We start from the raw sequence: 57,146 nt of genomic DNA, 5'->3' as shown, positions 1-57,146 counted from the left end.
TGCTCGCCCGCGCGCAGTTCGCGACGCCCGCGTCCCCCGGCACGCCCGTCGCCCCGGGAACAGCGGCCGATCCATCCTCCCCGTTTCCCCTGCCTCTCCATCCATGACGCCCACGCCACCGGGCACCGCCGCCCTGCACCTGGAATCCGTGCGCATCGCCTACGACGGCGCGCGCGGATCGCACGCCGTCGTCGACGGCTTCTCGCTCGCGCTCGACGCCGGGCGCATCGCCTGCCTGCTGGGTCCCTCGGGCTGCGGCAAGACGACCGTGCTGCGCGCCATCGCCGGCTTCGAGCCGGTGCGCGCCGGCCGCATCGCCCTGGGCGATCGGACGCTGTCCTCGCCCGCGGTCCACGTGCCGCCGGAGCGCCGCCGCGTCGGCATGATGTTCCAGGAGTACGCCCTGTTCCCGCACCTGAGCGCGGCGCAGAACGTCGCCTTCGGCCTGCGCCGGCTGCCGCGCGCGGCGCAGGCGGCGCGCACGGCCGAGCTGCTGGCGTTGGTCGGGCTGCCCGACGCGGGCGGGCGGCATCCGCACGAACTCTCCGGCGGCCAGCAGCAGCGCATCGCGCTGGCCCGCGCGCTGGCGCCCTCGCCCGCGCTGCTGCTGCTCGACGAGCCCTTCTCCAACCTCGACGCCGACACGCGCGAGCGCCTGACCGCCGAGGTCCGCGCCATCCTGCGCGCGGCCGGCCAGACCGCGCTGCTGGTCACCCACAACCAGGCCGAGGCCCGCGCCATGGCCGACCACGTCGGCGTGATGCACGGCGGGCGGCTGGCGCGGTGGGACGCGGTCGAGCATCGCTGAGACGGCCCGTCGCGCGGACGGCGGCGCCGCGCGGTCCACCGGCCACCGCCCGAGGGGGTTGACCCGCATTGCGGGATCGGCCGGCGCGCGCTCGAATGGCCGACCCGCATTCCGCACCACCCCAACCGCCGCAGGAGACCGCGCAGCATGAGCCCGTTCACGAGAAGAGACTTCCTGGCCGGCGGCGGCGCCCTGGCCGCGACCGGTGCCCTCGGCGCCCTCGGCGCGCTGCCCGCCCCGGCCCGCGCCGCGATGGGTCCGGACGACAAGTTCGACCTGCTGCTGCGCAACGCCGATGTGCTCGACCCGAGCCAGAACCTGCGGGGCCGGCGCGACATCGGCATCCGCTTCGGCGCCATCGAGGCGGTCGAGGCCCGCATCGCCCCGGAGCGCGCGACGCGGGTGATGGACGCCGGCGGCAAGCTGGTCACGCCGGGTCTCATCGACCTGCACGCCCACACCTACCCCTACGGCTCGGCCATCGGCATCCCGGCCGACGAGCTGATCGCGCACCAGGGCACGACCACCGTCGTGTCGGCGGGCGACGCGGGCGCCAACAACATCGCGGCCTGGCGGCGCTTCGTGGTGCCGGGCGGGCGCACGCGCCAGTTCGCCTTCGTGCACATCGCGGTGGCCGGTCTGGCGGGCTTTCCGGTGCCCGAGCTCTACAACATCGACTACGCGCAGGTGGAGGCGACGGCGCGCGCCGTCGCCGAGAACGCCGACATCGTGCTGGGCGTGAAGGTGCGCATGAGCGAGAACGTCATCGCGCGCCACGGCGCCGAGCCGCTGCGGCGCGCGATCCAGGCCTGCCGGGCCTCGGGCGTGCCGGCGCGGGTGATGGCGCACATCGGCGGCGTGTCCGATCGCGCGCTGATGTCGCAGATCCTCGACCTGCTGCGTCCCGGCGACATCCTGACGCACGCCTACTCGGGCGCGCCGAACCTCGCGGGCGAGTTCACCAACATCGTCCAGGACGGCCGCCTGCTGCCGGCGGCCCTGGCGGCCAAGCAGCGCGGCGTGGTCTTCGACGTCGGCCACGGCGGCGGCAGCTTCGACTACACGGTGGCCGAGGCCGCGATCGCGCAGGGCGCGCCGCCCGACACCATTTCCTCGGACGTCCACGTCTTCTCCGCCAACACGCCCGGCCAGCCCTATCTGCCGTGGGTGATGAGCAAGTTCCTGCACCTGGGCTACTCGCTCTCCGAGGTGGTGGCGATGGCCACCGTGGCGCCGGCCCGCGTCATCGGGCGCATCCCGAAGCTGGGCACGCTGCAGGTCGGCGCGCCGGCGGACCTGTCGATCCTCGACCTGGTCGAGGGTCCCGTCGCCTTCGTCGACACGCGCGACAACCGGCGCGAGGGCCGGGCGTTCCTGCGGCCGGTGGCGACCATCACCGGCGGCGTCGCGAACGGGCGCCCCTACCAGGCGCCGTTCTCGGTACGCTGAACTCCGGCGGTCCCGCGCGGCGGCGTCAGGACGGCGCGACCGTCGCGCCGTTCCCGCCGCCTTCGACCAGCGCCCACAGCGCCTCGGCGGCGGTCGTCATCGGCGTCGGCTGGCGGTAGAGCCGGATCTCCACCGGCACCCGGCCCGCGCCCGCGCCGGCATCGACCAGCATGCCGCCGCGCAGGTCCTCGGCGATCAGGCTCGACGGCAGCCAAGCCACGCCGCGCCCTTCGAGCGCCAGGGTGCGCAGCAGCACGGCGTGGTGGGCGGTGAAGACGACTGCCAGCGACGCCGGGTCGACGATGCCGGTGGCGGCGTCGCCGCGCGCGTGCGCCGCGCGCAGGCAGGCGCCGACGATGCGGCCGAGCCCCGAGGCCTCGCCGTAGGCCAGCATCGGCGGCGGCGCGGTGGCGTCGCCCAACCGGTGCAGCGGCATGCCGTCGGCGCCGGGCGCGGCCACCGGCACCAGCACGTCGTCGCTCAGGCGCCGCATCGGGTAGTGGCCGCCGTCGAGCCGGCCGGGCACGTCCGGATGGCCGTGGCACAGCACGAACTGCACGCGCCGCTGCGCCATCAGGTCCTCGCAGGCGCGCGAGCTGTCCGACAGGGTCTGGATCGGGCCGAGCCGCAGCTGGGCCTCGAGGCCGCCGAGCCAGCGCGGGAAGAAGGTCAGCGAGAGCGCGTGCGTGGCCGCGAAGCTCAGGCTGGAGGCGGCCAGTTCGTGCGCGGCGCGGGCCTCGACGCGCGCGGCCTGCAGCCCGGCGAGCGTCGCCTGCAGCAGCGGGTGGAAGCGCCGGCCGGCCGCCGTCAGGGTCGCCGGGTGGGCGCTGCGGTCGAACAGGTCGACGCCGACCCACTCCTCCAGCGCGCGGATGTGGCGGCTGAAGGCCGGCTGGGCGATGGCGCGGGCCTGCGCGGCGCGCGAGAAGTTGCCGGTCTCGGCCAGGGCCAGGAAGTCTTCCAGCCAGTCGAGGTCGAGGGGACGGTTGCCGGGGCCCATGCGCGTTCGCCTTGCCTGAATGGTTCTATGCGATTGGAGTATTGGACGGCGGCCGGCCCGGCGGGAAAAGATGCGGGCGTCGTCCGGTCGCCGGACGTCGTTCCATGCGGATTATCACGAACCCCTTCCCTCTTCCGCCCACCCACCACCGACCCCGACCGCCCATGAAAATCGTCGACATCCTCGAATCCACCCGCCCGATCAAGTCGGACATCCGCAACGCCTACATCGACTTCTCGAAGATGACGCTGAGCCTCGTGGCCGTCGTCACCGACGTGATCCGCGACGGCCGGCCCGTCGTCGGCTACGGCTTCAATTCCAACGGCCGCTACGGCCAGGGCGGCCTGATCCGCGAGCGCTTCCTGCCGCGCCTGCTGGAGGCCGAGCCCGCGTCGCTCCTCGACGCGACCGGCGAGAACCTCGATCCCCACAAGATCTGGGCGCGCATGATGATCAACGAGAAGCCCGGCGGCCACGGCGAGCGCTCGGTGGCCGTGGGCACCATCGACATGGCCGTCTGGGACGCCGTCGCCAAGATCGCCGGCCAGCCCCTCTACCAGCTGCTGGCCGAGCGCTACGGCACCGGCACCCCGAACCCGCGCGTGTTCGTCTACGCCGCCGGCGGCTACTACTACCCCGGCAAGGGCGTCGAGGGCCTGCAGCGCGAGATGACCAGCTACCTGGAGCGCGGCTACTCGGTGGTCAAGATGAAGATCGGCGGCGCCTCGCTGGCCGAGGACTGCGAGCGCATCGAGTCGGTGCTGAGGATCCTCGGCCCCGACCAGCAGCTCGCCGTCGACGCCAACGGCCGCTTCGACCTGCAGACCGCCATCGACTACGGCCGCGCCATGGCCCAGTACCCGCTCTTCTGGTACGAGGAGGCCGGCGACCCGCTCGACTACGAACTGCAGGCCAAGCTCGGCGAGGTGTATGCCGGCCCGATGGCCACGGGCGAGAACCTGTTCTCCATGCAGGACGCGCGCAACCTGATCCGCCACGGCGGCATGCGGCCCGACCGCGACTGGCTGCAGTTCGACTGCGCGCTGAGCTACGGCCTGGTCGAGTACCTGCGCACGCTGGACATGCTCAAGGAGCATGGCTGGTCGCCCGCCCGCTGCATCCCGCACGGCGGCCACCAGATGTCGCTGGCCATCGCGGCCGGCCTCGGGCTGGGCGGCAACGAGAGCTATCCGGACCTGTTCCAGCCCTATGGCGGCTTCCCCGACGGCGTGAAGGTGCAGGACGGATACGTCACGCTGCCGCCGCTGCCGGGCATCGGCTTCGAGGGCAAGGCCGATCTCATCGCGGAGATGAGGTCACTCGGCTGACCCCCAGTCTTCGCGCACTGCGTGTCGCTTCGCCAACCCCCTTCCAGGGGGCGACACCGGCGGCCCGGCGGAGCCGGTTCCGCGGTGTCCTGGGCTCAACCCCCAGGCTTGCTCGCTTCGCGTAGCAGCGCCAACCCCCTTCCAGGGGGCGACACCGGCGGCCCGGCGGAGCCGGTTCCGCGGTGTCCTTGGCTCTCCTCCCGTCTGTTTCTCGGCGTTGGATGGAGCGTGTGGTCTATGGATGGAGGCCGTGCGGCGGGGCGGCGGCTGCGCCGACAATGCCCGGCCCACCATTCCACGCCCGGCCCCACGGGCTTTCGCCATGAGACTCCTCCACACCATGCTGCGCGTCGGCGACCTCCAGCGCTCGATCGACTTCTACACCCGCGTGCTCGGCATGAAGGTGCTGCGCACCTCCGAGAACCCCGAGTACAAGTACAGCCTGGCCTTCGTCGGCTTCGAGGGCAACCCGGCCCAGGCCGAGATCGAGCTGACCTACAACTGGGGCACCGACGCCTACGAACTCGGCACCGCCTACGGCCACATCGCGCTGGGCATGCCCGACATCTACGCCGCCTGCGAGAAGATCCGTGCCGCCGGCGGCGAGATCTCGCGCGAGCCCGGCCCGGTCAAGGGCGGCACCACCGTCATCGCCTTCGTGACGGACCCGGACGGCTACAAGATCGAATTGATCCAGCGCGACGAGGGCGCGGCCGGCGGCGGACTGCGCTGAGTCTTCTCCTTCCTCGAAGCGCCTAGAAGCTCGACCCCGGCGTCTCCAGGAACGCCAGTTCCTCCGCGCTCGACGTCCGCCCCAGGATCGCGTTGCGATGCGGATAGCGCCCGAAGCGGTCCACGATCGCCTTGTGGCGCCGCTCGAAGTCCAGGTTGTCCTGGATGCCCAGCGCGGCGAACAGGCGCTCCGCCTCCTTGTGAACGATCCGAGATTCGCTGTGCATGTAGGGCATGTACAGGAAGACGCGGCGCTCCGGCGGCAGCGCCGTGTCGTGACCGGCCGCGACGGCCTCCTGTGCCAGGACCAGCGCCATCGGGTCGGCCGCGAACGCCTCCGGCGTGCCGCGATGGATGTTGCGCGAGAACTGGTCGAGCACGATCACCTCGGCCAGCCGACCTGCCGGATCCTTCCTCCAGCCGAAGAGTTCGCCCCGCACCGCCGCGGCGTGCAGCGCGCCGAAGCGGCGCGCGATCGTGGCGTCGAAGGCCGGGTCGACCTTCCACCATTGGGCGGGCGTGATCTCGTCGAACCAGAATTTCAGGATGTCGTCGGGCATGGAGAGGTCTTTCGAGGAATGAGGAACGATGGCGGGACGTGCCATGCGCGAGCGGCCGGAGCGAACGCCGCGGGTGCCGCTCGACCGGCGGCCGGTCCCGGTGGTCAGCAACCCAGCAGGTCCGCCAGCACCCCGATGTCCCGCGCGTGCAGGTCGTTGCCCGCCTGCGGCGACACGTCCTTGATTCGCCCGGCGCCGAACTCGCGCGGCCGCTCGATATAGGCCGTGCGCAGGCCGCAGCCGCGCGCGGCGGCCAGGTCGTCGTGGTGGGCCGCGGCCAGCATCACCCGTCGCGGCGCGACGTCGAACACCGAGGCCACGCCCAGGTAGGTGCGCGGGTCGGGCTTGTAGGCCTGGAAGACCTCGGCCGACAGCACGCAGTCCCAGGGCAGCCCGGCGCGCTTGGCCATGGCGGCGAGCAGGGCGATGTTGCCGTTGGACAGCGGGCAGATCGTGTAGCGACGCTTCAGGCGCGCCAGTCCCGCGACGGCGTCCGGCCAGGCCGGCAGGCGGTGCCAGGCGCGGTTGAGGTCGCGCCGCGCGGCGTCGTCGAGGCGCCCGTCGGCGCCGAAGTCGCGCAGCACGCCGTCGAGGATGCGCAGGTGCAGGTCGTCGAGCCGCACGAAGCCGCCCTCGCCCGCCGCGAGGGCCGCCATGACGCCGCGCATGGCGGGCTGGTAGCCGGCGCGCCAGGCCAATGCGAAGGCGCCGCCGTCGATGCCCGGCAATGCGCGCTCGGCCTCGGCGGCGATGCCGCCGTGCCAGTCGACCACCGTGCCGAAGACGTCGAAGGCGATGACGTCGATGCCGGCCGGGTCGAAGTCGGATCGGGCGGTGTCTGCGGGGTCCATGAGGGATGCCGACCGATCAGCGCGCGAGCTGAGACGCGTCGCGCGCCAGCTGCTCGATGCGGCCCCAGTCGCCGGCCTGGATGGCGTCGGTCGGCACGATCCACGAGCCGCCCACGCAGGCCACGTTCGACAGCGCCAGGAACTCCGGCGCGTTGCCCAGGTGGATGCCGCCGGTCGGGCAGAAGGTGACGTCGCCGAACGGGCCCTGCCACGCCTTGAGCATGGCCAGGCCGCCGGCCTGCACGGCGGGGAAGAACTTCAGCTGCTGGTAGCCGTCCTCCTGCGCCATCATGATCTCGCCGCCGGTCGCCACCCCGGGCAGCAGCGGCAGGCCCAGGTCGTGGCAGGCCTTGCCCACCGAACGGGTGTAGCCCGGGCTGACGCCGAACCTCGCGCCCGCCAGCGCCGAGGCCTGCGCGTCGGCCGCCGTGCGGATCGTGCCCGCGCCGGCGACGGCCTCGGGCACTTCCCTGGCGATGGCCTCGATGCACTGCAGCGCCTGCGGCGTGCGCAGGGTCACCTCCAGCATGCGGATGCCGCCGGCCACCAGCGCACGCGCCAGCGGCACGGCATGCGCCACGTCGTTGAGCACGATCACCGGGATCACCGGGGCGTCGCGCATCACCTCGAGGGCGGTCAAAGGATTCGTCATGTCGTTGCTCCGTCGTTGTTTCGTTGTGCGTGCGGGGGCGGGCTCAGAGCCAGGTGCAGGCGCCCTCTTCGGCGGTCAGTGCGTTGCGGCGCATGCCGGCGAACAGCTCGCGGCCCAGGCCGCGGCCGTCGGCGAAGCGCTGCGCGTCGGTCATGGCCGCGTGCTCGCGGGCAACCCATTCGTCCTCGGGGATCAGCACGGCCAGCGTGCCTTCGATCGAATCGAGCCGGATGAGGTCGCCGTCGCGCACCTTGGCCAGCGGGCCGCCGGCGGCGGCCTCGGGCGAGACGTGGATGGCCGCGGGCACCTTGCCCGAGGCGCCGCTCATGCGCCCGTCGGTCACCAGCGCCACGCGGAAGCCCTTGCCCTGCAGCACCGACAGCGGCGGCGTGAGCTTGTGCAGCTCGGGCATGCCGTTGGCGCGCGGACCCTGCCAGCGCACCACGCAGACCACGTCGCGGTCGAGTTCGCCGGCGGCGAAGGCCTTCTGCAGCGCCGCCTGCGAGTCGAACACGCGCGCCGGCGCCTCGACCACGTGGCGGTCGTCGGGCACCGAGGACACCTTGATCACGCTGCGCCCCAGGTTGCCCTTGAGCAGCTTGAGCCCGCCGCTGGCGCTGAAGGGCGCCGACACCGGCCGCGCCACGGCCTCGTCCTTCGACGGCGCGGCGCCGTGCCAGGTCAGCACGTGCTCGGCCGAGGCGTCGCCGCCCGCGGCGAGCACCGGCACGTTCGCGAACTCGGCGATGCCGCCGGCGCGCACGGTCAGCACGTCGCCGTGCATCAGGCCGGCGCCGACGAGTTCGCCGATGACGAAGCCCGGACCGCCCGCGTTCTGGAAGGCGTTGACGTCGGCGCTGCCGTTGGGATAGACCCGCGTGAGCAGCGGCACCACGTCGGAGAGGTCGGAGAAGTCGTTCCAGTCGATCAGGATGCCGGCCGCGCGGGCCACGGCGACCCAGTGGATCAGGTGGTTGGTCGAACCGCCGGTGGCCAGCAGCGCGACCATGGCGTTGACGATGCAGCGCTCGTCGACCACCTCGCCGATCGGCGGGCAGCGGAAGGACGGGTCGGCGTCCGAAGCGCGGCCGAGCACCGTGCGCACGGCCTCGCGCGTGAGCGCCTCGCGCATCGAGTCGCCGGGCTGGATGAAGGCGGCGCCGGGGACGTGCAGGCCCATCGCCTCGAGCAGCATCTGGTTGCTGTTGGCCGTGCCGTAGAAGGTGCAGGTGCCGGGCGCGTGGTAGGCGGCCATCTCGGCGTCCATCAGGCCCTCGCGGCCGACCAGGCCCTGCGCGGCCTGCTCGCGCACCTTGGCCTTGGCGCTGTTGGACAGGCCCGAGGGCATCGGCCCGGCCGGCACGAACACGGTGGGCAGGTGGCCGAAGTGCAGCGCGCCGATCAGCAGGCCCGGCACGATCTTGTCGCACACGCCCAGCATCAGCGCGGCGTCGAACATGTCGTGCGTGAGCGCCACGGCCGTGCCCATGGCGATGGTGTCGCGGCTGAACAGGCTGAGTTCCATGCCGGGCGTGCCCTGCGTCACGCCGTCGCACATGGCCGGCACGCCGCCGGCGACCTGCGCCGTGGCGCCCAGGCGGCGCGCCTCGTGCTTGAGGATGTCGGGATAGCCCTGGTAGGGCACGTGGGCCGAGAGCATGTCGTTGTAGGCCGTGACGATGCCGATGTTGGGCGCGCGCTCGGCGACGATGCGCAGCTTGTCGTTGGCCGGCACGCCGGCCACGGCATGCGCCACGTTGGCGCAGCCCATGCGGTCGGAGCCGCGGTCGCGCCGGGCCATCTCGGCGATCTGGTGCAGGTAGCTCTCGCGACCGGGACGGCTGCGCTCGCGGATGCGGTCGGTGACGCGGCTGACGGTGGGGTGGGTGGTCATGGGGTCTCTCTCTGCTCTCTGGGGAGTGCCGCCGGGCAGCCCCGGCTTCGGGGGAGCACTATCGTATCAAGCGTCCGCCGGAAAAGCCCGTCGATCCGCACCCTCCGGCGACGCTCCGAGGCAATTCGCCGACGGCGGGCGCAAGGCGGTATGCGGGACGTGCAGCGGCGTATCGGAACGCCGGCGCCGGTGCTTCACCGGGCCGGTCGCGGTGCCGGCCCGGCCAGCGGATCGGGCATGGCCCGGGCCTGGTCGAGCAGCCATTCCAGGAAGGCCTCGACCTCGGGCCGCTTGCCGTGCCGGGGCGGATAGACCACGAAGTGGCCCTGGATCGTCAGCGCGCGGGCCGGATCGAACAGCGGGACCAGCCGGCCGTCGGCGAGGTGGCTGGCGGCGATGGTGCTGCTCTCCAGCGCCACGCCCAGGCCCTGCACGGCGGCGTCGAGCGCGAGCTGGGCGCGGTCGAAGCGCAGCGCGAAGCGCTCCGGCGCCTGCCGCACGCCCTGCGCGCCCAGCCAGTCGCCCCACTGCAGCACGCCGATGGTGCTCTGGATCAGGGGCGCGGCCAGCAGGTCGGCGGCCTCGCCGATGGCGTGGCGCGCGACGAAGGCCGGGCTCGCCAGCGGCAGGATGCGCTCGTCGAACAGCGGGCGCACCACCAGCGCCGGCCACTGCGGGATGCCGTAGCGGATGTCGAGGTCGACCTGCCCGAGCGCGAAGTCGCTGTGGACGTGCGAGACCGACAGGAACAGCGAGACGTCCGGCCGCGTGCGCGCGAAGTCGGCCAGGCGGGGCATCAGCCACAGGCTCGCGAAGCTCGGGCTGGCGTGCACGTAGAGACTGTTGCGCCCGCCCTGGCGCAGGTCGTCGGTGGCCGCGCCGATGGCGGCCAGCGCGCCGCCCACGCGCCGCAGGTAACCCTCGCCCGCCGTGCTCAGCTGCACGCCCTGCGTGCTGCGGTCGAACAGCCGCACGCTCAGGAAGGCCTCGAGCCGGGCGATCTGGTGGCTGACGGCCGAGGCCGTGAGATGGAGCTCGGCGGCCGCCAGCGCGAAGCTGCGTCGCCGCGCCACGGCCTCGAAGGCGAGCAGGGTCGTCAGGGGCGGCAGCTGGGCCATGGCATGTTGCGCCGCGTCATGACGGCGTGTCAGCAAGGCCTGAAATCTTATCGCTTGTCCTCAGGTCGTCGACTCCCAAGAATCCGTTCCGCACCGCCGATCCACGGCGGGATTCCAAGAAGGAGACGAACGTATGTTGCTCAAGGACAGAGTCGCCCTGGTCACCGGAGGCGCCGGCCTCAACGGATTGGGTTTCGCCACCGCGCGCATGATGGCCGAACAGGGCGCGCGCGTGGTCATCGCCGACCTGGAGCGCGCCGACCCGGCCGGCGCCGCGGCCCGGCTCGGCGCCCACCACCTAGGCGTGGTCGCCGACGTCACCGACCGCGCCTCGTGCGACGCCGCCGTCGCCGCCGCGCTGGCGCGGTGCGGGCGCATCGACATCCTGGTGAACAACGCCGGCATCACGCAGCCGCGCAAGGTCGCCGACATCACCGGCGCCGACTACGACGCCGTGCTCGACGTCAGCCTGCGCGGCACGCTCTACATGTCGCAGGCGGTGCTGCCGGCCATGCGCTCGGCGCGCTCGGGCTCGATCGTGTGCATCTCCTCGGTGTCGGCCCAGCGCGGCGGCGGTATCCTGGGCGGCCCGCACTACTCGGCGGCCAAGGCCGGCGTGCTGGGCCTGGCGCGCGCCATGGCGCGCGAGTGCGGCATCGACGGCGTGCGCGTCAACTGCGTCACGCCGGGGCTGATCGCCACCGACATCAACAAGGGCCTGATCCCCGACGACCGCATGCGCGGCATCCTCGACCAGATCCCGCTCGACCGCATCGGCGAGCCGGCGGACGTGGCCGGCTGCGTCGTCTTCCTGGCCAGCGACCTGGCCAAGTACTGCACCGGCGTCACGCTCGACGTCAACGGCGGCATGCTCATCCACTGAAGCCCGCCCGCGCCCCGGACGCCGCGCGGGGCCGCCCGGCGGCGGTCCGACGGGTCCGACGAACGCGACGAACGCGACGAACGCGACACGAGACAACGCCGTGCCAAGACGCGGCAACTTCCGGAGACACACCATGCAACGCAGATTCCTGGCCCTGGCCGCCCTGGCACTGGGCGCCGCCACGCTGACGGCCGCCCAGGCCCAGACCACCAAGCTCACGCTCGGCCACGGCGCCGCGCCGGGCAATCCGCGCCACGAGGCGGCGGTGAAGTTCGCCGACACCGTCAAGGCCAAGACCGGCGGGCGCTACGAGGTGCAGGTGGCGCACTCCTCCCAGCTGGGCGACGACGCGGCGATGGTCACGGCATTGCGCTCGGGCACGCTGGACATGTCGGCCAACAGCCAGGGCGCGGTCGCCAACGTGGTGCCGGAGTACGCGGCGCTCGGCCTGCCCTTCCTGTTCAACGACATCCAGAGCGCCTGGAAGCTGCTCGACGGCCCGGTCGGCGAGGAGCTCGCCAAGCGCACCGCCGCCAAGGGCATGGTGGTGCTGGGCTACTGGGACAACGGCATCCGCCACGTGACCAACAGCAAGCGGCCGATCAAGGCACCGGCCGACCTCAAGGGCCTGAAGGTGCGCACCCCGCCCGACGCCATGACCATGGACATCATGCAGACGCTGGGCGCCGACGCGCAGCAGATCAAGTTCTCCGAGCTGTACGTGGCGCTGCAGCAGGGCGTGGTCGACGGCCAGGAGAACCCGCTGACCAACATCGTCTCGGCCAAGCTCTACGAGGTGCAGAAGTACCTCTCGCTGACCGGCCACAAGTACGAGACCAACCCCTTCCTGATGAGCAAGCGCGCCTGGGATCGGCTCTCCGAGGCCGACCGCAAGGCGTTCCAGGAAGCCGCGACCGAGGCCACCGCGCTGCAGCGCCAGCTCTCGCGCGAGGCCGACGAGAAGCTCGCCGCCGAGCTCAAGGCCAAGGGCATCCAGATCGAGACGGTCGACCGCCAGGCCTTCGTCGCGGCGACGCGGCCGGTCTACGACAAGTGGGCCGCCGGCGCCACCGGCGACTTCGTCAAGCGCGTCGTCCAGCAGGCCAAGTGAGGGAGGCCGCCATGCCCGTCCTCGACGCGATCGACCGCCTCGTCGGCGCCCTGTGCCGGGGCGTGCTCTACCTGACCCTCGCGGTCGTCTTCACGATCCTGGCCGCCAACGTGGTCCTGCGCTACGTCGCCGGCACCAGTCTGGCCGCGGCCTCCGAACTACCGGAGCTGATGTTCCCCTGGATGATCATGGCCGGCGTGGTGCTGGCCGCGCAGCACGGCTCGCACATCGCGGTGGTCATCCTGACGCAGCGCCTGGGCGCCTCGCGGCGCTGGGTGCTCGCCGGCGGCGCGCTGGCCGTGGCGGTCCTGTACGCGGCGCTGGCCGTCACGGCCTGGCCGCTGGCCGAGATCGCCGCCGACGAGCGCACGCCGATGCTGCAGGTGCCCGGCTCGGTCAGCGTGGGGTGCCTGATGGTGGGCTTCGCGCTGCTGTCGCTGGTCACGCTGTGCCGGCTGCCCCGGCTGTGGCGCGACGCGGCCGAGGACGCGCCGCAGGCCGCCGAGGCCCTGGCCCACGGAGCGTGAGCGATGACCGCCCTCATCATCACCCTCTTCGTCGTCGCGGCGCTGCTGTCGATCCCGATCGCGCACGCCCTGGTGCTGGCCTCCGTCGGCGGCCTGCTCATCATCGACAAGGTGCCGGTGCACCTGGCGATCGAGCAGATGCTGGCGCAGACCCAGAGCTTCCCGCTCATCGCCATCCCGTTCTTCATGATGACCGGCGCGCTGATGGTCAGCGGCAAGCTCGGCAAGAGCCTGGTGGACCTGCTGTCGATGATGATCGGCCGCGTCCACGGCGGCCCGGCGCAGGTCGGGGTGCTGTCCTCCACGATCTTCGGCGGCGTCTCGGGCTCGGCCGTGGCCGACGCCTCGGCCATCGGCTCGATGCTGATCCCGTGGCTCAAGAAGCTCGGCTACCCGGCGCCCTTCGCGGCCGGCACGCTGGCGGCGGCGGCCACCATCGACATCCTGATCCCGCCGTCGATCCCGATGATCGTCTACGCGCTGGTCTCGGGGGCGTCGATCGGCGCGCTGTTCGTCGCCGGCATCCTGCCGGGCCTGCTGATGTGCGGCGGCTTCATGGCGGTGTGCTACGTCCAGGGCCGTCGGCGCAACTTCCCGCGCGACACCACGCCCTTCGAATGGCCGGCCTTCTGGCGCCTGCTGGCCCACGCCGGCCCGGCGCTGGCGATGCCGGTGCTGATCATCGTGTTCCTGCGCTTCGGCATCGCCACGCCGACCGAGGTCAGCGTGATGTCGACGCTCTACGCGCTGGTGGTGGCGCTGGTGGTGTACCGCGACCTGACCTGGGCCAAGCTGCGCGCCGCCGCCATCGAGGCCGGCATCTCCACCGGCGTGGTTCTGCTGATCATCATGGCCTCCAGCGTGGTCGGCTGGATCGTCACCTACGAGCAGCTGCCCGCCGAGTTCACGCGTTTCGCCAAGGAGACGCTGCAGTCGCCCTGGCTGATCATCCTGGCGATGAACCTGATCATGCTGGCCACCGGCATGTTCATCGACCTGCCCGCCGCCGTGCTGCTGCTCACGCCGATGTTCGTGCCGCTGGCCTCGGCCGTGGGCATGGACACGGTGCAGCTCGGGATCATGATGATCGTCAACCTCTCGATCGGGCTCTACCACCCGCCCATCGGCACCACGCTGTTCATCACCAGCACGATCGCCAAGGTGCGCATCGGCGACGTGGTGGTGGAACTGATCCCGTTCTACGGCGTCGCCATCGCGCTGCTGCTGGGCTTCGCCTACCTGCCCTGGCTGACGATCCGCTGAGGCGCGGCGCGCGCCGCGCGCCCGCCTCTCCCGACGCCCGCGCCTTCCTTCCGTCCCGTTTCCTTCGTCCTCACGGAGCATTCCAATGACCGATCTTTCCGCGCTGCGGCAGTGCGCCCACCGCATCCGCCGCTTCGCCCTGCGCATGGGCGAAGTCCAGGGCCAGGGCTACATCGGCCAGGCCCTCGGCTATGCCGACGTGCTGGCCGCCGCCTACGGCCACGCCCTGAACCTGCGTCCGGACGACCCGGCGTGGGAGGGCCGCGACCGCTTCCTGCTCTCGCACGGCCACTACGCCATCGCCTTCTACGCCGCGCTGATCGAGGCCGGCGTGGTGCCGGAATCGGAACTCGAGAGCTACGGCAGCGACGACAGCCGGCTGCCGATGTCGGGCATGGCGACCTACACGCCGGGCATGGAGATGTCGGGCGGCTCGCTCGGCCAGGGCCTGCCGATCGCCGTCGGCATGGCGCTGGGCCTGCGCCTGAAGGGCAACCCGGCCTTCGTCTACAACTCGATGTCCGACGGCGAGCTCGACGAGGGCTCGACCTGGGAGGCCGCCATGGGTGCCGCCCACCACCGTCTGGCCAACCTGATCTGCGTGGTCGACATCAACAACCAGCAGGCCGACGGGCCGTCGGGCAAGGTGCTGGGCTTCGAGCCCCTGGCCGACAAGTGGGCCGCCTTCGGCTGGCACGTGCAGCGCGTCGACGGCAACGACCTCGAGGCCGTCGTCGCCGCCTTCGACACGGCGCGCCAGCTGCGCGAGGACCGGCCGCGCGTGATCCTCGCCGACACCCTGATGGGCAAGGGCGTGCCCTTCCTGGAGACGCGCGAGAAGAACCACTTCATCCGCGTCGACCCGCCCGAATGGCGCCAGGCCATCGCGCACCTCGACCAGACCCAGCCTCAAGGAGATGCCTCGTGAACGCCGACGCCCGCACCCCCGCCGCCGCCGCCGCGCCGGCCAAACCGCGCCTGACCACCTCGGCCATGATCGCCTCGATCGCCGGCGAGGGCCAGCGCGTGCAGGCCGCGCCCTTCGGCAAGGCCCTGGTCGAACTCGCCCGCGAGCGGCCGGAGATCGTCGGCATGACCGCCGACCTGGGCAAGTACACCGACCTGCACCTGTTCGCGCAGGCCCATCCGGAGCGCTTCTTCCAGATGGGCATGGCCGAGCAGCTGCTCATGGGCGCGGCCGGCGGCATGGCCAAGGAGGGCTTCACCGTCTTCGCCACCACCTACGCCGTCTTCGGCACGCGCCGCGCCTTCGACTTCGTCCACCAGGTCATCGCCGAGGAGCACCTCAACGTCAAGATGTGCTGCGCCCTGCCCGGTCTGACCACCGGCTACGGCCCCAGCCACCAGGCCACCGAGGACCTGGCGCTGATGCGCGGCATCCCCGGGCTGACCATCGTCGACCCCTGCGACGCGCTCGACACCGCCCAGGCCGTGGCGCAGATCGCCGACCACCCCGGCCCGGTCTACATGCGCCTGCTGCGCGGCAACGTGCCGCTGGTGCTCGACGAGTACGACTACACCTTCGAGCTGGGCAAGGCCAAGCGGCTGCGCGACGGCAGGGACGTGCTCATCGTTTCCAGCGGCTTCATGACCATGCGCTCGCTCGAAGTGGCCGAGGCCCTGCGCGCCGATTCCATCGACGTCGCCGTGCTGCACGTGCCGACCATCAAGCCGCTCGACGAGGCGACGCTGCTGGCCGAGTGCCGGCGCGAGGGCCGGCTGGTGGTGGTGGCCGAGAACCACTCGGTCGTCGGCGGCCTGGGCGAGGCCGTGGCCGGCCTGCTGGTGCGCGAGGGCGCGGCGCCCGCGCGCTTCCGGCAGGTCGCGCTGCCCGACGCCTTCCTCGACGCCGGCGCGCTGCCGACCCTGCACGACCGCTACGGCATCTCGACCGCCGCCATGTCGGCGCGCATCAGGCAGTGGCTCGAATGAGCGGGCGGACCGATCCGCAGGAGACGCCGTCCATGACCCGCCACGCGCTCGCCCCGCTCGCCGATGCGATCCGCTTCCTCGCCATCGACGCCATCGTGCGCGCCGGCGAGGGCCACCAGGGCGTGCCCCTGGGCATGGCCGAGATCGCCACCGCGCTCTACACCCGGCACCTGAAGTTCGACCCCGCCGACCCCACCTGGCCGGACCGCGACCGCGTGGTGCTGTCCAACGGCCACGGCTCGATGCTGCTCTACGCCCTGCTCCACCTGAGCGGCTACGAGCGCATCTCGCGCGAGCAGGTCGCGACCTTCCGCGACTTCGGCTCGCGCTGCGAGGGCCACCCGGAGTTCGATCCGGCCAGCGGCATCGAGGTCACCACCGGTCCGCTCGGCCAGGGCATCGCCAACGCCTTCGGCATGGCGGTGGCCGAGGCCCGCCTGGCCGCGCGCTTCGGCGACGACCTGGTCGACCACCGCACCTACGCCTTCGTCGGCGACGGCTGCCTGCAGGAGGGCATCGGCCAGGAGATGATCTCGCTGGCCGGCCACCTGCGGCTGGGCAAGCTGACGCTGCTGTGGGACGACAACCGCATCACCGACGACGGCGGCACCGAGCTCTCGATCAGCGAGGACGTGGCTGATCGCTTCCGCGTCGCGCGGTGGCACGTGGTCGAGGTCGACGGCCACGACATCGAGGCGGTGTCGACGGCGCTGGAGGCCGCGCGGCGCGACCCGCGCCCGTCCCTGCTGGCCTGCCGCACCGTCATCGCCAAAGGCATCGAGCGCCTGCAGGGACGGCGCGGCGGCCACAGCGCGCGCCTGCATCCGGAGGACGCCGAGGCCGCGCGCTGCGCCCTCGACTGGCCGCACCCGCCGTTCGAGGTGCCCGCGCCGGTGCGCGACGCCTGGCGCGCCGCCGGCCGGCGCAGCGACGCGGCGCACGCGGCCTGGCGGGACCGCCTCGCCGCGCTGCCGCCGGCCGAGCGCGCCGAGTTCGAGCGCGTGCTGGCCGGCGAGCTGCCCGTTGGCTGGCGCGAGGTGCTGCGCGAGCACCGCCGGCGCGCCGTCGACGAGCCGGGCGCGCCGCAGGGCGGCATCCTGATCTCGGCCGAGATCAACGACCTGCTCACCGACGTGCTGCCCGAGCGCATGGTCGGCTGCGCCGACCTGGAGGCGCCCACCGGCCACAAGCGCCGGCTCGACGCCTTCACGGCGGAACGTCGAAGCGGCGCCTACGTGCATTGCGGCGTGCGCGAGCACCTGATGGGCGCCATGGCCAACGGCATGGCGGCGCACGGCGGCGTGATCCCGCTGGCCGTGACCTACCTCGCCTTCGCCGACTACGAACGCCCCGCCATGCGCATGGCCGCCCTGATGCGGTTGCCGGTGCATTTCGTCTTCAGCCACGACTCCATCGGCGTCGGCAGGAACGGGCCGACGCACCAGCCCGTGGAGGTCCTCGCCTCGCTGCGGGCGATGCCGAACATGCGCGTGTTCCGGCCGGCCGACGCCGTCGAGGCGAGCGAGTGCTGGGAGGCCGCGCTGGAGGACCGTCAGGGACCGTCGAGCCTGGTGTTCGCGCGCCAGGCGCTGCCGCCGGTGCGCCGCCGGCCCAGCGGCGACAACCTGTCGCGCCGCGGCGCCTACGTGCTGGAAGAAGCCGAGGGCGGCCCGCGCGCGGTGACGCTGCTGGCGACCGGCTCCGAGGTGCTGCTGGCCGTGCAGGCGCGCGAGGCTCTGCAGGCCGGGGGCGTCCCGACCGCCGTGGTCTCGATGCCGTGCTGGGAGCTGTTCGACGAGCAGCATCCGACGTACCGGGCGCAGGTGCTGTCGGGCGACGGCGGGGAAGGCGGTGTGCGGGTCGCCGTCGAAGCCGCCGTCGCCTTCGGCTGGGAACGCTGGCTCGGCGCGCGCGGCGCCTTCGTCGGCATGACGGGCTTCGGCGCCTCGGGGCCGGCCGAGGCGCTGTACGCGCACTTCGGCATCACGGCCGACGCGGTGGCGGACGCGGCGCGGCGCCTGCTGCGACCGGCCGGGGCCTGAACGAAAAAAAGCCCGGCGGCGCCGGGCTTTCGAGAGGGTGCGGGACGGAAGACCGCTCAGTCGACCAGCTTGACCTCGACGCGCCGAGCCTGGGCGTTGTCGCCCGAACCGGTGCTGACGGCGGGCTTCTGCAGGTCGACGCGGTCGGCCGGCACGCCCAGGCCGATCAGCACGTCGCGCACGGTCTGCGCGCGCAGCTTGGCCAGTTCCTCGTTGACAGCGGCGTCGCCGGTCGAATCGTGGAAGCCCGAGACCATGGCGCGGCGGCCGTTGCCGATGCCCTGGATGACGGCGGCGAGCGCCTCGGCCGCGCCGGGCGCCAGGTCGGCGCTGCCGGTGGCGAAGTAGAAGTTCACGACGCCGTTGGCCACGCTGATGCTGGCGCCTTCGGGGACGATCACCGTGACGGTCTCGGTGACGACGCTGACGGTGGGCGTGCCCGGTACGATCGCGACCACGGCGGGCGTCGCGGCGGCCGTCGCGGCCGGCCGCGTGGCCAGGCCGTAGCGATGGACGGCGAAGCCGACGATCGTGAAGACCACCAGCGCGATCAGGGCGAAAAGGAAGCCGAGGGCGAAACGCTGTTGACTGTCTTCGTCGTTGTTGGATGACATCCGGTGATCTCCGTAGGAAAGTGAGTTGGGCACGTAAATAATGGGCGGGTGAGCCATGATCGTGAAATTGTAGGCGGCGCCGTCGTGGACCCCGCCGCCGGAGCCCTCCCGAACGCGGCGCCGCGCCCGCCCCAACCGCTGCTCGAACGCGTCATCGCCGACTGGGGCGGGCGCGACGACCTGTGGCTGTTCGGCTACGGCTCGCTGATCTGGCGCCAGGAGTTCGACGCCGTCGAGCACCGCCCCGCCCTCGTGCACGGCTGGCACCGCGCGCTCAAGCTGTGGAGCCGGGCGCACCGGGGCACGGTGCACAACCCCGGGCTGGTCTTCGGGCTGCTCTCGGGCGGCAGCTGCCGGGGCGTGGTGTTCCGCGTGCCGGCCGCCGACGGGCTGGAGGCGCTCGGGCGGCTGTGGCTGCGCGAGATGGCCGATTCGATCTACGACCCGCGCTGGCTCGACTGCCGCACCGCCGGCGGCCCGGTGCGCGCCCTCGCCTTCACGCTGTCGCGGCGCAGTCCGCACTTTGCTGGCGAACTCAGCGACGACCACTACCGCCACGTCTTCCGCAGCGCCAGCGGGAATTTCGGCAGCTCGATCGACTATGCGCGCCTGACCCTGCAGGAGCTGCAGCGCCACGCGATCCACGATCGCGCGCTGGCGCGGCTGGTGCGGCTGGCCGAGCGGGTGGAGCAGGAGCGGGCGGCGGAGGCGGCGGGAACGTCCGTCGCCTCCGTCAGTGCTGCGCCGCTTCCGCCGCGCGGCTGAGGAGCAGCGCCTCGGCCGCCGCCAGGTCGGCCAGGGTGTCGATGTCGGTGACGATGCCGGCGTCGTCCACCGCCAGTTCGACGACGCGCCCCGCCGCGCGCAGGCGCTGGAGCACCGGCGCGGCGCCGAACTCGCCCGACAGGCGCAGCAGCTCATCGCGGCAGGCGGCCGAGAAGGCCACCGGATGCCCGCGCCGGCCGGCGTGGACGGGTTGCACGGCGTGGCCGGCGGGCGACGCGCCGGGAAACGGTGCCTGGACCGGCGCGGACGTCGGCATCGACGTCGCCGAGGCCTCCCGCAGCGCCCGCGCCACGCGTCGCAGGGTCGCGGGCCGCACCAGCGGCAGGTCGGCCGGTAGCACCAGCCAGCCGGCCGCCCCGGTCGTCGCTCGCACCGCCGCCGCGATCGAGTCGCCCATGCCGGGATGGCCGGCGTCCTCGACGTGCCAGGGCAGTCCGCTCGCGCGCACGGCCGCCAGCGTGCGCTCCCGCACCGGCCGGCCGCCGAGCGGCGCGTCGAGCTTGTGACGCGTGCCGCCCGAGGCCCGGAAGCGCTCGCCCCGCCCGGAGGCGAGCACGATCACCGTGGGCGCGGGGCCCGCGTCGGCGGGGGCTTCCCGCTCGTGCGCGGTCGCGGCGGAAGTGGCCGTGGCCGTGGCCGGGGTGGCGAGGACGCCGGGGATTCGTTCGGACGGATTCATCGCCGGCAGTATCCCGTCCCCGCGCGAAGCGCCCGCGCTGCACGGACAATCCGGCCCATGACCGATCCCCAGCGCCCCGACGCCGCCCCCCACGTCCCCTCCCCGACCGAGCTCGCCGCCCTGCGCAAGAGCTACGAGCGCGCCGAACTCGACGAGACCCGCAGCGACGCCGATCCGCTGCGGCAGTTCGAGCGCTGGCTCGGCGAGGCCATCGACGCGCGCGTGCCCGAGCCCAACGCGATGACGCTGGCCACCGTCGGCGCCGACCTGCGGCCGTCCACGCGCATCGTGCTGGTCAAGGGCGTCGATGCGCGCGGTCTGGTCTGGTACACCAACTACGACAGCCGCAAGGGCCGCGAACTGGCCGGCAACCCGTACGCGGCCTTGCAGTTCCACTGGGTCGAACTCGAACGCGTGGTGCGCATCGAGGGCGTGGTCGAGATGACCGACGCCGCCGAGAGCGACGCCTACTTCGCCAGCCGGCCGCTGGACTCGCGCCTGGGCGCCTGGGCCAGCCCGCAGAGCGAGGTGATCGAGGGGCGCGACGTGCTGGTGAAGAACGCCGCGCTGGCCGCCGCGCGCTTCCTGCTGGCGCCGCCGCGGCCGCCGCACTGGGGCGGCTATCGCCTGGTGCCGCAGCGCTGGGAGTTCTGGCAGGGCCGCAAGAGCCGGCTGCACGACCGGCTGCGCTACCGCCGCGACGCGGCGGGCGGCGCGGGCGACGTCGAGGCCGGTGTCGACGCCGCCGGCTGGATCCGCGAGCGACTGGCGCCCTGACCGACGCCCGCACGCTCGAAATGCCCCGCCGCGCGGCGGGTCGAATTCCTAGAATGCGGTGTCCCCCGCTTCCCGAGAGCCATGCCGTGTCCGACCGCCTCCCCGTCCTGCCCCAATACGTCCTGCCCAAGCAGGCCCTGACATCCTTCGCCGGCTGGGTCGCGGGCAAGGAACGCGGCGCCGTCACGACCTGGATCATCCGGCGCTTCGTCGCCAAGTACGGGGTGAACATGGGCGAGGCGCTGGAGAGCGACATCGCGCGCTACGCCAGCTTCAACGACTTCTTCACGCGCGCACTCAAGCCCGGCGCGCGGCCGATCGCGCCGGCCGCCCTGGTCTGCCCGGTCGACGGCGCGATCAGCCAGTTCGGCCGCATCGACGGCGACCAGATCTTCCAGGCCAAGGGCCACAACTACCGCACGACCGAGCTGGTCGGCGGCGACGCGGCGCTGGCGGCGCGGTTCGCCCACGGCAGCTTCGCCACGATCTACCTCAGCCCGCGCGACTACCACCGCATCCACATGCCCTGCGACGGCCGGCTGGTGCGCATGATCTACGTGCCGGGCGACCTGTTCTCGGTCAACCCGACGACCGCGCGCGGCGTGCCGGGACTGTTCGCGCGCAACGAGCGCACGGTGTGCGTGTTCGAGACGGCGCGCGGCCCCTTCGTGCTGGTGCTGGTGGGCGCGACCATCGTCGGCAGCATGGCGACGGTCTGGCACGGCGTGGTCAACCCGCCGCGCGGCGGCGGGATTCGCGAATGGCGCTACGACGATCAGGACATCCGTCTGAAGAAGGGCGACGAGATGGGCCGCTTCCTGCTCGGCTCGACCGTCGTGCTGCTGTTCCCGGCGCCGCCGCTGCGCTTCACCGCCGACTGGGCGCCGGCCCGTGCGGTGCGCCTGGGCGAGCCGATGGCGGAGTACGCGGCGGCATGAGCTCGAAGGAGAACGTCGCCGTCGGCCAGTTGCTGGCGCTGCTGGAGGCGCGCTACGCGCTGCGCGTGCTGTGGGCGCTGCGCGACGGGCACGCGCAGACCTTCCGGCTGCTGCAGGACAGCGTCGGCGGCATCACGCCCAACACGCTCAACACCCGCATCAAGGAGCTGCGCGAGGCCGGCGTGGTGAGCCACGGCGGCGACGGCTACAGCCTGACGCTGAGCGGGCAGGACCTGCTCAAGCGCCTGTCGGACCTGCAGGCCTTCGCGGTCAAGTGGCAGGCCGGCCAGCAGCGCAAAGCGATGGCACCGGCGCCGGTGACCGCCCCCGTGGCGCCGGCCGCCGATCTGCCGCTGCCGCGCTGACGCACGGGCCGGCATCGGCCTACTGCGGAGTTCGAAAACCGGTCGTTAAACTCCGCCGCTGCCTTTTTTTCCCATCGATTCCATTCTTCTCTCAACAAGGAACGTTCATGCCCACCACCTCCTCCGGTCTGCAATACGAAGACACCGTCGTCGGCGATGGCGCCGAAGCCAAGGCCGGCCAGCACGTGCACGTGCACTACACCGGCTGGCTCTACAAGGACGGCGTGCAGGGCGCCAAGTTCGACTCGAGTCGCGACCGCAACGACCCCTTCGCCTTCTCGCTGGGCGCCGGCCAGGTCATCAAGGGCTGGGACGAAGGCGTCGCCGGCATGAAGATCGGCGGCCAGCGCACGCTGATCATCCCGGCCGCGCTGGGCTACGGCGCGCGCGGCGCCGGCGGCGTGATCCCGCCGAACGCGACGCTGAAGTTCGACGTCGAACTCCTGGACGCACACTGATTCCAGGGTCGTCCTCGCGCAATCCGTCAGGGCCGCTTCGCGGCCCTTTTGCATTGCCGCGATCGGGATGCGACATGTCTTCCTCGGGTTCGGATGCCCGCGCGGGTGGCTTTCACGGGGCGCCGAAGTCGCGTTCAATTTCTTCTTGAAAAGTTCCGCGCCATCCCCACGTGGCCTGCAGTCGCTATTTCCAAGGTCCGGTTCACACCGCCATCGAACATGTCAGCACCCTTCCATCCCGAATCCCCCGTCCCGAACCCGAACGATCCGAACGCCCTGCAGGGCGCGCCCAGCCCCGAGGAACTCGAAGCCGCGCAGGCCGCCGACGAGGCGGACGCCCAGTCCGGGCTGGCCGATGCCCAGGCCGAGCTCGCGACGCTCAAGGCCAAGAACGCCGAGCTGGCCGACCAGTACCTGCGCGCCCAGGCCGACGTGCAGAACGCCCGCCGCCGCGCCGACGACGAGATCACCAAGGCGCGCAAGTTCGCCGTCGAGGCCTTCGCCGAGAGCCTGCTGCCGGTGACCGACAGCCTCGAGGCCGGCCTGGCGATCCAGGACGCCACGCCCCAGCAGATCCGCGAAGGCGCCGCCGCCACGCTGCAGCAGCTCAAGAGCGCGCTGGAACGCAACAAGGTGATCGAGATCGCGCCGGCCGCCGGCACCAAGTTCGATCCGCACCAGCACCAAGCCATCTCGGTGGTGCCGGCGCCGGGCCAGGAAGCCAACACCGTCGTGGCCGTGCTGCAGAAGGGCTACACCATCGCCGAACGCGTGCTGCGTCCGGCCCTGGTCACGGTCAGCGCGCCGTCCTGACCTCATCTCTCTCGAAAAACCGCCGGTCCGTCCCCTTGAATCGGACCGCGTGATCCGCAGATTCACAACAACTCAATTTTCCGCATCAGGAGCAAAAACATCATGGGCAAGATCATCGGCATCGACCTGGGCACGACCAACTCGTGCGTCTCGATCATGGAGGGCAATTCGACCCGCGTGATCGAGAACTCCGAAGGCGCGCGCACTACGCCGTCCATCGTGGCCTATCAGGAAGACGGTGAAGTGCTGGTCGGCGCCTCGGCCAAGCGCCAGGCCGTCACCAACCCCAAGAACACGATCTACGCGGTCAAGCGCCTGATCGGGCGCAAGTTCGAGGAGAAGGAAGTCCAGAAGGACATCGACCTGATGCCCTACACCATCACCAAGGCTGACAACGGCGACGCCTGGGTGGAGAGCCGCGGCAAGAAGCTCGCGCCGCAGCAGGTCAGCGCCGAGATCCTGCGCAAGATGAAGAAGACCGCCGAGGACTACCTGGGCGAGCCGGTGACCGAGGCCGTGATCACGGTGCCGGCCTACTTCAACGACAGCCAGCGCCAGGCCACCAAGGACGCCGGGCGCATCGCCGGCCTGGACGTCAAGCGCATCATCAACGAGCCGACGGCCGCCGCGCTCGCCTTCGGCCTGGACAAGCAGGAGAAGGGCGACCGCAAGATCGCCGTGTACGACCTGGGTGGCGGCACCTTCGACGTCTCGATCATCGAGATCGCCGACGTCGACGGCGAGAAGCAGTTCGAGGTGCTCTCGACCAACGGCGACACCTTCCTGGGCGGCGAGGACTTCGACCAGCGCATCATCGACTTCATCATCTCCGAGTTCAAGAAGGACCAGGGCGTCGACCTCGGCAAGGACGTGCTCGCGCTGCAGCGCCTGAAGGAAGCCGCCGAGAAGGCCAAGATCGAGCTGTCCAACGGCGCGCAGACCGACATCAACCTGCCCTACATCACGGCCGACGCGTCGGGTCCGAAGCACCTGAACATCAAGCTCAGCCGCGCCAAGCTCGAATCGCTGGTCGACGAGTTGATCGAGCGCACCATCGCGCCGTGCCGCACCGCCATCAAGGATGCCGGCGTGAGCGTGTCGGACATCAACGACGTGATCCTGGTGGGCGGCATGACCCGCATGCCCAAGGTGCAGGAGAAGGTCAAGGAGTTCTTCGGCAAGGAACCGCGCAAGGACGTGAACCCCGACGAGGCCGTGGCCGTGGGCGCCGCCATCCAGGGCCAGGTGCTCTCGGGCGACCGCAAGGACGTGCTGCTGCTGGACGTGACCCCGCTGTCGCTGGGCATCGAGACGATGGGCGGCGTGATGACCAAGATGATCACGAAGAACACGACCATCCCGACGAAGTTCGCGCAGACCTTCTCGACCGCCGAGGACAACCAGCCGGCCGTGACCATCAAGGTGTTCCAGGGCGAGCGCGAGATCGCCTCGGGCAACAAGGCGCTGGGCGAGTTCAATCTGGAAGGTATCCCGCCGGCCTCGCGCGGCACGCCGCAGATCGAGGTGAGCTTCGACATCGACGCCAACGGCATCCTGCACGTGGGCGCCAAGGACAAGGGCACGGGCAAGGAGAACAAGATCACCATCAAGGCGAACTCGGGCCTGTCGGAGGACGAGATCCAGAAGATGGTGAAGGATGCCGAGCTCAATGCCGCCGACGACAAGAAGAAGCTCGAACTCGTGCAGGCGCGCAACCAGGGCGAGGCCATGGTGCACAGCGTGAAGAAGTCGCTGGGCGAGCACGGCGCGAGCCTGGACGCGGGCGAGAAGGAGAAGATCGAGGCCGCGATCAAGGACGTCGAGGACGCCCTGAAGACCGAGGACACGGCGGCGATCGGCGAGAAGACCAACACGCTCATGAGCGCGAGCCAGAAGCTCGGCGAGAAGATGTACGCCGAGTCGCAGGCCGCGGCCGGCGGCGCGGCCGAAGGCCCGGGTGCCGGTGGCGGCGCGCAGTCCTCGTCGTCGAACGCGGCGGCCGACGACAACGTCGTCGACGCCGAAGTCAAGGAAGTCAAGAAGGGCTGATCGCCCCGCCTTGACCCGAGGCTGGATCACCTGAGCGGGTGATCCAGCCTTTTACGTTTCCAGCCCCCGTCCCTGCCCTGCCCTCCGCTCCCGAAGATCACCGACCATGGCCACCAAACGCGACTATTACGAAACCCTCGGCGTCCCCAAGAACGCGAGCGACGAAGAGATCAAGAAGGCTTATCGCAAGCAGGCGATGAAGCACCATCCGGACCGCAATCACGGCGACACCAGCAAGGACGCCGAGGCCAAGTTCAAGGAAGCCAAGGAAGCCTACGAGATGCTGTCGGACGCGCAGAAGCGCGCGGCATACGACCAGTACGGCCACGCCGGCGTCGACCCGAACATGCGCGGCGGCCCGGGCGCGGAAGGCTTCGGCGGCTTCGCGGAGGCCTTCGGCGACATCTTCGGGGACGTCTTCGGTGGCGCGCGCGGCGGCCGTCAGAGCAGCGGGCGGCAGGTGTTCCGCGGCGGCGACCTGAGCTATGCGATGGAGGTCACGCTGGAGGAGGCCGCCGACGGCAAGGACGCGCAGATCCGCATTCCGAGCTGGGACGAGTGCGGCACCTGCCACGGCTCGGGCGCCAAGGCCGGCACCAAGCCCATCACCTGCACCACCTGCCACGGCCAGGGGGCGGTGCAGATGCGCCAGGGCTTCTTCAGCGTGCAGCAGACGTGTCCGCAGTGCCACGGCACCGGGAAGATCATTCCCGAACCCTGCGCCACCTGTCACGGCCAGGGCAAGATCAAGAACAACAAGACGCTGGAAGTGAAGATCCCCGCCGGCATCGACGACGGCATGCGCATCCGCAGCACCGGCAACGGCGAGCCCGGCACCAACGGCGGCCCGCCGGGCGACCTCTACATCGAGGTGCGCCTGAAGAAGCACGAGGTCTTCGAGCGCGACGGCGACGACCTGCATTGCGTGGTGCCCGTCAGCATGACGACCGCGGCGCTCGGCGGCGAGATCGACGTGCCCACGCTCAAGGGCGACGCGGCCATCGACATCCCCGAGGGCACGCAGAGCGGCAAGCAGTTCCGCCTGCGCGGCAAGGGCATCAAGGGCGTGCGTTCGAGCTACCCGGGCGACCTGTACTGCCACGTGCGCGTGGAGACGCCGGTCAAGCTGACCGAGCACCAGCGCAAGCTGGTCAAGGAACTCGACGAATCGCTCAAGAAGGGCGGCGACAAGCACAGCCCCGCCGACAAGGGCTGGATCGACAAGGCGAAGGACTTCTTCAGCTGATCGCCCGCCCGGTCGGGTCGGTCAGTCGGCGCGGATGTCGGCGCTCTTGATGACCTTGCCGTACTTGGCGTGTTCGGCCTGCGTGAAGACGGCCAGTTCCTGCGGCGTGCCGTAGGCCGGCGTGACGGCGAAGCCCTTGAGCTTGTCGATCACGTCGGGCGATTTCATGATCTTCCCGAGTTCGGCGCTCAGCCGCTCGATCACCGGTGCCGGCGTGCGGGCCGGCGCGTACAGCGCGTACCAGGCATTGACCGCGAAGTTCGGATAGCCGGCTTCGGCGAAGGTCGGCACGTTGGGCAGTTCGGCCAGGCGCGCCGGCGCGGCCACCGCGATGGGGCGCAGCTTGCCGCCCCGGATCATCGGCATCGCGCTGGTGGTGGTGTCGAAGATCACCGACAGCCGCCCGCCCATCAGGTCCATCGTGTGCGCGTTGCCGCCCTTGTAGGGCACGTGCGTCATCTTCGTGCCGGAGGCCTGCGAGAACAGTTCGCCCGCCAGATGCAGCGGCGAGCCGTTGCCGGCCGATCCGTACATCACCTCGCCCGGCTTCTGCTTCGCCGCCTCGACGAGCTGGCCGAGCGTCGTGTAGGGCGACTCCGTGGCCACCGTGGCGATGGTCGGCGCCAGCCCGATCAGGCCGATCGGCGCGAAGTCCTTCAATGCGTCGTAGGTCACGCCGGGCAGCAGTTGCGGGCTGACGGCATGGCTGGCCAACGAGCCCAGCAGCAGCGTGTAGCCGTTGGGGGCGGCCTTGGCGACCATGCCGGCGCCGATGGTGGTGCCCGCGCCGGGCCGGTTGTCCACCACCACGCTCTGGCTCAGGGCCTCGCCCAGCTTCTGCGCCACCAGTCGCCCGATGGCGTCGTTGGCGCCGCCGGCCGGATACGGCACGACCAGCGTGACCGGGTGATCGGGATAGGCGGCGGTCTGCGCCCGGGCACCGGTCGCGGCACACAGGCCCAGCGCGAGGGCGGCACCCGCCGCCAGGCAGGCGCGGCGGCGGGTCGAGAGGACGGAAGGCGGGAACGAGGCACGGATCTCGGGCATGGGGAGGTCTCCTTTTCTTGTTCGTGGAAGGGCGGCGGATGCCGGCTTGCACGACGTTCCAAATTTTTTCACAATCGATCAGCTTCGAGCAACACGCATTCCACCCGAAGCCACTCTCGTTGGTGAAAACACCTACCAACATCTTCCACTTCCTATCTCGATCGATCATGAGCGCTTCCGTCTCCTTGTCCAGCGTGAGCATGCTGCCGGTGCAGCGCCGCGAGCGGATCGTGGCCTTCCTGCAGCGCCACGGCGCCGTCACGCTGCAGCAGCTCGCGCAGGCGCTGGACGCCTCGCTCTCCACCCTGCGGCGCGACCTGGACGGCCTGGAAGCCGAGGGCGTGCTCGACCGCACGCACGGCGGCGCGATCCTGCGCCAGCAGCACTACAGCACCTTCGAGCCCGATCCGCAGGCCGCGGCGGAACTGTCGCCGCGCGAGAAGCGCGCCATCGGCATCGCCGCCGCCGCAGCGCTGCAGCCCGGCCAGAGCGTGATCTTCGACAGCGGCAGCACCGTGCTCGAGGCCGCGCGCGCCGCGGTGGAACGACGCATTCCGCTGGTCGCGGTGACCAACGACCTCGCCATCGGCCAGGTGCTGGGGACCAGCCCGATCGTGAAGGTCCACGTGCTGGGCGGCCACCTGCGCCCCGGCAGCCACACGCTCACGGGCGACGGCGTGATCGAGAGCGCCCGCGCCCTGCAGGTCGACGTGCTGCTGCTGGGCGCGCACGCCGTGACCGACGGCGTGCTGTCGGAAACCGATGCCGACGTCGCCGCCGTCAAGCGCGCCTTGCTCCAGTCGGCGCGCAGCCGGCGCCTGCTGGCCGACGCCTCGAAGTTCCGCCCGCGCGCCTTCATGCGCGTCTGCGCCGCGACCGAGCTGCACGAAGTCGTCACCGATGCCGGACTCGGTCCGGCCGAGGCCGAGGCACTGCGCCGCGCCGGTCTGACGGTGACGCAGGTGCAGGTGGGCGCGGCGTGAACCGCCCGCGATGTCCTTGAACGCAACCTAAGGTTCTATGGGCAAAGCCGACCGATTAGGAACTTTGCCTCACCCCTGTTGCTCTGAAAGGACATTGCGCCTTCACGGGTGCGATCTTTGCTTTATGCTGAATCTCAGCACAGGCACGCAGCCCTCGTGAACCACCTCATCCAAGGTGCGACGACCCGGCGGCTGCTGCAGATCGGGGCTATCGCCTCATTGACTCGATGGAGGTATTTCCATGGACGTGATCAGCAACTTTGCCGCCCGCTACGACCGCACGCGAGAAGAGGTTCTCTCGCTGCAGGAGTATCTGGATCTCTGCAAGCGCGACCCGCTCGCCTACGCCACCGCCGCCGAACGCATGCTGCGGGCCATCGGCGATCCGCAGCTGGTCGACACGCGCAACGACCCTCGCCTCTCGCGCATCTTCGCCAACAAGGTGATCAAGCTCTATCCGGCGTTCAAGGAGTTCTACGGCATGGAGGACGCCATCGAACAGGTGGTGTCGTACTTCCGGCATGCCGCGCAGGGGCTGGAGGAAAAGAAGCAGATCCTCTATCTGCTCGGCCCGGTGGGTGGCGGCAAGAGCTCCATCGCCGAGCGCCTGAAGCAGCTCATGGAACACGTGCCGTTCTACGCCATCAAGGGCTCGCCGGTGAACGAGTCGCCGTTGGGCCTGTTCGACCCGGTGGAGGACGGCGAGATCCTGGAGAAGGAATACGGCATCCCGCGCCGCTACCTGCAGCGCATCCTCTCGCCCTGGGCGGTGAAGCGGCTGGAGGAATACGGCGGCGACATCCGCAAGTTCCAGGTCGTCAAGCGCTATCCGTCGGTGCTGCGCCAGATCGGCGTGGCCAAGACCGAGCCGGGCGACGAGAACAACCAGGACATCTCCTCCCTCGTCGGCAAGATCGACATCCGCAAGCTGGAGACCTACGCGCAGGACGACCCCGACGCGTACTCCTATTCCGGCGGCCTGTGCCTGGCCAACCAGGGCCTGCTCGAGTTCGTGGAGATGTTCAAGGCGCCGATCAAGGTGCTGCATCCGCTGCTCACGGCCACGCAGGAAGGCAACTTCAAGGGCACCGAGGGTTTCGGCGCCATCCCCTTCGACGGCATCGTGCTCGCCCACAGCAACGAGAGCGAGTGGAAGGCGTTCCGCAACAACAAGAACAACGAGGCCTTCCTCGATCGCATCTACATCGTCAAGGTGCCCTACAGCCTGCGCGTGTCCGAGGAGATCAAGATCTACGAGAAGCTGGTGCGCACGTCGTCGCTGGCGCAGGCGCCCTGCGCGCCCGGCACGCTGCGCATGATGGCCCAGTTCTCGGTGCTCACGCGGCTGAAGGAACCGGAGAACTCCAGCATCTTCAGCAAGATGCAGATCTACGACGGCGAGAGCCTGAAGGACACCGACCCCAAGGCCAAGTCGCTGCAGGAGTACCGCGACTACGCGGGCGTCGACGAGGGCATGAGCGGCGTGTCCACGCGCTTCGCCTTCAAGATCATCTCGCGCGTCTTCAACTTCGACAGTTCCGAGATCGCCGCCAATCCGGTGCACTTGATGTACGTGCTGGAGCAGCAGATCGAGCGCGAGCAGTTCCCGGCCGAGACCGAGCAGAAGTACCTCGCCTACATCAAGGAGCAGCTCGCCGCGCGCTATGCGGAGTTCATCGGCAAGGAGATCCAGACCGCCTACCTGGAGAGCTACAGCGAGTACGGCCAGAACATCTTCGACCGCTACGTGACCTACGCCGACTACTGGATCCAGGACCAGGAATACCGCGACGTCGACACCGGCGAGGTGTTCGACCGCGTCTCGCTCAACGCGGAACTGGAGAAGATCGAGAAGCCCGCGGGCATCTCGAACCCGAAGGACTTCCGCAACGAGATCGTCAACTTCGTGCTGCGCGCGCGGGCCGGCAATGCCGGCAGCAATCCGGCCTGGACCAGCTACGAGAAGCTGCGCACGGTGATCGAGAAGAAGATGTTCTCCAACACCGAGGAGTTGCTCCCCGTCATCAGCTTCAACACCAAGAGCAGCGCCGACGAGCAGAAGAAGCATCAGGACTTCGTCGCGCGCATGGTGGAGAAGGGCTACACGCCCAAGCAGGTGCGTCTGCTGTGCGAGTGGTATCTGAGGGTGCGCAAGAGTTCGTGAGTCTTCCGGTTCCTGGGTGAGGTGGATGCGCTTCGGCGCGGAGGTCCGGCAACGTGGCAATGCTTCAACAGATCATCGATCGGCGCCTGTCGGGCAAGAACAAGTCGATCGGCAACCGCGAGCGCTTCCTGCGTCGCTATCGAGGACAGATCCGCGACGCGGTGAGGAAGGCCGTCAGCGGGCGCAACATCCGCGACCTCGAACGTGCCGAGGACATCACGCTGCCCAAGCGCGACGTCTCCGAGCCGGTCTTCGGCCACGGGGCCGGCGGCAACCGCGAATACGTGCATCCGGGCAACCAGGAGTACTTGGCCGGCGACCGGATCGCCCGGCCGCCCGGCGGCGGTTCGGGCAAGGGCAAGGGCAGCGGCCAGGCCGGCGACAGCGGCGAGGGCGAGGACGATTTCGTCTTCACGCTCACCCGGGAGGAATTCATGCAGGTCTTCTTCGAGGACCTCGCCCTGCCCCATCTCGTCCGCACGCAGCTGGCCGAGGTGCCGGAATGGAAGAGCCACCGGGCCGGCTTCAAGAGCGACGGCAATCCGAGCAGCCTGCATGTCGTGCGCTCGATGCGCGGGGCGCTCGCGCGGCGCATCGCGCTCGGCGGCGCGGAGCGCATCGCGCTGCACCGCATGGAGGCCGAGCTGCTGCGGCTGGAACTCGAACCCGATGCCGACGCGCCTCCGCTGTCCGAGCGCATCGACGTGCTGAAGGCCGAGATCGCCGAGGCGCGTCGCACCGCCAAGCACGTGCCCTACATCGACCCGATCGACCTGCGCTTCCGCAACCGCGTGCGCGTGCCGGTGCCCAGCGCCAAGGCGGTGATGTTCTGCCTGATGGACGTCTCGGGTTCGATGGACGAGTCGCGCAAGGACATGTCCAAGCGCTTCTTCATGCTGCTCTACCTGTTCCTCACGCGGCATTACGAGAAGATCGAGCTGGTCTTCATCCGCCACCACACGCAGGCGCAGGAGGTCGGCGAGGAGGAGTTCTTCCGCGCCACCGAGACCGGCGGCACGGTGGTCTCCAGCGCGCTGGTGCTGATGGAGGAGATCGTGCGCGCGCGCTATCCCAGCGGCGAATGGAACATCTACGGCGCCCAGGCCAGCGACGGCGACAACTGGCACCAGGACAGCGGCCGCTGCCGCAAGCTGCTCGACGAGTCGATCCTGCCGCTGGTGCGCTACTACGCCTACGTGCAGGTGGCCGACGCCGAGCAGAACCTGTGGCAGGAGTACGCCCAGCTCGCCGCCATCAAGACCAACTTCGCGATGCGCAAGGTCGCGAGCGCGCAGGACATCTACCCGGTGTTCCGCGATCTGTTCAAGAAGGAAGGAACGCACGCATGACGACCGACCTGCTCTCCCCGCCCCGCGCCGCGAAACTGCCCAGCCCGTCGGACTGGACCTTCGACCTGATCGAGACGTACCACCGCGAGATCCGGCGCACCGCCGAGTCCTTCCGGCTCGACACCTACCCGATCCAGCTGGAGGTCATCACCTCCGAGCAGATGATGGACGCCTACGCCAGCGTGGGCATGCCGGTCATCTACCGCCACTGGTCCTACGGCAAGCAGTTCATCGCCACGGAGAAGAACTACAAGCGCGGCCACATGGGCCTGGCCTACGAGATCGTCATCAACTCCGACCCCTGCATCGCCTACCTCATGGAGGAGAACACATTGGCGATGCAGGCCCTGGTGATCGCCCACGCGGCCTACGGCCACAACAGCTTCTTCAAGGGCAACTACCTGTTCCGCATGTGGACGGACGCCTCGTCGATCGTCGACTACCTGGTCTACGCCCGCAACTACGTGCACGAATGCGAGGAACGCCACGGGCTGGACGCGGTGGAGGAACTGCTCGACTCCTGCCACGCGCTGATGAACTACGGCGTCGACCGCTACCGCCGGCCGCAGAAGCGTTCGCTGGCGCAGGAAGTGAGCCAGCGCGCCGAGCGCGAGCACCACCTGCAGCAGCAGGTCAACGACCTCTGGCGCACCCTGCCGCGACGCGTCGAGGCGGCCGCGGGCGTGGACACGCAGCACCGCTTCCCGGCCGAGCCGCAGGAGAACCTGCTGTACTTCATCGAGAAGAACGCCGCCCTGCTCGAACCCTGGCAGCGCGAGATCGTGCGCATCGTGCGCAAGGTCGCGCAGTACTTCTATCCGCAGCGCCAGACGCAGGTCATGAACGAGGGCTGGGCCACCTTCTGGCACTACACCCTGCTCAACACCATGTACGACCGCGGCCTGCTGGCCGACGGCTTCATGATGGAGTGGCTGTCCTCGCACACCAGCGTGGTCTACCAGCCGCCGGTGGGTCATCGCGCCTACAGCGGCATCAACCCGTACGCGCTGGGTTTCGCGATGTTCACGGACCTGCGCCGCATCTGCGAGAAGCCGACCGAGGAGGACCGCCGCTGGTTCCCCGACTACGCCGGCAGCGACTGGCTCACGACGCTCGACCACGCGATGCGCAACTTCAAGGACGAGAGCTTCGTCGGCCAGTTCCTCAGTCCCAAGACGATGCGCGATTTCCGCCTCTTCGCGGTGCGCGACCACACCGACCAGCCCGAACTGGTGATCTCGGCCATCCACGACGACGGCGGCTACCAGACCCTGCGCGAATCGCTCTCGCGCCAGTACGACATCGGCAGCCGCGAGCCCGACATCCAGGTCTGGAACGTCAACCTGCGCGGCGACCGCGCGCTCACGCTGCGCCACGTGCAGCGCAACGGCCGGCCGCTGCACGAGGGCACGCACGAGGTGCTCAAGCACGTCGCGCGGCTGTGGGGCTTCGACGTGCGGCTGGAGAACGTCGATGCGCTGGGCCGCGTGACCCTGCGCGACACCGCACCGGGGCCCAAGCACCACTTCTGAGCGCGTGGCCTGCCCACCGCTTCAGGTGGGCACCGGCACGCGCAGTTCCCGGCGCGCCTGCAGCGCCCGATCGCGCGCCGCACAGCCCTCGACGTGGTCGTTGACCAGTCCCATCGCCTGCATGAAGGCGTACATCGTGGTCGGCCCGACTAAACGCCAGCCGCGCTTCTTCAGGTCCTTCGACAACGCGGTCGAGGCCGCCGAGGTGGTGAACGCCGCCAGCGCCTGCGCCGTGACGCGCGCCGGCCGCGCCGACGCCTCGGGCTCGAAGCGCCACGCGTAGGCGGCGAGCGAGCCGAACTCCCGGCGCAGTTCGATCACGCGGCGGGCGTTGTTGATCGTCGACTCGATCTTGCCGCGATGGCGCACGATGCCCGCGTTTGCGAGCAGCCGCGCGACGTCGGCGGCATCGAAGCGCGCAACGGCCTCGGCGTCGAAACCGGCGAAGGCGCGGCGGAAATGCTCGCGCTTGTTGAGGATGGTGAGCCAGCTCAGGCCGGCCTGGAAGCCTTCGAGGCAGAGCTTCTCGAACAGGCGCCGGTCGTCGGTGACCGGGAAGCCCCACTCGTGGTCGTGATAGTGCCGGTAGGCCGGTGTCGCCCGGCACCAGTGACAGCGCGCCAGACCGTCGTCGTCGGCGACGAAGAGGCCGTCGCCGGCACTGGACGCAGGTACGTCCGGCGATGGCGACGGGCCCGCGCCGTCATCTTTCCTCGAGTCGCGCCAGCGCCTCGATGGCCAGCGCATAGCCTTTCACGCCGAAGCCGACGATGATCCCGCGCGCCACCGGCGAGATGTACGAGTGGTGGCGGAAGGCCTCGCGCGCGTGCACGTTGGAGATGTGCAGCTCGATCACCGGCACGCTGGCGCCCTTGATGGCGTCGTGCAGCGCGACCGAGGTGTGGGTGTAGGCGCCGGCGTTGAACACCACGCCCAGCAGCCGGCCGGCGGCGACCTCGCGGCCGGACTCGTGGATCCAGTCGATCAGCGCGCCTTCGTGGTTCGACTGGCGGCATTCGATCTCGATGCCGAGCTTCGCGCCGGCTTCCTCGCACAGGCGCACGACGTCGGGCAGGGTCTCGTGACCGTACTGCGCCGGCTCGCGCGTGCCGAGCAGGTTGAGGTTGGGGCCGTTGAGGACGAGGATCTTCTTCATGGGCGGTCTCCGAATGGTGGCCTGGGGCCTGGGACGGGAATGGGGGCGGTCATTATGTCGGTCGTCGAACCGTTTTAAGCTCGCTCGTCCACGGCATGCGCCGTCCCCTCTCCTCAAGGACCCTTCCATGAAAACCAAAGCCGCCGTCGCCTGGCAGTCCGGCCAGCCCCTCACCATCGAAACCGTCGACCTCGAGGGGCCGAAGTTCGGCGAGGTGCTCGTCGAGATCAAGGCCACCGGCATCTGCCACACCGACTACTACACGCTCTCGGGCGCCGATCCCGAGGGCATCTTCCCGGCCATCCTGGGCCACGAAGGCGCGGGCATCGTGGTCGACGTCGGCCCCGGCGTGACCTCGCTGAAGAAGGGCGACCACGTCATCCCGCTCTACACGCCGGAATGCCGCCAGTGCAAGTTCTGCCTCTCGCGCAAGACAAACCTGTGCCAGCTCATCCGCGGCACCCAGGGCAAGGGCCTGATGCCCGACGCCACCTCGCGCTTCAGCCTCGACGGCAAGCCCATCTTCCACTACATGGGAACCTCGACCTTCAGCAACTACACGGTCGCGCCGGAGATCTCGCTGGCCAAGATCCGCGAGGACGCGCCCTTCGACAAGGTCTGCTACATCGGCTGCGGCGTGACCACCGGCATCGGCGCGGTGATCTTCACGGCCAAGGTCGAAGCCGGCGCCAATGTCGTCGTGTTCGGCCTCGGCGGCATCGGCCTGAACGTGATTCAGGGCGCGAAGATGGTGGGCGCCGACAAGATCATCGGCGTCGACCTCAACCCCGAGCGCGAGGCGATGGCGCGCCAGTTCGGCATGACGCACTTCCTCAATCCGAAGAACATCGAGGCGGCCGGCGGCAACATCGTCGACGCCATCGTGCAGCTCACCGACGGCGGCGCCGACTACAGCTTCGAGTGCATCGGCAACACGAAGGTGATGCGCCAGGCGCTCGAATGCACGCACAAGGGCTGGGGTCGCAGCATCATCATCGGCGTGGCCGAGGCCGGCGCGGAGATCAGCACGCGGCCGTTCCAGCTCGTCACCGGGCGCCACTGGGAGGGCTCGGCCTTCGGCGGCGCGCGCGGCCGCACCGACGTGCCGAAGATCGTCGACTGGTACATGGAAGGCAAGATCGACATCGACAGCCTGATCACCCACACCATGCCGCTGGAAGACATCAACAAGGGCTTCGACCTGATGAAGCGCGGCGAGTCGATTCGCGGCGTGGTGCTGTATGACTGATGCCGAAGCCTCGCTCGGCGACCTGCGCCGCGTGCGCGCCGGGGTGCTGGACGTCGCCTTCCACGAGAGCGGCCCGACCGACGGCACGCCGGTGCTGCTGATGCACGGCTTCCCCTACGACGTCCACGCCTACACCGAGGTCGCCCCGCTGCTGGCCGCGCAGGGCTGCCGCGTGATCGTGCCCTACCTGCGCGGCTACGGACCGACCTCCTTCGTCGACGACGCGACGCCGCGCTCGGGCGAGCAGGCCGCGCTCGGCGCCGACCTGCTCGCGCTGCTCGACGCGCTGGGCATCGAGCGCGCCGTGCTGGCCGGCTTCGACTGGGGCGGCCGCGCGGCCTGCATCGTCGCGGCGCTGTGGCCCGAGCGCTGCATCGGCCTGGTCTCGTGCAACAGCTACAACCTCCAGCACATCGCCGCCGCCGGCAGGCCGGCCCCGCCCGCGAACGAGCATCGCCACTGGTACCAGTACTACTTCCATTCCGAACGCGGGCGCGCCGGACTGGAACAGAACCGCGAGGAACTCTGCCGGCTGCTGTGGTCGCTGTGGTCGCCCACCTGGGCCTTCGACGACGCCACCTACGCGCGCACGGCCGCCGCCTTCGTCAACCCGGACTTCGTCGACGTGGTGATCCACTCCTACCGCCATCGCCACGGCCTGGTGGCAGGCGATCCGGCGGTACAAGACATCGAGGCGCGTCTGGCCGAGCAGCCGGACATCACCGTGCCCGCCATCACGCTCGACGGCGGCGACGACGGCGTGATGTCGGTCGGCGGCACCGCCAGCCACGCGCATCACTTCACCGGCCGCCACGAGCACCGCGTCGTGCCCGGCGCCGGCCACAACCCGCCGCAGGAACAGCCACGGGCCTTCGCCGACGCCGTCCTCGACGTCATCGCGCCCGCACCGCGCTCGACCGCCCCCTGACCAACCCATGACCGACGCACTCAAGACCCTCTCCGAGCACCGCTGCTTCGGCGGCACGCAGCGCTTCTGCGAACACGACTCGCGCGAGACCCAGCGGCCGATGCGCTTCTCGGTCTTCCTGCCGCCGCAGGCCGCGCCGGACCGGCCGGTGCCCGCCGTCGTCTATCTCGCCGGCCTGACCTGCAACGAGGAGACCTTCCCGACCAAGGCCGGCGCCCAGCGGCTGGCGGCCGAGCTGGGCCTGGCGCTGGTCGCGCCCGACACCAGCCCGCGCGGCGCGAACGTGCCGGGCGAGGCCGACAGCTGGGACTTCGGCGTCGGCGCCGGCTTCTACCTCGACGCCACCGAGGCTCCCTGGGCCACCAACTGGCGCATGGAGAGCTGGCTGATCGACGAGCTGCTGCCCCTGCTGGGCGCCGCCCTGCCGATCGACAGGTCGCGCCTGGGCGTCTTCGGCCACTCGATGGGCGGCCACGGCGCCCTGACGCTGGCGCTGCGGCACCCGGGCGTGTTCAGGTCGCTCTCGGCATTGGCGCCGATCTGCGCGCCGATGCGCTGCCCGTGGGGCGAGAAGGCCTTCACCGGCTACCTCGGCGCCGACCGCACGCGCTGGGTCGAGCACGACGCCACCGTGCTGATGGAGCACCAGCCGACGCCGCCCTACCCCGGCGGCATCCTGGTCGACCAGGGACTGGACGACAAATTCCTCGCCGCCGGCCAGCTGCGGCCGGAACTGCTCGAAGCCGCCTGCGCCGCCATCGGCCAGCCGCTGACCCTGCGCCGCCACGCGGGCTACGACCACGGCTACTACTTCGTGCAGAGCGTCGTCGGCGACCACCTCGCGCACCATGCGCGGCAACTGGGAGCGGCGGCGTGAGCGGGCGCGACGACGGCGCCCCCGAAGCCCCCGCGGCCCCGACGCGGATGCAGCAGTCCAACCGGCCGCAGGTCCCCACGCGCGAGGAGATCGCGCTGCTCGACGTCTTCGAGGGCCTGGGCATGCGCGACATCGAGGTCGTCTCGACGGCGCAGCAGGCGGCCGGCGCGCTGGCCGCCGTCGGCGCGTTGCGGGTGGTCGGCTTCGACACCGAATCGAAGCCGACCTTCCTGAAGCACGAGGTCTCCACCGGCCCGCACGTGGTGCAGTTCGCCTCGCTCGACAAGGCATGGGTGTTCCAGCTGCACGACCCCGACTGCCGCGCCGCCGCCGCCCACCTGCTGGCCTCCAGCGCGCTGACCAAGGTCGGCTTCGGCCTGGCCGGCGACCGCACGCAGATCCGCCACACGCTGGGCATCGAGCCGCAGGCGGTGGTCGATCTCGACACCGTCTTCAAGCGGCGCGGGTTCCGCAACTCGGTGGGCGTCAAGGGCGCCGTGGCGATGGTCTTCGGCCGGCGCTTCGTGAAGTCGCGCAAGCAGACGACGTCGAACTGGGCGGCGAAGCAGCTGTCCGAGGGCCAGGTCTGCTACGCCGCCAACGATGCCTACGCGGCGCTGCGCGTGAGCGAGGCGCTGGGGCTGGACGCGCCGTCACTGACGCCGTTGCCATTGTCGGCTTGAAGGACGCGGCCCGCGCCGCGTCGCCCGGTCGGACGAGCAGTCGATGCCGCATCGCTCGAATTGCGACGCGACATCCTCGATGTTCGATTGCAAACCAGGAAATAGTGCCGAAGATTAATACAAACAGATTATTTAATTTTGTATATAAAAAGGATAAAATCTATTGTATTAATTTATAAGTATTACAAGATTCCTGGAAATGAAGCTCTCTGATTTTCGACTGCGAACCAAATTGGGTTTTTCCTTTCTGCTGATGCTGCTAATCAGCATGTTCATCGGTGCCGCCAGCCTGACGGGGATGCGAAGGCTCGGGCACGAGACCGAGGAGATGGCCGGCAATTGGATTCCCAGCATCGCCGTCCTGGGAGAAATACGCGTTCAGGCGAACGACTTGCGGCGGTTCGAAATCCAGACCCTGCTCGACGTGCCCGCCGACGAGATCAGGGACCTGTTGAGCAATCAAAGGATCGCCCGACAGGCCATCGAGAGCAGCATCTCGAAATACAGGGATTTGATCTCGAGCCCCGAAGAACGTGAATTGGCGGATCGTTATGTCGGTCAATTGAATGCCTATCTGTCCGCCATGGACAAGACCGAGGCGCTCATCCGCACGGGCACCAGGGAATCCCATGCGGCGGCACTCGAGGGACTGACCGGATCCGGTCGCACCGCCTATCAGGCGTCGGCGAAGACACTCGACGCCCTGGTGACGCTCAATCGCAAGGGCGCGGACGCATCGGCGTCGATCGCGCGCGCGGCCTACGACCAGGGCATCCTCGACATGATCGTCATCCTGGTCCTGGCCGTCGCGATGACGACCGCACTCACCGCATGGATCGTGCGCATGGTGACGCGTCCGCTGCAGTTGGCCGTCGATGCGTCGAACGCCATCGCCGGGGGCGACCTGTCCGCTGAGATCCGCAGCGAAGGCCGCGACGAGACCGCCCAGTTGCTGCAGGCGCTCGCACAGATGCAGAAGCAGCTCGCGCTCGTGGTGGGCGACGTGCGGCGCAACGCGGAGGGCGTCGCCACCGCCAGCGCGCAGATCGCCCAGGGCAACCTCGACCTGTCGGCCCGCACCGAGCAGCAGGCCTCGGCCCTGGAGGAGACCGCCGCCTCGATGGAGGAACTCAGTTCCACCGTGCGGCAGAACGCGGCGAACGCCCAGCAGGCCAACCGGCTGGCTGGCAACGCGTCCGTCGTGGCCGTCAGCAGCGGCGAGGTGGTGGCCGAGGTCGTCGACACGATGCGCGGCATCTCGGAGAGCTCGCGGCGCATCGGCGACATCATCGGCACCATCGACGGCATCGCGTTCCAGACCAACATCCTGGCCCTCAACGCGGCCGTGGAGGCGGCGCGCGCCGGTGAGCAGGGCCGGGGCTTCGCCGTGGTGGCGAGCGAGGTGCGCCACCTCGCGCAACGCAGCGCCGATGCCGCCAAGGAGATCAAGACGCTCATCGGCGACAGCGTCGCGCGGGTCGAGCAGGGCACGCTGCTGGTCGACCGGGCCGGCACGACCATGACGGAGGTCGTCGATTCGATCCAGCGCGTCACCGAGATCATGGCCGAGATCAGCACGGCCAGCATTGAGCAGAGCCAGGGCGTGTCGCAGGTGGGCGAGGCCGTGACGCAGATGGACCAGGCCACGCAGCAGAACGCGGCGCTGGTGGAGGAGTCGGCCGCCGCCGCCGACAGCCTCAAGGGACAGGCCGAACACCTCGTCCACGCGGTCGCGTTCTTCAAGCTGGGTGGCAGGTCGCATGCGGCCATGGACCGCGACGGCACCCTGGCGTTGGCGTTCTAGCGCCGACGGCGATCAGGCGCGATCGTGGCCCGCAGCGGACGCCTGCTCCAGCCACCGCGCCACCGCCTCCACCGACCGCGCCATCGGCGCCGTCGCCGGCACGTCGATCACGCCCGGCTCGCCGACGGGCGACTCCAGCGTGGCGAACTGGTTGGCCACCAGGCTGGCCGGAAACATGTGGTGCGACGAACGGGCCGCGACGCGGCGCTCGGCCTCGTCGCGCTCCAGCGCCAGGAAGACGAAGCGCAGGCCGGGCACCGCCGCGCGCAGGCGTTCCCGGTAGTCGCGCTTGAGGGCCGAGCAGGTGAGCACCGCGCCGTGGCGGGCGTCGGCCAGCGCATGCCCCAGGGTGTCGAGCCAGCCGGCGCGGTCGGCGTCGGTCAGCGGGGTGCCGGCGCTCATCTTCTCAACGTTGGCCGGCGGATGGAAGTCGTCGCCCTCGATCAGCGGCAGGTGCAGACGCTCGGCCAGCGCGGCGCCGAGCGTGGACTTGCCGCAGCCCGAGACGCCCATGACGACGAGCCAGCAGGCGGTGGCGGGGCCGGAGGGTCGGGTCGGATCGGCGGCGGGGTCTTGGGACATGGTGCGAGGTGTGGAGGAGACGAAGCGAGGATCGGATGACGGCTGACTGCGCAGGCCGTCTTTGTACTGCGCCGGAAGGCGGCGACGCGCCCGATTCTCGGCATGCGCCGGACGACGGACAAGTCCCACCACCGAGGGAAGACCCTCCGTCCGCCCCCGGACAGGTCGTCGACGGGCCTTGCCGACGCTCATCCATCCATCGAGTCCACCGCCATGAACACACTCCTCCGCTTTGCCCGCCCCGCCGCCCTCGCCCTGGCCACCACCCTGCTCGTCGCCTGCGCCTCGACGCCGCGGCCGGAGGCCCAGTGGGTCGACCCCGTGCTGGGCGCGCAATCCCGCTTCCTCCAGGGCCAGAAGGTGCTGGTGGCCTGCGACGTCCCGGACGCGGCGCTGCGTCAGCTGTGCCAGGACGCCCTGTTCCAGGAGGTGCTGTCCAAGGGCGCGCAGCCGGTCGTGCTGCCCGCCGGCGCCACCTTCATGACCGATCGCCAGCTCGACGGCCAGCTGGTCGGCAACGCGGCCGGCCTGGGCGCGAAGGCCGTGATCGTGCTGGCGCTGACGCCGGCGACCGCCAGCGTCGGGTCGGGCATGTCGCTGGGCATCGGCGGCTTCAGCTTCGGCCGGGGCGGCGGCGGCGGCATCGGCCTGGGCGTGCCGATCGGCGGCTCGCAGGTCAGCACCGGCTTCTCCGCCAACGGCCGCGTCACCGACGCGCGCACCGGGCGGCTGGTCTGGACCACGAGCTTCGTGGCCGCGCCGTCGCAGGACCTGCGCGCGCAGTCGGCGGCGCTGGCGAAGTCGGTGATCGACGCGGCGCAGGCGTCGGGGTTGTTCTGATGCCCCACCCTCGGCGGAGCTTCAGAACAGACTCCCCTGCCCCGCCGCCCCCGGCGGCCTGAACGCCCCCAGGTCCAGCGCGATGCGCTCGCGGCCGAAGCCGATGCGCCTGGTCGCCTTCACGAAGCGCTGCCGGATCAGGTCGGCCCACAGGCCGCTGCCCTTCATGCGGGTGGCGAAGTCGGCGTCGTAGTCCTTGCCGCCGCGCATGTCCTGGATGCGTGCCATGACGCGCTCGGCGCGCTGCGGGTAGTGCAGGTCGAGCCACTGCCTGAACAGCGGCGCCACCTCCCACGGCAGGCGTACCACCGTGTAGAAGGCGCTGCGCGCGCCGGCTTCCCAGGCCGCCTCGAGCACCTGCTCCATGTCCTCGGTCACGAACGGGATCTGCGGCGCCACGCTCACGCCCACCGGCACGCCGGCCTCGGCCAGCGCGCGGATGGCGCGCAGCCGCCGGTGCGGTGCGGCGGCGCGCGGCTCCAGGGCACGGGCCAGCACGGGATCGAGCGTGGTGACGGTGACGTAGACGGCGGCCAGCCGCTGGGCCGCCATCGGCGCCAGGATGTCGAGGTCGCGCTCCACCGCGCTCGACTTGGTGACGATGCCCAACGGGTGGCGGGCTTCCTGCAGCACCTCCAGGACGGCGCGCGTGAGCCTCAGCTCGCGCTCGATCGGCTGGTAGCAGTCGGTGGCGGTGCCGATGGCGATCTGGCTCGGACGGTAGCCCTTGCGGCCGAGTTCGGCGCGCAGCACCTCGGCGATGTTGCCCTTGGCGATCAGGCGGGTCTCGAAGTCGAGGCCCGGCGACAGCCCCAGGTAGCCGTGCGTCGGCCGGGCGAAGCAGTAGATGCAGCCGTGCTCGCAGCCCCGGTACGGGTTGAGCGAGCAGTCGAAGGGGATGTCGGGCGAGTCGTTGCGGCTGAGGGCGGATTTCGCGTCCTCGAAGCGCACCTGGGTCTCGGGCGGCGTCGGACCGTCGGCCCTGCCTTCCTCCAGCGTCCCCCAGCCGTCGTCGAAGGCATCGCGCGCGTCGCGCTCGAAGCGGTGGGCGATGCGCGTCGCGGCGCCACGGCCCTTGAGCGCCTGCAGGGGGATGAATGCGTCGGCCATGAGACCTGTGGTTATACACAGTCTTCGACGCTGCAAAAACGAGAACTTTGGAATTGAACGTCGCCACGGGTCTTGCACGGTCAGAAGATAGACATCGTCCGACACGTCAAAGCGCACGCTGTCACCGGAGTGTCCGCACGCATGCGTTCCAATGGTCCTCATAAGAAGCTGCCGGAATCCTCCGGCACGGACCGAGGAACTCCACCCGTGCACATCGAACAACCGCGCCTGAGCGAGCAGGACGTCTGGCTATTTCGCGAGGGCCGGCATGCCCGGCTCCACGAGACCATGGGCTGCCAGTTGCACGAGGGAGGCGGCGCCTCCTTCGCCGTCTGGGCCCCCAACGCCTGGGCCGTCTCCGTCGTCGCCGACTGGAACCACTGGAACGACCAGGCCACGCGCCTGACGCTGCGCGACGACGGCAGCGGCATCTGGGAGGGCTTCGCCCCCGAGGCCACGCGCGGCGCGGTCTACAAGTACCGGATCTTCTCGACCCAGAACGGCTACGTGGTCGACAAGGCCGACCCCTTCGCCTTCTACGCCGAGCAGGCGCCCGCCACCGGCTCGCGCGTCTGGTCGCTCGAGCACGAATGGAACGACGCCGAGTGGATGGCCGGACGTGGCCCGAAGAATGCGCTGGACGCCCCGATGTCCATCTACGAGCTGCACCCGGGCTCCTGGCAGCGCCAGGACGGGGAGATGCTCGGGTGGGCCGAACTCGGCGAGCGGCTGGCCGACTACGTGGTCGAGATGGGCTTCACGCACGTCGAGCTGATGCCGGTGACCGAGCATCCCTTCTACGGCTCCTGGGGCTACCAGACCACCGGCTACTTCGCGCCGACCTCGCGCTACGGCACGCCGCAGGAGTTCATGGCCTTCGTCGACCACATGCACCAGCGCGGCATCGGCGTGCTGCTCGACTGGGTGCCCTCGCACTTCCCCACCGACCAGCACGGGCTGGGCTATTTCGACGGCACGCACCTCTTCGAGCACGCCGATCCGCGCCAGGGCTTCCATCCGGAATGGAACTCGAGCATCTTCAACTACGGGCGCAACGAGGTCCGCAGCTTCCTGATCTCGTCGGGCCTGTTTTGGCTGGAGAAGTACCACCTCGACGGCCTGCGCGTGGACGCCGTGGCCTCCATGCTCTACCTCGACTACGCGCGCAAGCACGGCGAGTGGATCCCCAACAAGTACGGCGGCCGCGAGAACCTGGAGGCCATCGAGTTCCTGCAGGACCTCAACCGCGCGGTCTACCGCGAGCACCCCGACACCGTCTCCATCGCCGAGGAATCGACCGCCTGGCCGATGGTCTCGCGCCCGACCGACACGGGTGGCCTGGGCTTCGGCATGAAGTGGAACATGGGCTGGATGCACGACACGCTCAAGTACTTCTCGCGCGACCCGATGTACCGCCGCCATCACCAGGGGCAGCTGACCTTCTCGATGGTCTACGCCTTCGACGAGAACTTCGTGCTGCCGCTCTCGCACGACGAGGTGGTGCACGGCAAGGGCTCGCTGATCGACAAGATGCCGGGCGACGACTGGCAGCAGTTCGCCAACCTGCGCGCCCTCTTCGGCCTGATGTGGGGTCACCCGGGCAAGAAGCTGCTCTTCATGGGCTGCGAGTTCGGCCAGCGGCGCGAATGGACGCACGACGGCGAACTGCAATGGTGGGCCACCGGCGACCCGAAGCACGCCGGCCTGCAGCGCTTCGTGCGCGACCTCAACCGGCTCTACCGCGACGTGCCGGCCCTGTACGAGGTCGACTTCTCGCCGCAGGGCTTCGAGTGGATCAGCGCCGACGACAGCGCGCACAGCGTGATCGCCTTCCTGCGCAAGCCGCGCGACGGCGAAGGCAGCGCGCCGGCCCTGGTGGTCTGCAACCTGACGCCCCTGCCGCGCGTCAACTACGTCCTGGGCGTGCCGCAGGGCGGCGTCTGGGCCGAGCGGCTCAACAGCGACGCCACCGTCTACGGCGGCTCGGGCTGGGGCAACCTGGGCGACGTCACGGCGGCGCCGCTGCCCGCGCACGGCCGGCCGCACTCGCTCACGCTGACCCTGCCGCCGCTCTCGACCCTGATCCTCACGCCCGCCCAGTTCCTCTGACGCCCGACGACGCCATGCCCAAATCCGACCTGCCCGAATCCGCCAAGCCGGCGAAAGCCTCCAAGGCCGCCAAAGCCGCCAAGGACACCGCCGTCGCCCCGGCGCCGAAGAAGTCCGCCAAGCGCGCGGCCGAAGCCGCCGCGACGCCACCGGCCGTGCAGTCGACCCTGATCGACGACGCGCCGCCGGCCCTGGTGTCGATCCCGGCCGACGCCTCGCCGGCCGCGAAGACCAAGGCGCCGCGCGCCTCCCGCGCGAAGAAGCCGAAGCCGGCCGCCGTGGTCGACGGCACGCTCGAGGCGGGCGCCGATCCGGCGCCGGCCGACGGCGCCGCGTCCGCCGAGGCGGCGCCCTCGGTCTTCGCCGACGCCGCCACCGCGGTCGTGCCCGCGACGCCCTCGCCGACGGCCGCCGCGCCCGCCGCCCCCGCGCTCTCCTTTTCCAACATGCCCGAGGACGGCCACGTCCGCGCCGTGATCGACGCGGTGCTGCCGGTGGTCGACGGCGGCCGCTTCGCCGTCAAGCGGGTGGCGGGCGAGCGTTTCGACGTCACCGCGCACTGCTTCGCCGACGGCCACGACGTGCTGCGCGTGATCCTGCAGTGGCGCGCGGAGGGCGACGCCGAGGTCACCGAAGTGCCGATGACATTGCTGAACAACGACATCTGGGAGGCCTCCTTCACGCCCCCGGTGCCGGGACGCTACGGCTACACGGTGGTGGCCTGGGTCGACGGCTTCGCGTCGTGGCGCCACGAGTTGACGCGGCGCGTCGACGAGGACGACATCCGCATCGCCGCGCAGGTCGGCGCCATCGAGCTGCTGGCCGCCGCCGGTCGCGCCGGCGGCGCGGACGGCGAGACGCTGACCCAACGCGCACGCGCGCTGGAACGGGCCGCGCTCGACCGCTCCATGGAAGGCGCCGCGCTCAAGGCCCTCGCGCTCGACCCCGACACCGAGGCGCTCGCCGCCCGCTATCCTGACCGCCGCGCCGAGACGCGCCATGCCGTCGAGCTGCCTTTGGTGGCCGACCGCGAACGCGCCCGCTTCAGCAGCTGGTACGAGTTGTTCCCGCGCTCGGCCGGCGACACGCCGGGCGTGCACGGCACCTTCAAGGACGTCGAGAAGCGCCTGCCGGCCATCGCGAAGATGGGGTTCGACGTGCTGTACTTCCCCCCCATCCACCCGGTGGGCCGCGTGCAGCGCAAGGGCAGGAACAACGCCCTGGTGGCCGAGCCCGAGGACGTCGGCAGCCCCTGGGCCATCGGCTCGACCGAGGGCGGCCACAAGTCGATCCTGCCGGCGCTGGGCACGCCCGAGGACTTCCGCCACCTGGTGGCGCAGGCGAAGGCGCTGGACATCGACATCGCCATGGACATCGCGTTCCAGTGCGCGCCGGACCATCCCTACGTCACCGAGCATCCGGGCTGGTTCCGCTGGCGTCCGGACGGCAGCGTGCAGTACGCCGAGAACCCGCCCAAGAAGTACCAGGACATCTACCCGTTCAACTTCGAGTGCGAGGAGTGGCGCGGCCTGTGGGCCGAACTCAAGAGCGTGTTTGACCACTGGATCGGCGAGGGCGTGACGGTGTTCCGCGTCGACAACCCGCACACCAAGGCCTTCCCGTTCTGGGAATGGGCGATCACCGAGATCAAGCGCGAGCACCCGGAGGTCATCTTCCTGGCCGAGGCCTTCACGCGGCCGAAGGTGATGCACCGCCTGGCCAAGCTGGGCTACTCGCAGTCCTACACCTACTACACCTGGCGCAACACCAAGGCCGAGCTGGAGGCGTACTTCACCGAGCTGTCGCAGGGTCCGGGCCACGACTACTTCCGCCCCAACGTCTGGCCCAACACGCCCGACATCCTGCACGAGCAGCTGCAGGAAGGCGACGCGGCCACCTACCGCGCGCGCCTCGTGCTGGCCGCCACGCTGGCGGCGAGCTACGGCATCTACGGCCCGGCCTACGAGCTGCTCGAGCACCGCCCGCGCCACGCCGGCAGCGAGGAGTATCTCGACTCCGAGAAGTACCAGCTGCGCACCTGGGACCACGACCAGCCCAAGAGCCTCGCGCCCTTCATCGAGCGCGTCAACCGCATCCGCCAGGACAACGAGGCCCTGCGCGCCAACGGCAGCCTGCGCTTCCTGGCGGTGGAGAACGACCAGCTCATCGCCTACGCCAAGGCGTCGGAGGACGGCGCCAACGTGATCGTGACCGTGGTCAACCTCGACCCGCACCACGCGCAGGAAGGCTGGGTCGGCCTGGAGCCCGGCTCGGTCGACGTCGAGCCCGGCCAGCCCTGGCAGATGCACGACCTGCTGAGCGACCAGCGCTTCACCTGGAACGGCGACTGGCACTACGTGCGGCTCGACCCGCAGCGCGCGCCGGCGCACGTCTTCGTGGTGCGCCGCAAGGCGCGCGACGAGAACGACTTCGAATACTTCGTCTGACCCCCGTCGACCCTTCATCCTCAATAAGAAGTCTCTCGCCATGAACGCTCCATTGCCCGGCCTGACGCTGGAAAACCCGCAGATCGACACCAGCGACGACCCGCAGTGGTACCGCGACGCGGTGATCTACCAGCTCAACGTCAAGGCCTTCTTCGACACCAACAACGACGGCGTCGGCGACTTCAAGGGCGTGACGGCCAAGCTCGATTACGTGAAGGAGCTGGGCGTCAACACCATCTGGCTGATGCCCTTCTATCCTTCGCCCCTGCGCGACGACGGCTACGACATCTCGGAGTACGAGAACGTCAACCCGCAGTACGGGACCATCGAGGACTTCAAGGAGATGCTCGACGCCGCGCACCAGCGCGGCCTGCGCGTGATCACCGAGCTGGTCATCAACCACACCTCCGACCAGCACCCCTGGTTCAAGGCCGCGCGGCGCGCGCCGCCCGGCTCGCCCGAGCGCAACTTCTACGTCTGGAGCGACACCGACCAGATCTACCAGGGCACGCGGATCATCTTCACCGACACGGAGACCTCCAACTGGACCTGGGACCCGGTGGCCAAGCAGTACTTCTGGCACCGCTTCTTCAGCCACCAGCCGGACCTGAACTTCGACAATCCGGCGGTGATGGAAGCCATCATGAAGACGATGCGCTTCTGGCTTGACATGGGGGTCGACGGCTTCCGGCTCGACGCCATCCCCTACCTGGTCGAGCGCGACGGCACCAGCAACGAGAACCTGCCCGAGACGCACGTCGTCATCAAGCAGCTGCGCGCGGCCATCGACGCCGAGTACAAGAACCGCTTCCTGCTGGCCGAGGCCAACATGTGGCCGGAGGACGTGCGCGAGTACTTCGGCAACGGCGATGAGTGCCACATGGCCTACCACTTCCCGCTGATGCCGCGCATGTACATGGCCATCGCGCAGGAAGACCGCGATCCGATCATCGAGATCCTGCAGCAGACGCCGGAGATCCCCGACGGCTGCCAGTGGGCCATCTTCCTGCGCAACCACGACGAGCTGACGCTGGAGATGGTGACCAGCCGCGAGCGCGACTACATGTACCGCATGTACGCCGCCGACCCGCGCGCGCGCATCAACCTGGGCATCCGTCGCCGCCTGGCGCCGCTGATGGAGAACGACACCGACCGCATCAAGCTCATGAACAGCATGCTGCTGTCGATGCCCGGCTCGCCCATCATCTACTACGGCGACGAGATCGGCATGGGCGACAACGTGTTCGTGGGCGACCGCAACGGCGTGCGCACGCCGATGCAGTGGAGCCCCGATCGCAACGCCGGCTTCTCGCGCGCCGACCCGCAGAGCCTCTACCTGCAGCCGATCATGGACGCCATGTACGGCTACGAGGCGCTCAACGTCGAGACGCAGTCGCGCGAGGCCAGCTCCCTGCTCAACTGGACCAAGCGCATGCTGGCCGTGCGCAAGACCAGCCGCGCCTTCGGTCGCGGCAAACGCCGCTTCCTCAAGCCCGGCAACCGCAAGGTGCTGGCCTACATCAGCGAGCACGACGGCGACCTGATCCTGTCGGTGTTCAACCTCTCGGGCTCGGCCCAGCCGGTGGAACTGGACCTGTCGGCCTACAAGGGCCGCGTGCCGGTGGAGATGCTGGGCAAGACCGCCTTCCCGCCGGTGGGCGACCTGCCCTACCTGCTGACCATGCCCTCGCACGGCTTCTACTGGTTCCGCCTCTCGGCCGACGTGGCGATGCCCAGCTGGCACCAGGAGGGCGTGCCGCTGCAGGACCGCCCGGTGCTGGTGCTGTTCGACGGCTGGACCAGCTTCTTCCGCGAGCGCGTGATGCCCTGGCGCATCGGCATGGCCGAGCGCATGCGGCTGCAGCTGGAGACCGAGACCCTGCCCCTGCACATCGACACGCAGCGCTGGTACGCCTCCAAGGGCACGCCGGTGCAGCGCGCGCGACTGCGCGACCACGCGGTGTGGGAGGCCGGCGACCACAGCTGGATGCTGCCGCTGGTCGACCTCGACGGCCCGGCCGAAGCCTCGACCTACTTCGTGCCCCTGGCCCTGGCCTGGGAGGACCGCGACGAGGAGAAGCTCAAGACTCTGATGCCTGGCGCCGTCGCCAAGGTGCGCCAGCAGGCCGACGTCGGCGTGATGGCCGACGCCTTCTGCGACGAGACCTTCTGCCGCGCCATGGTGCAGGCCATCGGCCAGCGCACCGAACTCGCGACCGTGCGCGGCAAGCTGCTGTTCCGCCCGACCGCCGCCTTCGCCAACCTGGCGGGCGACGACGTCGGCGCGATGGCCGTCACGCCGCCGAGCGCGCACAGCAGCAACACCGTCGTCACCCTGGGCGAGCAGTTGTTCCTCAAGGGCTACCGCCGCCTGCGCCCGGGCATCAACCCGGAACTGGAGGTCGGCCGCTTCCTGACCGAGGTCGCGCGCTTCCCCAACTGCGTGCCGGTGGCCGGCGCGCTGGAGTACGCGGCCGACGACGGCAGCGTCATGACGCTGGCGATCGTGCAGGCCTTCGTGCCCAACCAGGGCGACGGCTGGGACTACACCCTGGCCTACCTGGAGCGCCACCTCGAATCCCTGCGCACCTTCGACGCCCCGCAGCCCGAGGACGTGCACGGCGGCTTCCTGGCGCTGATCCACACCCTGGGCGAGCGCACGGCGGAGCTGCACCTGGCGCTGTCCACGCGCTCGGGCGACCCGGCCTTCGATCCCGAGCCGGTGACGACCGAGGACGTGCAGGGCTGGCGCGAGCGCGCCGCCAGCGAGGCCACCCGCACGCTGGAGCTGCTGTCGGAGCGCCTGTCCGAACTCAGCCCCGAGGTGCAGGACGACGCCAAGCGCCTGCTGGCCCACGCCGACGAGGTGCGCGCGCGCGTCGCCGCCTTCCCGCTCGAAGGCCAGGACGGCCTGAAGACCCGCTACCACGGCGACTACCACCTGGGTCAGGTGCTGGTCTCGCGCAACGACTTCCTGATCATCGACTTCGAGGGCGAGCCCGCGCGCACCTTCGAGGAACGTCGCCAGCGCAGCTCGGCCTTGCGCGACGTGGCGGGCATGGTGCGTTCGTTCAACTACGCGCACTGGTCGGCCCTGCGCCGCGTGGCGCAGAGCACCGACGAGATCGCTAAGCTGGAGGCCGCCGCGCGCGACTGGGAGACCCAGACGCGCGACGCCTTCCTCAACGCCTACGGCGAACGGATGATCGAGGGCGGCTCGACGCAGTCGGGCGAGGCTGCCGCGCGTCTGCTCTCGCTGTTCGAGTTCGAGAAGGCGATGTACGAGCTGCGCTACGAGCTGAGCAACCGCCTCGACTGGGTGCAGGTGCCCCTGCAGGGCATCCTGGCCCTGGTCGACCGCGCCTGACCCAGGCCGCACCCATCCTCATTCGGAGAGAAACGACATGGAAAACTTCGGCATCCACCTGGAGCCTCTGAGGGCCATCCTCTACCAGACCGGCATCTTCCTGCCGCGCCTGCTGTTCGCCGTGGTCGTCATCATCGGCGGCTGGCTGCTGGCCAAGGTGGTGCGCTTCGCCGTCATCAAGGCGCTGCGCGCGGTCAACTTCAACGTGCTCACCGAGCGCTCGGGCATGGACAACTTCCTGCGCCAGGGCGGCATGGCCGGCGACACGACCAGCATCTTCGGCATCCTGGCCTACTGGCTGGTGGTGCTGGCGGCGCTGCTCATGGCCTTCAACAGCCTGGGACTGACCTACATCACCGACCTGCTGGTGCGTGTGGTGTGGTTCGTGCCGAACGTGTTCGTGGCGCTGCTGGTGCTGGCCTTCGGCGCCTACTTCGCGCGCTTCATCGGCGACACTGTCACCACCTACGGCCGCAACGTCAAGCTGCAGGACGCGCGGGTGCTGGGCAAGCTGGCCCAGTACGCCGTGATGGCCTTCGTGGTGCTGATCGCGCTCGACCAGATCAAGGTCGGCGGCGACATCATCCGCGAGAGCTTCCTGATCCTGCTGGCCGGCGTGGTGTTCGCGGTGGCGCTGGCCTTCGGCCTGGGCGGCCGGCGCTGGGCGCAGGAGCGCATCGAGGAATGGTGGCCGAGCGACCAGCCGCAGTCGCGCCGCAGCCAGCAGCAGGCCATGAAGGCGGCGGTGCGCGAGACCGCCGCCGCGACCCCGACGCCGGGCCAGCCGGCGCCGACCTCGACCCCGGCCGCGACGCCGCCGCGCGACGCCACCCGCGCCGATCCGTTCAAGGACGCCGGCCGCGACCCGGCGCGCGACCGCCCGCGCGGTCCGTTCGACGGCCGCCTGCCGTGACCGCGCCGTCGCCTCGATGAAGCGATCCGATCCGATCCAGGTCGTCTGGCCCGGCAAGCCCTATCCGCGCGGCGCCAACTGGGACGGCGAGGGCGTCAACTTCGCCCTCTTCTCCCAGCATGCCGAGAAGGTCGAGCTGTGCCTGTTCGACGACAACGGCCGGCGCGAGCTGCAGCGCATTGTGCTGCGGGAGCGCACCGAGGACGTCTGGCACTGCTACCTGCCCCAGGCGCGCCCCGGCATGGCCTACGGCTACCGCGTCCACGGGCCCTACCGGCCCGAGGACGGTCATCGCTTCAACCCGCACAAGCTGCTGATCGACCCCTACGCCAAGGACTCGGTCGGGCAGTTGCGCTGGAGCGACGCGCTCTACGGCTACACCATCGGCAGCAAGCGCGAGGACCTGTCCTTCGACCGCCGCGACAGCGCCGCCTTCATGCCCAAGGGCCGTGTGCTGGAGACCGCCTTCACCTGGGGCGCGGACCGCCCGCCGGACATCCCCCGGCAGGACATGGTCATCTACGAGATGCACGTGCGCGGCTTCACGATGCAGCATCCGGCCGTGCCCGAGGACCTGCGCGGCACCTACGCCGCGCTGGCCACCGCGCCGGTGATCGAGTACCTGCAGCGCCTGGGCGTGACCACCGTCGAGCTGCTGCCGGTGCACAGCTACCTCAACGACCACCACCTGGCCCAGAAGGGCATGCGGAACTACTGGGGCTACAACACGCTCGGCTTCTTCGCCCCGGAGATGCGCTACAGCGCCTCGCGCAAGGTCAAGGAATTCAAGACCATGGTGAAGACGCTGCACTCGGCGGGCATCGAGGTGGTCCTGGACGTGGTCTACAACCACACCTGCGAGGGCAACCAGATGGGGCCGACGCTGTCGCTGCGCGGCATCGACAACGCGGCCTACTACATCCTCAACGCCGAGCGCCGACGCTACTACGACGACTTCACCGGCTGCGGCAACACCGTCAACCTGGAGCACCCGCGCGCGCTGCAGCTGGTCATGGACTCGCTGCGCTACTGGGTCGAGGAGATGCACGTCGACGGCTTCCGCTTCGACCTCGCCTCGGCGCTGGCGCGCGAGTCGGGCAAGGTCGAGAACCTCGGCGGCTTCTTCGACGCCATCCGCCAGGACCCGGTGCTCAACCGCGTCAAGCTCATCGCCGAGCCCTGGGACCTGGGCCACGGCGGCTACCAGGTGGGCAATTTCCCGCTCGGCTGGGCCGAGTGGAACGACCGCTACCGCGACGGCATGCGCGCCTACTGGAAGGGCGACGGCCACAAGCTCGGCGACGTCGCCCGGCGCCTGACCGGCTCGCAGGACCTCTACGGCTGGTCGGGCAAGCAGCCGCACGCGAGCATCAACTTCATCACCGCCCACGACGGCTTCACGCTGCACGACCTGGTGTCGTACAACGACAAGCACAACGAGGCCAACGGCGAGGGCAACCGCGACGGCAGCAGCAACAACGTGTCGTGGAACTGCGGCGTCGAGGGCCCGAGCCAGGACCCCGCCATCCGCGCCCTGCGCGCGCGCCAGAAGCGCAACCTGCTCGCCACGCTGATGCTGTCGCAGGGCGTGCCGATGCTGCTGGCCGGCGACGAATCCGGCCACACGCAGCACGGCAACAACAACGTCTACTGCCAGGACAACGAACTCGGCTGGCTCGACTGGGACCTCGACGACGAGCGCCGCGAGCTGCTCGACTTCGCGCAGCGGCTGGTCCACCTGCGCCGCCGGCACCCCTCCTTCGGCCGGCGCAGCTTCTTCCGCGGCGTGCCGCCCGAGGGCGCGCAGGTGCGCGACCTGGTGTGGTTCCGTCCCGACGGCCAGGAGATGAGCCCGGCCGACTGGGGCGACGGCAACGCGCGCTGCATCGGCATGTTCATGTCCGGCCTGGGCATCGCGGACGTCGGCCCGCGCGGCGAGACGCTGCGCGACGACGACTTCTTCCTGCTGCTCAACGCCCATCACGAGCACATCGACTTCCGACTGCCGGACGACGGCGGCGCGCCGTGGCGTGTGGAGCTCGACACCGCGCATCCCGACGACGCGGCCGCCGCCGCCGAGGCGTTGGCCGCGCTGGCGGCCGAGGCCCCGGTGGCGCCCGCGGCGTCCGGGGCGTCCGGGGCCGACGAAGCCACGACGTCCACGGCGTCCCCGGACGTCGTCGACGCCGTCGCCGCCGCGCCGTCCTCCGATCCGACCGCCGCCACCGATCCCCCGACGACCGGCCTTCCCGCCCGTTCCTCCGTTTCCTCCGGGCCGGCGGCACCGCACCACCCGGTGCACTGCCGCTCGCTCGTCCTCCTGCGCCGCCCGGCGCATCCCGGTCCATGACACACATCCATTCCATGCCCTTCGGCGCCACGGTCCTTCCGGACGGCGCCGGCGTGCGATTCCAGCTCTGGGCGCCCGGCGTCGCCCGCGTCGACCTCGACCTCAACGACTGCGGCGTCGCCGCCATCCCGCACACCGCCCAGATCGCCATGGCGCGCGACGGCGACGGCTGGCACCGCCTGGACGTGAGCGAGGCCCGAGCGGGCGACCGCTACCGCTTCGTGCTGCCCGACGGCCTGCGCGTGCCCGACCCGGCCTCGCGCCGCAATCCGGACGACGTCCACGAGGCCAGCGAGGTCGTCGACCCAGGCGCCTACGCCTGGCGCGACGGTGCCTGGACCGGCCGCCCGTGGAGCGAGGCCGTGATCTACGAACTGCACATCGGCGCCTTCACGCCCGAGGGCACCTTCGCCGCCGCGCAGCGCCGCCTGCCGGAACTCGCCGCGCTCGGCTTCACGGTGATCGAGCTGCTGCCGGTGGCGGACTTCCCCGGCCAGCGCGGCTGGGGCTACGACGGCGTGCTGCTGTTCGCGCCCGACGCCGTCTACGGCACGCCCGACGAGCTCAAGGCCTTCGTCGACACCGCCCACGGCCTGGGCCTGATGGTGCTGATGGACGTGGTCTACAACCACTTCGGACCCGAGGGCAACTACCTGCACGCCGGCACGCCCGAGTTCTTCAACGCGGCGCACCAGACGCCCTGGGGCGCGGCCATCAACTACGACGGTGACCATTCGGCCATCGTGCGCGACTTCTTCGTCCACAACGCGCTCTACTGGGTCGAGGAGTTCCGCTGCGACGGCCTGCGCATGGACGCCGTGCACGCCATCCGCGACGACTCGGAGATCGACATCGTCTCCGAGATCTGCCGCGCCCTGCGCGACGGCCCGGGGCGCGAGCGCCACGTCCACGTGGTGCTGGAGAACGACGCCAACGGCGCGCACTACCTCGAACGCGACCCCGCCACGCAGATCCCGCTCACGGCCACCGCGCAGTGGAACGACGACCTGCACCACGCCGCGCACGTGATCGTCACCGGCGAGACCGACGGCTACTACGCCGACTACGCGGACGACGCCGTGGGCGATTTCGGCCTGGCGCTGGCCGAGGGCTTCGTCTTCCAGGGCCAGGCCTCGCCCTTCCGCGACGGCGAGACGCGCGGCGAGCCCAGCGCGCAGCTGCCGCTGGCGGCCTTCGTCTCGTTCCTGCAGACGCACGACCAGGTCGGCAACCGCGCCTTCGGCGACCGCATCTCGGCCCTGGCCGATCCGGTGCTGCTGCGCGCGGCCTACGCCTGCCTGCTGCTGTCGCCGCACGCGCCGATGCTGTTCATGGGCGAGGAGTACGGCGCCTCGACGCCCTTCCAGTACTTCTGCGACTTCGGCCCCGAGCTGGCCGCCGCCGTCTCCGAGGGCCGGCGCGGCGAGTTCGGCGGCTTCGCGGCCTTCAAGGACCCGGCCATGCTCGAGCGCATCCCGGACCCGAACGCCGAATCGACCTTCCTGGCCTCGAAGATGAAATGGGAGGAGCGCACCGAGGGCGAGCACGGCGTGCTGCTGGCTCACATCGGCGAGCTGCTGGCCATCCGCCACCGCGCGCTGGTGCCGCGCCTGGCCGGCAACCACCACGGCGGGCGCTGGTCGCGCGACGGCGAGGCATTGCGCGTGGAATGGACCGTCGGCGGCGCCGGCGCGTCGGCTGCATCGACCCTATCGGCCACCCTGCGCCTGCTGGCCCACTTCGGCCAGGCGCCGATCGAGGGCGTCGCGCCGTCGGCCGGCGCCGTCCTGTATTCCACCCTCGTCGAGACCGGCGACGGGGCGACCTGGCGCCTGGCGCCCGGCGCCGTCCACATCAGCATCGAGGAGAACGAGCTTGCCTGACGATACCCCGCACGGAGAGCACGAAGCCCTCCAGCGCCTGAGCGCCTACTACGGTATCGCCACCGAATACGCCGACATCTTCGGCCAGCGCCACGTCGCGCCGGCCGCCAACCTGGTGTCGCTGCTCACGAGCTTCGGCGTCGACCCGACCGTGCTGCCGCACGAGAGCCTGCAGCGCGCGCACGCCGCCACCTGGCGCGAGCACCTGACGCCGGTGGTCGCCATCGATGCCGAGTCGCCGCGCTGGCTGCTGCGCGTACGGGTGCCCGCCGCACAGGCCGAGGCCGCCTGGACCGTGCAGGCCGAGGACGGCACGGCGCACCACGGCAAGCTGGCGCTGCACGCGGTCTCCGAGCTGCACCGCACCGAGATCGACGGCGTCGCCTGGTGCGAGCGGCTGGCGGAGGTCGCGCTCGCGCTGCCCATGGGCTACCACCGGCTGACGGTCGAGGGCCTGAGCGGCGAGACCCTGATCGTCGCGGCGCCGGCGCAGTGCTACCGCCCCGATTCGCTGCGCGGCGACGCGCGCGTGTGGGGTCCGGCGATCCAGCTCTACGCCCTGCGCTCCAAGCGCAACTGGGGCATCGGCGACTTCGGCGACCTGGCCCTGCTGGCGCAGCAGGCGGCGCAGCGCGGCGCCGGCATCATCGGCCTGAACCCGCTGCACGCCCTGTTCCCGCACAACCCGGCGCACACCAGTCCCTACAGCCCGTCGTCGCGCCTGCACCTGGACGTGCTCTACATCGACGTCGAGGCGGTGGACGACTTCCGCGACTGCGAGGCCGCCCAGCGGCTGGTGCAGTCGCCCGACTTCCAGGCCCGCCTGGCCGCGCTGCGCGAGACGCCGCTGGTCGACTACCGCGGCGTCGCGGCGGCC

At 70.4% G+C, this 57,146-nt stretch carries 50 protein-coding genes (2 of these 50 cut by a window edge); 37 read left to right on the top strand and 13 right to left on the bottom strand.

Annotated features, from left to right (window positions below; translation table 11 throughout):
* From ABID77_RS01655 to ABID77_RS01645, 3 genes are all read left to right on the top strand, one after another.
* Positions 1-107: the end of an ABC transporter permease gene (locus tag ABID77_RS01655; protein ID WP_429593224.1), read on the top strand. The gene continues 1,591 nt to the left of window position 1, outside the view; the window shows 107 of its 1,698 coding nt (coding positions 1,592-1,698); its start codon lies beyond the left edge, outside the window; its stop codon occupies positions 105-107.
* Positions 104-808, top strand: a complete 705-nt coding sequence (locus ABID77_RS01650) for an ABC transporter ATP-binding protein (protein ID WP_429589906.1) — start codon at positions 104-106, stop codon at positions 806-808. The genes ABID77_RS01655 and ABID77_RS01650 overlap by 4 nt, the downstream gene beginning before the upstream one ends.
* Positions 809-955: 147 nt before the next feature.
* Complete coding sequence (locus ABID77_RS01645; RefSeq protein WP_429589903.1) at positions 956-2,257, top strand: amidohydrolase family protein; 1,302 nt, start codon at positions 956-958, stop codon at positions 2,255-2,257.
* A 25-nt stretch (positions 2,258-2,282) separates the two neighbouring features.
* On the opposite strand, the gene ABID77_RS01640 is transcribed toward ABID77_RS01645, so the two are convergent.
* Positions 2,283-3,257: a LysR family transcriptional regulator gene (locus ABID77_RS01640; protein ID WP_429589900.1), complete on the bottom strand. Its 975-nt coding sequence runs from the start codon at positions 3,255-3,257 to the stop codon at positions 2,283-2,285.
* Positions 3,258-3,421: 164 nt separating this feature from the next.
* Between ABID77_RS01640 and ABID77_RS01635 the strand changes: the two genes are divergently transcribed.
* Together ABID77_RS01635 and gloA are read left to right on the top strand one after the other, a co-directional pair.
* Positions 3,422-4,585: a mandelate racemase/muconate lactonizing enzyme family protein gene (locus ABID77_RS01635; RefSeq protein WP_429589897.1), complete on the top strand. Its 1,164-nt coding sequence runs from the start codon at positions 3,422-3,424 to the stop codon at positions 4,583-4,585.
* 322 nt (positions 4,586-4,907) lie between these two features.
* Positions 4,908-5,318 carry a lactoylglutathione lyase gene (gene gloA, locus ABID77_RS01630; RefSeq protein WP_429589894.1) on the top strand — a complete coding sequence of 137 codons (411 nt, stop codon included), beginning with the start codon at positions 4,908-4,910 and terminating at the stop codon, positions 5,316-5,318.
* Positions 5,319-5,340: 22 nt separating this feature from the next.
* Here gloA and ABID77_RS01625 read toward each other — a convergent pair whose 3' ends face one another.
* The 5 genes from ABID77_RS01625 to ABID77_RS01605 form a co-directional block, all read right to left on the bottom strand.
* Positions 5,341-5,877, bottom strand: a complete 537-nt coding sequence (locus tag ABID77_RS01625) for a DUF924 family protein (protein ID WP_429589891.1) — start codon at positions 5,875-5,877, stop codon at positions 5,341-5,343.
* Positions 5,878-5,981: 104 nt separating this feature from the next.
* Positions 5,982-6,728, bottom strand: coding sequence for a haloacid dehalogenase type II (locus tag ABID77_RS01620; protein WP_429589888.1), 747 nt, complete (start codon positions 6,726-6,728; stop codon positions 5,982-5,984).
* Between the two features lie 16 nt (positions 6,729-6,744).
* Complete coding sequence (eda, locus tag ABID77_RS01615; RefSeq protein ID WP_429589885.1) at positions 6,745-7,380, bottom strand: bifunctional 4-hydroxy-2-oxoglutarate aldolase/2-dehydro-3-deoxy-phosphogluconate aldolase; 636 nt, start codon at positions 7,378-7,380, stop codon at positions 6,745-6,747.
* Positions 7,381-7,423: 43 nt separating this feature from the next.
* Complete coding sequence (gene edd / locus ABID77_RS01610; protein WP_429589882.1) at positions 7,424-9,274, bottom strand: phosphogluconate dehydratase; 1,851 nt, start codon at positions 9,272-9,274, stop codon at positions 7,424-7,426.
* A 194-nt stretch (positions 9,275-9,468) separates the two neighbouring features.
* Entirely contained in the window at positions 9,469-10,392 is a 924-nt protein-coding gene (locus ABID77_RS01605; protein WP_429589879.1) for a LysR substrate-binding domain-containing protein, read from the bottom strand.
* A gap of 133 nt (positions 10,393-10,525) precedes the next feature.
* On the opposite strand from ABID77_RS01605, the gene ABID77_RS01600 reads away from it, so the two are divergent.
* The 7 genes from ABID77_RS01600 to tkt all read left to right on the top strand — a co-directional run bounded on the left by ABID77_RS01600 (position 10,526) and on the right by tkt (position 18,171).
* Entirely contained in the window at positions 10,526-11,275 is a 750-nt protein-coding gene (locus ABID77_RS01600; RefSeq protein WP_429589876.1) for an SDR family NAD(P)-dependent oxidoreductase, read from the top strand.
* A gap of 133 nt (positions 11,276-11,408) precedes the next feature.
* Positions 11,409-12,386 (top strand): TRAP transporter substrate-binding protein, encoded by a 978-nt coding sequence (locus tag ABID77_RS01595; protein ID WP_429589873.1) that lies wholly within the window; start codon positions 11,409-11,411, stop codon positions 12,384-12,386.
* 11 nt (positions 12,387-12,397) lie between these two features.
* Entirely contained in the window at positions 12,398-12,913 is a 516-nt protein-coding gene (locus ABID77_RS01590; protein WP_429589870.1) for a TRAP transporter small permease, read from the top strand.
* Between the two features lie 3 nt (positions 12,914-12,916).
* On the top strand, positions 12,917-14,176 hold the full coding sequence (locus tag ABID77_RS01585; RefSeq protein ID WP_429589866.1) for a TRAP transporter large permease: 1,260 nt from the start codon (positions 12,917-12,919) through the stop codon (positions 14,174-14,176).
* Positions 14,177-14,261: 85 nt separating this feature from the next.
* Positions 14,262-15,104: a transketolase gene (locus ABID77_RS01580; protein ID WP_429589863.1), complete on the top strand. Its 843-nt coding sequence runs from the start codon at positions 14,262-14,264 to the stop codon at positions 15,102-15,104.
* Positions 15,105-15,169: 65 nt separating this feature from the next.
* Positions 15,170-16,129 carry a transketolase family protein gene (locus ABID77_RS01575; RefSeq protein ID WP_429593221.1) on the top strand — a complete coding sequence of 320 codons (960 nt, stop codon included), beginning with the start codon at positions 15,170-15,172 and terminating at the stop codon, positions 16,127-16,129.
* A complete protein-coding gene (tkt, locus tag ABID77_RS01570) occupies positions 16,126-18,171 on the top strand; it encodes a transketolase (protein WP_429589860.1) in 2,046 nt (681 codons plus the stop codon). Before ABID77_RS01575 ends, tkt begins: the two co-directional genes overlap by 4 nt.
* A gap of 56 nt (positions 18,172-18,227) precedes the next feature.
* On the opposite strand, the gene ABID77_RS01565 is transcribed toward tkt, so the two are convergent.
* A complete protein-coding gene (locus ABID77_RS01565; RefSeq protein WP_429589857.1) occupies positions 18,228-18,785 on the bottom strand; it encodes an OmpA family protein in 558 nt (185 codons plus the stop codon).
* Positions 18,786-18,869: 84 nt separating this feature from the next.
* Between ABID77_RS01565 and ABID77_RS01560 the strand changes: the two genes are divergently transcribed.
* Entirely contained in the window at positions 18,870-19,550 is a 681-nt protein-coding gene (locus ABID77_RS01560) for a gamma-glutamylcyclotransferase (protein WP_429589854.1), read from the top strand.
* Here the strand turns inward: ABID77_RS01560 and ABID77_RS01555 are convergent.
* Positions 19,519-20,250 (bottom strand): nucleotidyltransferase family protein, encoded by a 732-nt coding sequence (locus tag ABID77_RS01555; RefSeq protein ID WP_429589851.1) that lies wholly within the window; start codon positions 20,248-20,250, stop codon positions 19,519-19,521. The two genes, ABID77_RS01560 and ABID77_RS01555, sit on opposite strands and share 32 nt — an antisense overlap.
* A gap of 57 nt (positions 20,251-20,307) precedes the next feature.
* On the opposite strand from ABID77_RS01555, the gene pdxH reads away from it, so the two are divergent.
* The 7 genes from pdxH to dnaJ all read left to right on the top strand — a co-directional run bounded on the left by pdxH (position 20,308) and on the right by dnaJ (position 26,896).
* Positions 20,308-21,027 (top strand): pyridoxamine 5'-phosphate oxidase, encoded by a 720-nt coding sequence (pdxH, locus tag ABID77_RS01550; RefSeq protein ID WP_429589848.1) that lies wholly within the window; start codon positions 20,308-20,310, stop codon positions 21,025-21,027.
* 86 nt (positions 21,028-21,113) lie between these two features.
* On the top strand, positions 21,114-21,965 hold the full coding sequence (gene asd / locus ABID77_RS01545; RefSeq protein ID WP_429589845.1) for an archaetidylserine decarboxylase: 852 nt from the start codon (positions 21,114-21,116) through the stop codon (positions 21,963-21,965).
* Positions 21,962-22,330 carry a winged helix-turn-helix transcriptional regulator gene (locus ABID77_RS01540; protein WP_429589842.1) on the top strand — a complete coding sequence of 123 codons (369 nt, stop codon included), beginning with the start codon at positions 21,962-21,964 and terminating at the stop codon, positions 22,328-22,330. The genes asd and ABID77_RS01540 overlap by 4 nt, the downstream gene beginning before the upstream one ends.
* A gap of 107 nt (positions 22,331-22,437) precedes the next feature.
* A complete protein-coding gene (locus tag ABID77_RS01535; protein ID WP_429589839.1) occupies positions 22,438-22,788 on the top strand; it encodes an FKBP-type peptidyl-prolyl cis-trans isomerase in 351 nt (116 codons plus the stop codon).
* Positions 22,789-23,007: 219 nt separating this feature from the next.
* On the top strand, positions 23,008-23,601 hold the full coding sequence (gene grpE / locus ABID77_RS01530) for a nucleotide exchange factor GrpE (RefSeq protein WP_429589836.1): 594 nt from the start codon (positions 23,008-23,010) through the stop codon (positions 23,599-23,601).
* A gap of 102 nt (positions 23,602-23,703) precedes the next feature.
* Positions 23,704-25,650, top strand: coding sequence for a molecular chaperone DnaK (gene dnaK, locus ABID77_RS01525; RefSeq protein WP_429589833.1), 1,947 nt, complete (start codon positions 23,704-23,706; stop codon positions 25,648-25,650).
* 106 nt (positions 25,651-25,756) lie between these two features.
* Positions 25,757-26,896 (top strand): molecular chaperone DnaJ, encoded by a 1,140-nt coding sequence (gene dnaJ, locus ABID77_RS01520; protein WP_429589830.1) that lies wholly within the window; start codon positions 25,757-25,759, stop codon positions 26,894-26,896.
* 21 nt (positions 26,897-26,917) lie between these two features.
* On the opposite strand, the gene ABID77_RS01515 is transcribed toward dnaJ, so the two are convergent.
* The gene (locus ABID77_RS01515; RefSeq protein ID WP_429589827.1) at positions 26,918-27,943 is read right to left on the bottom strand and encodes a Bug family tripartite tricarboxylate transporter substrate binding protein; all 1,026 of its coding nucleotides are present in this window, start codon (positions 27,941-27,943) and stop codon (positions 26,918-26,920) included.
* Positions 27,944-28,110: 167 nt separating this feature from the next.
* Here ABID77_RS01515 and ABID77_RS01510 point away from each other — a divergent pair, with 167 nt between their 5' ends.
* From ABID77_RS01510 to ABID77_RS01495, 4 genes are all read left to right on the top strand, one after another.
* The gene (locus tag ABID77_RS01510; RefSeq protein ID WP_429589824.1) at positions 28,111-28,926 is read left to right on the top strand and encodes a DeoR/GlpR family DNA-binding transcription regulator; all 816 of its coding nucleotides are present in this window, start codon (positions 28,111-28,113) and stop codon (positions 28,924-28,926) included.
* A 241-nt stretch (positions 28,927-29,167) separates the two neighbouring features.
* Positions 29,168-31,090, top strand: coding sequence for a PrkA family serine protein kinase (locus tag ABID77_RS01505; protein WP_429589821.1), 1,923 nt, complete (start codon positions 29,168-29,170; stop codon positions 31,088-31,090).
* A 59-nt stretch (positions 31,091-31,149) separates the two neighbouring features.
* Positions 31,150-32,439: a YeaH/YhbH family protein gene (locus ABID77_RS01500; RefSeq protein ID WP_429593218.1), complete on the top strand. Its 1,290-nt coding sequence runs from the start codon at positions 31,150-31,152 to the stop codon at positions 32,437-32,439.
* Positions 32,436-33,971 (top strand): SpoVR family protein, encoded by a 1,536-nt coding sequence (locus ABID77_RS01495; protein ID WP_429589818.1) that lies wholly within the window; start codon positions 32,436-32,438, stop codon positions 33,969-33,971. Before ABID77_RS01500 ends, ABID77_RS01495 begins: the two co-directional genes overlap by 4 nt.
* A 21-nt stretch (positions 33,972-33,992) precedes the next feature.
* Here ABID77_RS01495 and ABID77_RS01490 read toward each other — a convergent pair whose 3' ends face one another.
* Together ABID77_RS01490 and aroQ are read right to left on the bottom strand one after the other, a co-directional pair.
* Complete coding sequence (locus ABID77_RS01490) at positions 33,993-34,718, bottom strand: DNA-3-methyladenine glycosylase I (protein WP_429589816.1); 726 nt, start codon at positions 34,716-34,718, stop codon at positions 33,993-33,995.
* Positions 34,675-35,127 (bottom strand): type II 3-dehydroquinate dehydratase, encoded by a 453-nt coding sequence (gene aroQ, locus ABID77_RS01485; protein WP_429589813.1) that lies wholly within the window; start codon positions 35,125-35,127, stop codon positions 34,675-34,677. Before aroQ ends, ABID77_RS01490 begins: the two co-directional genes overlap by 44 nt.
* A gap of 127 nt (positions 35,128-35,254) precedes the next feature.
* On the opposite strand from aroQ, the gene ABID77_RS01480 reads away from it, so the two are divergent.
* The 5 genes from ABID77_RS01480 to ABID77_RS01460 all read left to right on the top strand — a co-directional run bounded on the left by ABID77_RS01480 (position 35,255) and on the right by ABID77_RS01460 (position 40,668).
* Complete coding sequence (locus tag ABID77_RS01480; protein WP_429589810.1) at positions 35,255-36,376, top strand: S-(hydroxymethyl)glutathione dehydrogenase/class III alcohol dehydrogenase; 1,122 nt, start codon at positions 35,255-35,257, stop codon at positions 36,374-36,376.
* Positions 36,369-37,304, top strand: coding sequence for an alpha/beta fold hydrolase (locus tag ABID77_RS01475; RefSeq protein WP_429589807.1), 936 nt, complete (start codon positions 36,369-36,371; stop codon positions 37,302-37,304). The genes ABID77_RS01480 and ABID77_RS01475 overlap by 8 nt, the downstream gene beginning before the upstream one ends.
* 7 nt (positions 37,305-37,311) lie before the next feature.
* Positions 37,312-38,181 carry an S-formylglutathione hydrolase gene (gene fghA, locus ABID77_RS01470; protein WP_429589804.1) on the top strand — a complete coding sequence of 290 codons (870 nt, stop codon included), beginning with the start codon at positions 37,312-37,314 and terminating at the stop codon, positions 38,179-38,181.
* Entirely contained in the window at positions 38,178-38,864 is a 687-nt protein-coding gene (locus ABID77_RS01465; protein ID WP_429589802.1) for a 3'-5' exonuclease, read from the top strand. The genes fghA and ABID77_RS01465 overlap by 4 nt, the downstream gene beginning before the upstream one ends.
* Positions 38,865-39,063: 199 nt before the next feature.
* A complete protein-coding gene (locus ABID77_RS01460; RefSeq protein ID WP_429589799.1) occupies positions 39,064-40,668 on the top strand; it encodes a methyl-accepting chemotaxis protein in 1,605 nt (534 codons plus the stop codon).
* Between the two features lie 12 nt (positions 40,669-40,680).
* On the opposite strand, the gene ABID77_RS01455 is transcribed toward ABID77_RS01460, so the two are convergent.
* A complete protein-coding gene (locus ABID77_RS01455; RefSeq protein WP_429589796.1) occupies positions 40,681-41,250 on the bottom strand; it encodes a gluconokinase in 570 nt (189 codons plus the stop codon).
* A 213-nt stretch (positions 41,251-41,463) separates the two neighbouring features.
* Between ABID77_RS01455 and ABID77_RS01450 the strand changes: the two genes are divergently transcribed.
* Positions 41,464-42,090, top strand: coding sequence for a hypothetical protein (locus tag ABID77_RS01450; protein ID WP_429589793.1), 627 nt, complete (start codon positions 41,464-41,466; stop codon positions 42,088-42,090).
* A 21-nt stretch (positions 42,091-42,111) separates the two neighbouring features.
* Here the strand turns inward: ABID77_RS01450 and ABID77_RS01445 are convergent, their stop codons facing one another.
* A complete protein-coding gene (locus ABID77_RS01445) occupies positions 42,112-43,200 on the bottom strand; it encodes a PA0069 family radical SAM protein (RefSeq protein ID WP_429589790.1) in 1,089 nt (362 codons plus the stop codon).
* A 207-nt stretch (positions 43,201-43,407) separates the two neighbouring features.
* On the opposite strand from ABID77_RS01445, the gene glgB reads away from it, so the two are divergent.
* The 7 genes from glgB to ABID77_RS01410 all read left to right on the top strand — a co-directional run.
* Positions 43,408-45,309: a 1,4-alpha-glucan branching protein GlgB gene (gene glgB, locus ABID77_RS01440; protein ID WP_429589787.1), complete on the top strand. Its 1,902-nt coding sequence runs from the start codon at positions 43,408-43,410 to the stop codon at positions 45,307-45,309.
* Positions 45,310-45,755: 446 nt separating this feature from the next.
* Positions 45,756-47,756 (top strand): alpha-1,4-glucan--maltose-1-phosphate maltosyltransferase, encoded by a 2,001-nt coding sequence (locus tag ABID77_RS01435; RefSeq protein ID WP_429593215.1) that lies wholly within the window; start codon positions 45,756-45,758, stop codon positions 47,754-47,756.
* Positions 47,757-47,796: 40 nt separating this feature from the next.
* Complete coding sequence (gene treS / locus ABID77_RS01430) at positions 47,797-51,123, top strand: maltose alpha-D-glucosyltransferase (RefSeq protein ID WP_429589784.1); 3,327 nt, start codon at positions 47,797-47,799, stop codon at positions 51,121-51,123.
* 37 nt (positions 51,124-51,160) lie between these two features.
* On the top strand, positions 51,161-52,036 hold the full coding sequence (locus ABID77_RS01425) for a mechanosensitive ion channel family protein (RefSeq protein WP_429589781.1): 876 nt from the start codon (positions 51,161-51,163) through the stop codon (positions 52,034-52,036).
* Between the two features lie 16 nt (positions 52,037-52,052).
* Positions 52,053-54,386: a glycogen debranching protein GlgX gene (gene glgX / locus ABID77_RS01420; protein ID WP_429589778.1), complete on the top strand. Its 2,334-nt coding sequence runs from the start codon at positions 52,053-52,055 to the stop codon at positions 54,384-54,386.
* A complete protein-coding gene (gene treZ / locus ABID77_RS01415) occupies positions 54,383-56,269 on the top strand; it encodes a malto-oligosyltrehalose trehalohydrolase (RefSeq protein WP_429589775.1) in 1,887 nt (628 codons plus the stop codon). Before glgX ends, treZ begins: the two co-directional genes overlap by 4 nt.
* A protein-coding gene (locus ABID77_RS01410; RefSeq protein WP_429589772.1) for a malto-oligosyltrehalose synthase crosses the window boundary here: on the top strand, positions 56,262-57,146 show its 5' portion. It continues 4,308 nt past the right edge of the window; 885 of the gene's 5,193 nt are visible here — the first part of the coding sequence; it begins with the start codon at positions 56,262-56,264; its stop codon lies beyond the right edge, outside the window. Before treZ ends, ABID77_RS01410 begins: the two co-directional genes overlap by 8 nt.

The sequence above is a fragment of the Variovorax sp. PvP013 genome, assembly GCF_050435945.1.
Lineage (GTDB): Bacteria > Pseudomonadota > Gammaproteobacteria > Burkholderiales > Burkholderiaceae_C > Variovorax.
The sequence above is the reverse complement of the archived record's forward strand: the minus strand, read 5'-3'. Positions and strand labels throughout refer to the sequence as shown.

Coding starts and splice junctions, on each gene's coding strand:
- grpE (WP_429589836.1), top strand. CDS start 23,008: ATGTCAGCACCCTTCCATCCCGAATCCCCCGTCCCGAACCCGAACGAT.
- fghA (WP_429589804.1), top strand. CDS start 37,312: ATGACCGACGCACTCAAGACCCTCTCCGAGCACCGCTGCTTCGGCGGC.
- ABID77_RS01605 (WP_429589879.1), bottom strand. CDS start 10,392: ATGGCCCAGCTGCCGCCCCTGACGACCCTGCTCGCCTTCGAGGCCGTG.
- ABID77_RS01580 (WP_429589863.1), top strand. CDS start 14,262: ATGACCGATCTTTCCGCGCTGCGGCAGTGCGCCCACCGCATCCGCCGC.
- ABID77_RS01480 (WP_429589810.1), top strand. CDS start 35,255: ATGAAAACCAAAGCCGCCGTCGCCTGGCAGTCCGGCCAGCCCCTCACC.
- dnaJ (WP_429589830.1), top strand. CDS start 25,757: ATGGCCACCAAACGCGACTATTACGAAACCCTCGGCGTCCCCAAGAAC.
- ABID77_RS01475 (WP_429589807.1), top strand. CDS start 36,369: ATGACTGATGCCGAAGCCTCGCTCGGCGACCTGCGCCGCGTGCGCGCC.
- ABID77_RS01495 (WP_429589818.1), top strand. CDS start 32,436: ATGACGACCGACCTGCTCTCCCCGCCCCGCGCCGCGAAACTGCCCAGC.
- ABID77_RS01585 (WP_429589866.1), top strand. CDS start 12,917: ATGACCGCCCTCATCATCACCCTCTTCGTCGTCGCGGCGCTGCTGTCG.
- ABID77_RS01505 (WP_429589821.1), top strand. CDS start 29,168: ATGGACGTGATCAGCAACTTTGCCGCCCGCTACGACCGCACGCGAGAA.
- ABID77_RS01565 (WP_429589857.1), bottom strand. CDS start 18,785: ATGTCATCCAACAACGACGAAGACAGTCAACAGCGTTTCGCCCTCGGC.
- ABID77_RS01645 (WP_429589903.1), top strand. CDS start 956: ATGAGCCCGTTCACGAGAAGAGACTTCCTGGCCGGCGGCGGCGCCCTG.
- ABID77_RS01455 (WP_429589796.1), bottom strand. CDS start 41,250: ATGTCCCAAGACCCCGCCGCCGATCCGACCCGACCCTCCGGCCCCGCC.
- aroQ (WP_429589813.1), bottom strand. CDS start 35,127: ATGAAGAAGATCCTCGTCCTCAACGGCCCCAACCTCAACCTGCTCGGC.
- ABID77_RS01490 (WP_429589816.1), bottom strand. CDS start 34,718: ATGCGCTGGCCATCGAGGCGCTGGCGCGACTCGAGGAAAGATGACGGC.
- ABID77_RS01460 (WP_429589799.1), top strand. CDS start 39,064: ATGAAGCTCTCTGATTTTCGACTGCGAACCAAATTGGGTTTTTCCTTT.
- ABID77_RS01600 (WP_429589876.1), top strand. CDS start 10,526: ATGTTGCTCAAGGACAGAGTCGCCCTGGTCACCGGAGGCGCCGGCCTC.
- ABID77_RS01575 (WP_429593221.1), top strand. CDS start 15,170: ATGATCGCCTCGATCGCCGGCGAGGGCCAGCGCGTGCAGGCCGCGCCC.
- ABID77_RS01620 (WP_429589888.1), bottom strand. CDS start 6,728: ATGGACCCCGCAGACACCGCCCGATCCGACTTCGACCCGGCCGGCATC.
- ABID77_RS01435 (WP_429593215.1), top strand. CDS start 45,756: ATGCCCGAGGACGGCCACGTCCGCGCCGTGATCGACGCGGTGCTGCCG.
- ABID77_RS01425 (WP_429589781.1), top strand. CDS start 51,161: ATGGAAAACTTCGGCATCCACCTGGAGCCTCTGAGGGCCATCCTCTAC.
- tkt (WP_429589860.1), top strand. CDS start 16,126: ATGAGCGGGCGGACCGATCCGCAGGAGACGCCGTCCATGACCCGCCAC.
- gloA (WP_429589894.1), top strand. CDS start 4,908: ATGAGACTCCTCCACACCATGCTGCGCGTCGGCGACCTCCAGCGCTCG.
- ABID77_RS01635 (WP_429589897.1), top strand. CDS start 3,422: ATGAAAATCGTCGACATCCTCGAATCCACCCGCCCGATCAAGTCGGAC.
- pdxH (WP_429589848.1), top strand. CDS start 20,308: ATGACCGATCCCCAGCGCCCCGACGCCGCCCCCCACGTCCCCTCCCCG.
- ABID77_RS01555 (WP_429589851.1), bottom strand. CDS start 20,250: ATGAATCCGTCCGAACGAATCCCCGGCGTCCTCGCCACCCCGGCCACG.
- ABID77_RS01595 (WP_429589873.1), top strand. CDS start 11,409: ATGCAACGCAGATTCCTGGCCCTGGCCGCCCTGGCACTGGGCGCCGCC.
- eda (WP_429589885.1), bottom strand. CDS start 7,380: ATGACGAATCCTTTGACCGCCCTCGAGGTGATGCGCGACGCCCCGGTG.
- ABID77_RS01650 (WP_429589906.1), top strand. CDS start 104: ATGACGCCCACGCCACCGGGCACCGCCGCCCTGCACCTGGAATCCGTG.
- edd (WP_429589882.1), bottom strand. CDS start 9,274: ATGACCACCCACCCCACCGTCAGCCGCGTCACCGACCGCATCCGCGAG.
- treS (WP_429589784.1), top strand. CDS start 47,797: ATGAACGCTCCATTGCCCGGCCTGACGCTGGAAAACCCGCAGATCGAC.
- treZ (WP_429589775.1), top strand. CDS start 54,383: ATGACACACATCCATTCCATGCCCTTCGGCGCCACGGTCCTTCCGGAC.
- ABID77_RS01500 (WP_429593218.1), top strand. CDS start 31,150: ATGCTTCAACAGATCATCGATCGGCGCCTGTCGGGCAAGAACAAGTCG.
- ABID77_RS01445 (WP_429589790.1), bottom strand. CDS start 43,200: ATGGCCGACGCATTCATCCCCCTGCAGGCGCTCAAGGGCCGTGGCGCC.
- dnaK (WP_429589833.1), top strand. CDS start 23,704: ATGGGCAAGATCATCGGCATCGACCTGGGCACGACCAACTCGTGCGTC.
- ABID77_RS01515 (WP_429589827.1), bottom strand. CDS start 27,943: ATGCCCGAGATCCGTGCCTCGTTCCCGCCTTCCGTCCTCTCGACCCGC.
- ABID77_RS01640 (WP_429589900.1), bottom strand. CDS start 3,257: ATGGGCCCCGGCAACCGTCCCCTCGACCTCGACTGGCTGGAAGACTTC.
- ABID77_RS01450 (WP_429589793.1), top strand. CDS start 41,464: ATGAACACACTCCTCCGCTTTGCCCGCCCCGCCGCCCTCGCCCTGGCC.
- ABID77_RS01590 (WP_429589870.1), top strand. CDS start 12,398: ATGCCCGTCCTCGACGCGATCGACCGCCTCGTCGGCGCCCTGTGCCGG.
- ABID77_RS01510 (WP_429589824.1), top strand. CDS start 28,111: ATGAGCGCTTCCGTCTCCTTGTCCAGCGTGAGCATGCTGCCGGTGCAG.
- ABID77_RS01535 (WP_429589839.1), top strand. CDS start 22,438: ATGCCCACCACCTCCTCCGGTCTGCAATACGAAGACACCGTCGTCGGC.
- ABID77_RS01540 (WP_429589842.1), top strand. CDS start 21,962: ATGAGCTCGAAGGAGAACGTCGCCGTCGGCCAGTTGCTGGCGCTGCTG.
- glgX (WP_429589778.1), top strand. CDS start 52,053: ATGAAGCGATCCGATCCGATCCAGGTCGTCTGGCCCGGCAAGCCCTAT.
- ABID77_RS01625 (WP_429589891.1), bottom strand. CDS start 5,877: ATGCCCGACGACATCCTGAAATTCTGGTTCGACGAGATCACGCCCGCC.